Source organism: Nonomuraea turkmeniaca, from assembly GCF_005889735.1.
GTDB lineage: Bacteria > Actinomycetota > Actinomycetes > Streptosporangiales > Streptosporangiaceae > Nonomuraea > Nonomuraea turkmeniaca.
Genome location: NZ_VCKY01000036.1, coordinates 1 through 56,980, shown reverse-complemented (window position 1 = coordinate 56,980; position 56,980 = coordinate 1). Strand labels below are relative to the sequence as shown.

Sequence of the window (56,980 nt, the reverse complement as noted above, 5' to 3'; positions counted from 1 at the left end):
GGTTTCCACGGCAACGCCACGCTGGTGGGCGGCGGGACACGGCTCTACGGCGCTCAGGCGTGGCGGTTCCTGCCCGCCGACTTCGCCATGGCCGGCACCTACGGCGTCCCCGCGGGCAGCAGCCTCGCCGACTGGCCGGTCGGCTACGACGACCTCGCCCCCTCCTACGAGCGCGCCGAGTGGGAGATCGGCGTGTGCGGCGACCACACGGCCAGCCGACGTCACTGGACGCGCGCGAAACCGTACCCGATGCCCCCGCTTCCCGAAGGCTTGCAGGCCAGAGCGCTGCGGCGGGGCGCGGACGCCCTTGGCTGGGACGTGCTCCCGGTGCCGATGCTGATCAACTCGGTGCCGTACGCGGGGCGGGCCGCCTGCACCCGGTGCCGGCACTGCGTCGGCTTCGCCTGCCCGGCGGAGGCGAAGAACGGCTCGCACAACACTGTCCTGCGTCGCGCGCTCGCCACCGGCCGGACCCGGCTGCTGGCGGAGGCCGTCGCCGAGCGCGTCACCTGCGACTCCGCCGGCCGGGTCACCGGGGTCCGGTGGGTGGACCGGTCAGGGGCGCGCCATGTCGTCGAGGCCGAGGTCGTGGTCTGCGCGGCCGGCGCGATCGAGACCGCGCGGCTGCTGCAGAACTCGCCGACCCGGCGCGAGCCGCAGGGCCTGGGCAACAACCATGACCAGGTGGGGCGGCATCTGCAAGGCCACGCCTACGCCTGGGCACTGGGTGAGATGGACGAGGACGTCCACGACGGGCTGGGGCCCGGCGTCTCGCTCGCGACGCTCGGCTTCGCCCATCACAACGAGGGAGTCGTGGGCGGGGCGATGCTCGCCGACGAGTTCATCCCGCTGCCCATCGCCTTCTGGGCCTGGAATCTGCCTCCTGACGTGCCCCGCTGGGGTGCGGGGAACAAGCGGTACATGCGTGAGAACTACCGTCGCGTCATGCGCGTCGGAGGGCCGGTCCAGGAGATCCCCAGCCCGCACGCGCGGACGCGACTCGACCGCCACGTGCGCGACCGCTGGGGCATCCCCGTCGCCCGCCTGTCCGGCACCACCCACCCGGAGACCCTGCGCACCGCCGCCTACATCGCCGGCCGCGCCCGCGAATGGCTGCTGGCCTCGGGCGCGCGCCGGGCGTGGACGGCAGAGGTTCCGCTGCGCCTGTACGCCGGGCAGCACCAGTCGGGAACGTGCCGGATGGGTGACGACGAGCGGACGTCGGTCGTCGACCGTTGGGGCAGGGTGCACGGCCACGACAACCTCTATGTCGTCGACGCGTCCGTGCACGTCACCAATGGCGCCGTCAATCCCGTGCTGACCGTCATGGCCCTGGCGTACCGGGCCGCTGAACGGCTCTGCGCGGACTGGTAGTGAGGGGGAAACCCGTGGACCTGCAGCATTGGCTGGGCCGAGCCGCACAGGCGATACAGGAGTGGGCCGACACCTTCGGCCCTTATCAGACGCATCCGTCCGTCGTGGTCGACGAGGATCGTTTCGCCGACGCCTTCCAGGAGTTCACCGGGAGGCTGCAGGACAACTATCCCTTCTTCCATCCGTATTACGCAGGGCAGATGCTCAAGCCTCCGCATCCTGCCGCGGTGGTCGGCTACCTCGCCGCCATGCTGATCAACCCGAACAACCACGCCCTGGACGGCGGGCCCGCCACCGCCCGGATGGAACGCGAGGCCGTCGGGCAACTCGCCGCGATGTTCGGCCTCGACACCCACCTCGGTCACCTCACCACCAGCGGCACGATCGCCAACCTGGAAGCCCTGTTCGTCGCCCGGGAGCTTCACCCCGCCCAAGGCATCGCCTACAGCGAGGACGCCCACTACACCCATGGCCGGATGTGCCGCGTCCTGGGCGTCGACGGCCGCCCCGTACGCACCGACGACCGGGGCCGGATCGACCTCGACGCGGTGGAAGACCTGCTGCGGACCGGCGAGGTGGGCACCGTCGTCCTCACCGCCGGCACCACCGGGCTGGGAGCCGTGGACCCCGTCCACGCGGCTCTGGCCCTTCGGGCGCGGTACGGAGTCCGCATCCACGTCGACGCCGCCTACGGGGGCTTCTTCACGCTGCTGGCCGGTGCCGACGGTCCCGAAGGACTCGCACCAGAGCCCTGGCGAGCCATCGCACAATGCGACTCCATCGTGATCGACCCGCACAAGCACGGGCTCCAGCCGTACGGCTGCGGTGCCGTGCTCTTCCGGGACCCGGAGGTAGGACGGTTCTACCTCCACGACTCGCCCTACACCTACTTCACCTCCACCGAGCTGCACCTGGGCGAGATCAGCCTGGAATGCTCGCGCGCCGGGGCCTCGGCCGCCGCCCTGTGGCTCACCCTGCGGCTGCTTCCCCCCACCCCCGATGGGCTCGGCCGGGTGCTGGCGGCCGGCCGGCGGGCCGCGCTGAAGTGGGCGGACCTGATCGCGTCCTCGGACCTCCTCGAGCTCTACCAGCGGCCCGAACTCGACATCGTCAGCTACTTCCCAGCCGTCGAGCCGACCGCCCTGACCGGCATCGACCGGGCATCCGCCCAAGTCCTGGCGGATGGCATGGCCGGTCCCGATCCGGTCTTCCTGAGCACTTTCAAAGCCGGCCGGAAGGCGTTCGCCGCACGCCACCCCAAGGTCGTCACCGACGCCGCCGACGCACGCGTTCTCCGCAGCGTGCTGATGAAGCCCGAGTCCGAGATCTACATCGAGCACATCCACGCGCGAGTGGAACAGATCGCCCGGTCCCTGCGCCCCTGATCACGGGCCCTCCTGACGCGGGAATGCCAGGCCGAGGGCCGCACGGTGCTCGTCACCAGAAATTCCGCCGTTATTAGCCCAAAACCGGATTTCGGTCCTTACCATAATTGCCGCGGCGATCACCGGTGAGAGTCTCCGGTGCAGCTGCCGCAAGGAGCTACACGTGCGAAAGATCGCAGCCACCACCCTGGCCGTCCTCACCCCCCTCGCCGGAGCCGGCGCGGCGCCCGCCGCGGCGGAGCCCGCACGCGACCGATCCCAGGTCGTCATCGTCGGCCACCGCGGCTCGGCGGGCCACCGCCCCGAGCACACGCAGGGCAGCTACGAGCTGGCCGTGGCCATGGGCGCCGACTGGATCGAGCCCGACCTGGTGCCGACCAAGGACCACGTGCTGGTCGTGAGGCACGAGAACGAGATCTCCGGCACCACCGACGTGTCGCTGCGCCCCGAGTTCGCCGCGCGCAAGACCACCAAGGTCGTCGACGGGCGCAACGTGACCGGGTGGTTCACCGAGGACTTCACGCTGGCCGAGCTGAAGACGCTGCGAGCGGTCGAGCGGCTGCCGGCGATCCGCCAGCGCAACACCGTTTACAACGGCTACTACCAGATGCTCACCTTCCAGGAGGTGCTCGACCTGGCCAAGCGGCTCTCGCGCCAGTACGGCAAGCAGGTCGGCGTCTTTCCCGAGACCAAGCACCCGACCTACTTCAGGTCGATCGGGCTGCCGCTGGAGGAGCCGCTGATCGAGACCGTCAAGCGCAACGGGCTCAACCGCCCGAACAGCCCGGTGGTGGTGCAGTCGTTCGAGCCGTCCAGCCTGAAGCGGGTCGCCAAGGACCTGCGCGTGCCGCTGTGGCAGGCGCTGGGCACCAGCGGACAGCCGTACGACCTGGCGGCGGCCGGAGACCCGACGACCTACGCGGACATGATGAAGCCCGAAGGGCTGGCGAAGATCGCCGAGTACGCTCAGTGGATCGGGCCCGACAAGTCATCGGCGATCCCGATCAACCCGGACGGCAGCTGGGGCACCCCGACGACGCTGGTGCCCGACGCGCACAAGGCCGGGCTGAAGGTCGGCGTGTACACCTTCCGCAGCGAGAACCAGTACCTGCCGCTGCAGCTGCGCCGCGGCCAGGCCCCGACCGACCACGGTGACGCGCTGGCCGAGTACCGCGCCCACCTGGACCTGGGCGTGGACGCCTTCGTCACCGACTACCCCGACACCGCCGCCCTGGCCAAGGCTGAGCAGGGCAAGCCGCACAAGCACGTCCAGCCGAAGCAGTTCGACAACGGCCTGCCGGAAGAGGGCCAGGAATGACGGCCGTCCGCTCATCGGTATGAAGGCACGGCGGGGACGGCGGCCATCGTGTCCCCGCCGTGTCGGCCCTACTTGCTCGTCGAGATGTCGACGACAGCGCCGGCCCGGGTGTGTGCGGTGACGTGGAACTCCGTGGTCTTCCCACCGGCCTCGCTGAAACGTCCGTTGCCTCCCGCGCCCATCACCATATAGCCGGAATCCTGGACGATCGTCAGGCCGTTGGTCGCGGCCGACAACAGGAACCGACTGCCACCGACGGAGACCATGACCGGCTTGGACACCTTGATCTGACATTTCCCGTCCCGGCAGGCGGCCAGGTCGCTCCCGTCCTTGGCGGACGGCAAAGGCGTGGCGGTGGGTTCGCTCGACGAGGTGAGCGACTCGCAAGAGGGAGCCACGTTATAGGAGGCCGCCAGGGCCGGATGGCGGCCGACCGCGGAGAGCAGGTTCCCTTCCACGGGCTTGATCCCGGCCGCCATCGCCCGGGTCACCTGCTTGGCCTGCTTCTTCAGCCGGCCGACGGGCAGCTCACGCAGGTAGAGCAGATCCACCTCGGGCAGCTTCGCGGCGGCTTTCTTGACGGTCGACGCCATGCGCGCCCGATGCTCGTCCACCTCCTGGATGCCGGTGCGGGGAACTTCGTCGAGCGCTTCTCCGATGGACCCCATTCTCGTCGCGGCCGAGGAAATGTAGTCCGCAAGCCGCGATCCGACGAATCGGGAGAACCGCGAATGCCCCATCAGCGGATCGTCGAACGGATCCTCGCGCAGAGACCCGAACGAATTCCTGATCACGCACATCTTGGCGGCCCAGCCGACCAGCGCCCGGGTCGGCGCCGAGGCCCCCGCCGGGGCCGTCGCCGGGGCGGACGCCGTCACCGGCGTGCAGCTCGGCGCGAGGTCGTGGGAGACGGCCAACGTCTGATCGCTCTTGACCAGATTGCTCACAGCGGTCGCCTGCGGGGGTAGCCCGTCGACCACTTTGGCCGCCTGCTTGGCCGCGGCCGGCTTCTTCTTGTCCGAGACCGCCATGATCGCGGTGGCGTCCTCGGGCAGCCGCTCCCGCGCCTCTTTGAGGACTTTCAGCAGCTGCGCGGCGTGCGCATCCGCCGCGCCGATCCCTGACGCGGGCATGGACTCCAGGGCCTGGATCCCGTCGTCGACGACCGAGATCGCCTTGGTGACGTACGACTCGGCCACGTAACCGGCCATGTCCGGTTCTTTCCCGTACGCCTCCCGCAGGGCGTCCACCTGTTGGGTGGTGACGCACATCGTTTCGGACCACCAGACCAGCGCCCGGGTCGGCTCAGGTGAGGGACGGGGCGAAGACGAAGGAGAGGAGGGCGCCTTCTCCGGCTGGCCACCGGCACTGCATCCAACGCTGACGATCAGACCTGTCCCGAGCGCCACTACCGCACGCCGGCCCCTTCGCGACAGAACGCCCAACGTGATCAGCCCTTTCGTCCGTGAGGGGACCGTACACGGCTCTGCCCGGGAGGGGTCCCGGGCAGAGGGCGCCGCGCTGGTGATTCATGAACCGGAGGGAGTGATCGTGAAGTATGGGGAGACATCCAGCTTGTCCGGGACCTCCAGCAGCCTGTGCGTCAGCTTGCCGTCGAACGCCACGACGCGAACCTCGTCATGGGTGCCGTTGTCCTGCTCCCAGCAGTACAGATGCGACTCGTCGTACCAGCCGAGCACCTTGTCGCAGTCGGAGGAGAACCTGCGTACCTGCTTGCCGGTGGCGGCGTCCCAGAGGCAGTGCTCGCCGTCGCCGCCACCCGGGCAGTCGGTCACGAACGTCTTCCCCGAGGGCGAGAAGATGTCGAGGGTTCCGGACGCCAGCGGGCCGACATCCGGCATGTCGCGCGTGCGCTTGCCGGAGGCGTCGAAGAAGCGCAACCCCTCGTCCTTCCCATAGTCGATGACCACGCCTTCTTCGTTGCCGTCCCAGCCGAAGTCGCTCTCCTGGATCGAGTCGTCGGCCACGTTGACCACGCGCACCTTGCTCTGGGCCACATCGTTCTGGGCCACGTCGACGACGGCGAAGCCCACGGAGATCCAGACGTCCTTGCCCTGCTTGTTCTCGACCTTCCTGTTGAGGTTGAGGAGGATTTTCGAGCTGTCCTTCGACCAGGTGCGGATGCTGGTGTCCAGCGGTTTGCGCACGGTCCTGACCCGGAAACTGGAGAGGCCGGACTGCCGGTCGGTGATGAGGACCGAGTCGTAGCCGTCCGAGGTGTAGTCGTGCGGCCTCCCCGCGAGGTAGCGGCCGTTGGGTGAGACGAGCGACTCCAGGTTGCCCGGATACTTCGCGAACGTGCCCCGCAACGATTGCCGGGCATAGTCCACGTCCTCGTCAAGTTTCTTGCTGTAGACCTCGTACGCCGTCAGAGTGATCGGGTCGGACGGGCGCTCGTAGAGCGTGATCGAACCGCCGGGCAGCGTGGTCTTGACGGGGGTCGCCGGCGGGGCCGTGGTCGCGTCCGGCGACGGCGCGGCCGCGGACTTGACGGCGACCGGCGGGAGCGTGGTCGGCCGCAGCAACCTGGGCACGGCTATCCCCGCCACCACGGCGACCGCGGCGATCAGCACCCCCGCACCGACGAGGATCGGCGCGCGCGACCGCCTGGTGCGACCGGCGTCCGGCGCGGCCTGCCTGGTTCCCTCCACGAGGGGGTGGGCACCGGGCTCCGGATTCCTCAACAGGCGCATGATCACGTCCATGGCGGTCGGCCGGCTCGCCGGATCCTTGGCCAGGCACTGCTGCACCAGCTCGCGTAGCCGCCCGTCGAGGGCGCCCAGATCGGGTGGCTCTCTGACCACCCGGCTCATCACGGCGTGCGTCCCGTCGGTGCCGAACGGCGCTCGCCCGCAGGACGCGAAGACCATCGTGCCGGCCCAGGAGAACATGTCGGCCGCGGGTCCGAGCCCGTACCCCATGACCTGCTCGGGAGCCATGTACGCAGGCGTCCCGATCTGCGTGCTGCTCGTCATGGTGGCCGGGCCCAGCGTGCGCGCGATCCCGAAGTCGATGACGCGCGGGCCGCCGGCGCCCATGATGACGTTGCCGGGTTTGAAGTCCCGGTGCACCACGCTGGCTTCGTGGATCGCGGCGAGCGCGGTGGCGGTGCCGATGGCCAGCCGCTCCAGGTCTCCGCCGGCGAGCGGGCCGTCCTCCCTGACGACCCGTTCCAGCGAGCGACCCTCGACGTACTCGCTCATGATGTACGGCCGGCCATCCTCGACGCCTGTGCTGTGCACGGTCGCGGTGCAGAACGCCGCCACCCGCCGGGCGACCTCCGCCTCCCGCAGGAAGCGCTCGACACTCTCCTCGTCATCGGACGGGCGCAGCCACTTGATGGCCACGCGCGCGCCCATGGGGGTCCTGGCGAGGTAGACGACGCCCTGTCCGCCGTGGCCGAGCCTGCCGAGGAGCTCCAGGCCACCCAACTCCTGAGGGTCACCGGGTGCTAGCGGCATGAAGTCAGACATGCGGTAATTGTGATGCTACGCAATGGATCTACCACAAGCTTACTGGCCAGTAGCCATTCTAAAATATTCTTCTGTCAAGGCACCGGCGTCCGGGAGCCCTCCCGAGGGCCGGCGCCTACCGTTGCCTCGCGCAGGCGCGTTGAGAGGATCAGCGACATGGCGTGGACGATGCGCAAGCCCCCGAGGAAGGTGGACATCTTGCCGAAGGAGCTGGGGGACCTCGCCGACGGGCTCCCCCGGGCGGTGCCTGGCACACTGCACGTCCGGGGAACCAACGGCGGGATACGCGTCGCGCCGGACTCCGGGTTCGATGTGGTGTTCGGGCGTTGCGAGCCGGACGTCCACGTCTGCGTCGGCCCCAACGATCCGTACGTCAGCCGGCGCCACGGATACTTCACCTACGAGGACGCGCAATGGGTCCTGTACAACCTCGGCAAGCTCCCCATTCGCCTCCCGGGAGGGCGGCTGGTGCTCACCGGACACCGTTTGACGTTGCCGGTGGCGTACACCCCGCTGTTCGTCGTCGGCCCCGAGCAAGAACACCTGCTCGAAGTCCAGATTGTCCTGACACCACGGACTCCGGACTCGGAGAACCGCCAGGAGGCCGACACCCGCGAGCCGACCGGATGGCGCCTGAGCTCCGTCGAACGCCTGGTCCTGGTCTGCCTGGGCCAGCGATACCTCCGGCCCGAGCCCTGGCCGCAGCCGCTGACCTGGTCCCAGGTCGCCGACGAGCTCGGCCGGGTCCAGCCCGAGGAACGGTGGACCGCCAAACGGGCCGCCCACATCGTCACCCAGACGCGCAAGCGGCTCAGCGCCAAAGTGCCCGGGCTCCTGGAGGAGGAGATTCCGCCGCCGCTGGGCAACACGCTCAACCACAACTTGATCACCGCGCTGCTGTCCACCTCCACGATCGGCCCGTCGGACCTCCGGCTCCTCGACGAGCCGGCCCCATCACCGGAGGTTCCCCCTCGGTGACGCATGGGGCCGCCCCATCGACGGTCAGCGGCAGAACGGCGTCATTCCGAGCACCGACTTGATACCGCCCGCAAGATGCTGCACGAAATACTGGTCGCCTTCCAGCGGCTCATCGGTCCACGCCTTGACGTCGTGGCCGAGGGTGGTGAGCCACGCCTTGCCGCCGTCGTAGTACTGGCACCAGCTGACCGGGTGGTGGGGACCGTGCCCGGGATGACCCAGGTTGCCGCGCACGCCGCGGGCCAGCGTGGCCTCGTCCACCTCGGCCAGCACGCGGACGCGGGTGGGATACGGGATGAGGTTGTACCACTCGTCGGTGAACGCCCAGCGCTGCGGCAGGCCCTGCGTGGAGGCGTCCCGCCGGTTGACGGTGACGACGGTGCCCGGCTGGTTGGCGCTGTGGTCGTAGAAGTTGGCGTTGCCGAGCAGACCCTCGTACCAGGGCCAGCTGTACTCGGTGCCGAAGGCGTTGTGCACGCCGGCGAAGCCGCCGCCGGCCCGGATGTACTGCCGTAGCGCGGTCTGGGCGGCGTCATCGAGGGTGTCGCGGGTGGTGCTGAGGAACATCACGGCGTTGTACGGCAATAACCGGCCCGCCGAGGAAAGCTGGGCGACGTCCTCGGTGTAGTCCACGGCGAACCCGTTCTCCTGCCCCAGCTTGATGACGGCCTTGACCGCGACGTTGTCGTCGTTGAGCGGCGGGTTCAGGCCGGGGCCGAGCGGGGTGCCCAGGTGGGCGTGCCGGGGGCCGGCGGTGCGGCTGTAGACGAGCAGGCGGTAGCCCTTGGCGGGGTCGAAGTTGCCCCAGTCGTGGTAACAGCGGGGGTCGGTGCCCCGGCAGACGCCATAGTCGGGGTCGCCGAGGTTCTGCGCCCCGCCTGGCGAGGCCGCGGAGCTGGTGGCAGTGGCGGTGAGCAGGAGTGTGGCCGCGCCGGCGAGGGCGGCGATCGACAGGACGCGCATGAGCACCTCACGTGCTTCGGTCCACAGAGTGGGCCGTCTGGTCCGCTGGGAGGTTTGAGCGTATTCCAGCCACGGCAACCCGAACAAGCCTTGCCTTGCCGCCCGGTTCGGCATATCGTGCGTCCGTTACATGGATCGAGCAGTCCATAGAGCGGACCGCCCACCAACGAGGAAGTGTCGTCAGGCCCTGAGGTCGGTGGGCAGGATGGACGGAGGGATGGGGCCCTTGTTGCGCCGTCCCTGTCCCGACTCCTCCCAGGCGTGGGCAAGGATTCCGACGCTGCGGCTCAGGACGAACAGCCCCCGGGCGAGCGGCGCGGGAAAGCCCAGCTCGGCGTAGATCACGGCGGTCGCGCCGTCGATGTTCATCGGGACGGGCGCGATCAGCTCCTCCACCTGCCGTGCGGCGCGCAGGTGGAGGCCGGCGACCACCCCCTCGGCCACCGCCGCGTCCACGAGCGCGAGCAGCGGGTCGCGGCGCGGGTCACGGGTGTGGAAACGATGCCCGAAGCCGGGCAGGTACTTGTCGCGGGCACGCCAGCGGGCCACGGTGGCGACCGCGTCGCCGCTCGCCAGGATGTCCTGGAGCAGCTCGACGCACTGCTCCCCCGCGCCGCCGTGCACGTCACCGAGCAGGTTGACGCCGGTGGCGACGGCGTTGTTGAGCCCCACGCCGCACGTGATCGCCATCCGGGCGACCGCGATCGACGGGGCGTGCGGGCCGTGGTCGACTCCGGCCACCAGGGCGGCCTCCAGCAGCGCGGCCTGCCGCTCGTCCGGGAGCTCTCCGCGCAGCATGAGCCAGACGATATCGGCGAAGCCGACCCGGCCGATCAGCTCCTGCACCGGTCTTCCCCGCAGTTCGATGACGTCGGGCGCGATCCGGGAGACCGAGGTTCCCCACCAGTCGGCCACGATGCCCGCGGCACCTCCATCGGAGGCACCGCGAGCGCCATCAGCCCGCTCGTTCATGCGCCACCCCCAGCTCCGCGTTGTGCTGGCCGAGGAGAGGGGCGGGATCGCGTGGACGCAGAGCGGTGCCGTCGATCAGCACACCGTTGCCCGTGACGGTCACGCGGCGCCCGCCACCACCGGGATACGGCACGTCCGCCAGGAACCCGCGCTCGCGTACCTGGTCGAGCGCCAGCGCCTGCGGGACGGTGAGGATGCGGGCGGCCGGGACGCCCTCGCGGGAGAGGAGTTCCTCCCATTCCAGCGCCGTCTTGGCCCGCAGCGCCTGGTTGAGCTCGTCGTTGAGGGCCGCGCGGTGTTCCTTGCGGGCCTCGCGGCCGGCGAACCTCTGATCGGCGGGCAGGTCCGGGCGGCCGACCAGGCGGCACAGCGTCTCGAACTGGGCTTGCTGGTTGGCGGCGATGTTCAGGGGTCCGTCGGCGGTCTCGAAGGTGCCGGACGGCGCCGCGGTGGCGTTCTGATCCCCCATCGGCTCCGGCTCCATCCCGCTGATCAGGTAGTTGGAAACGGTCCACCCCATGGCGGACAGGGATGCCTCCAGCATCGACAGGTCGAGGAAACTACCGGCCCCCGTGCGTTGCCGTCCCGCCAGGGCGGCGGAGACCGCCAAGGCGGCCATCAGACCGCCGATGGTGTCGCAGATGGGGAAGCCGACGCGCAGCGGTGCCGTCTCGGGGGTGCCGGTGACGCTCATCATGCCGGACAGGCCCTGGATGATCTGGTCGTAGGCGGGGGCCTCGCTCATGGGGCCGCTCTGGCCGAAGCCGGAGATCGCGCAGTAGACCAGCCCGGGGTTGAGCGCACGCAGCCGGTCCCAGCCGTACCCGAGCCTGGCGAGCACCCCGGCCCTGAAGTTCTCCAGCAGGACGTCGGCGTCGGCCACCATGGACTCGAACACCTTCCGCCCCGCCGGGCTTTTCAGGTCCAGCTCGACGGACTTCTTGCCGGCGTTCTGGGCCAGGAACGAAGCGCCGACCAGCTCCCGGTTGAGCTCTGGGTCGGGGCCGAGGCGGCGGGCGAGATCCCCGGCGCCGGGCAGCTCGACCTTGACCACCTCCGCCCCGAACAGCATCAGCTGGTAGCTGCAGTATGGCCCGGCCAGAACGTTGGTCAGGTCGACGACCTTGATGCCGTCCAGTGGCAACTGCTGCATTCACGCTCCATAAGTCAGGTCAGGGGATGGTCGAACCCGCGCTCCGACATACGCTTGGCCACTTTTCGCAAGTCGGCGGCGAACTCCTGGACGCGGTCGTCGGTGAAGCGGACCGTCGGGCCGCTCAGCGAGAGCGCCGCCACGGTGGCCTTCGACCCGCTCGTCACCGGGACGGCGACCGCGGACAGGCCGGGCTCGCGCTCACCGTGGCTGACCGCGTAGCCGTCGTGGATCGCCTCGTCGATCCACTCCCGCAGCCGCGCCACGTGCGCCTGTCCGTAGGGCGAAGAGCGTGCGACCCTCGCCAGCAGGGTCTCCGGCGCGTCCTTGAGCAGCACCTTGGAGGACGCGCCCGCCCACAGGGGCAGCTCGTCGCCCACCCGCACGACGTGGCGCAGCGGCTGCGGGCTCTCCTGCTGGGCGATGCAGACGCGGTGGACGTCGCGCAGCACGTAGAGATTGACGGTCTCCCGATGGCGCGCGCCCAGCTCCCGCATGAGCTGGACGGTCTCGGGCGGCAGCTCCCAGGCGTGACGCGCGAGATGAGCCCAGCGCCACAGGGCCGGCCCGGCCGCGTAGCCCTTGGGTGTGGCCCACAACAATCCCATGTGCTCCAAGGTCTGCAGCAGCCGCAGCGCCGTGGTCTTGGCCAGCCCTGTTTCGTCGACGACCTCGCGGATCGTCAGCGTCCGCCGGTCCTCGGTGAGCAGGGACAGGATGTCGAACGCCCGCTGGACGCTCCGAACGCCGCCGCTCTCACCGGAGTCTGCCGGGTTGTTCGTCGAAGGCACGGATCCTCACTCGTGAGTCGAAGGTTAACCTGTCGCTCACCTTCTCATGCGGTCCGTACGCTAACACCGAGTCCATACAGCGGTCCACACGCTCCACAGTGCGGATTGTCTGCCCTCTTGCCAGAACTATTGTCGGCCTCATACCGTGAGGAAATCCACAGTGCGGTTCGCATGGCCCGTCAAGCGGATTTATACGGAGACGATATGGACGAAGTCCACGAAGCCGCGTGTCTGGTCGCCGGGAAATGGCTGAGCGAGGGCCCGCAGTCCGACCGCGTCGGCCCGTATGTCCGGCACGTCGTCAGCCGCGCGCGGCTCGCGCAGCCTGACGACATCACCGCGGCGCTCGATTATGCCCGGCACGGTGCCAGGACGGTCGCGCGGCTGGCCCCGGCGACGCGCGCGACGATATTGGAACGTGCCTCGGCCGAGGTCACGGCACGGGGCGAGGAGTTCGCCCGGCTGCTGGCGCTGGAGCTGGGCAAGCCGCTCAAGGACGGGCGTGGGGAGATGTTGCGGGTGGCGGACACGTTCGCCGTGGCCGCCGCCGAGGCCCGGGCCGTCGGCGGTGAGGTGTTACCCGTGGCGGGCTGGGCACGCGGCGTGGGCAACACCGCGATCACGCAGCGCGCGCCCGCCGGTCCGGTGCTGGCGATCACGCCGTTCAACGCCCCGGCGAACCTGCTCGCCCACAAGCTCGCCGCCTCCTTCGCGGCCGGCAACACCACGATCGTCAAGCCGCCGCCGCAGGCCCCGGCCGTCTCCACCGCGCTGGTGCGGTTGCTGCTGGACGCCGGGATGCCGGTGGAGGCCGTGCAGGTGCTGCACGGCGGCGGCGACGTGGGCGCGCGGCTGTGTGCCGCGCCGGAGATCGCGGTCGTGAGCTTCACCGGCGGTGTGACGGCCGGGGCCGCCGTCGCCCATGCCGCCGGGCCGAAACGGGTGCTGCTCGAACTCGGCGGCAACGCCGCCACCATCGTCTGCGAGGACGCCGACGTGGCCGGGGCGGCCCGCGTGTGCGCCCGCACCGGATACAGCAACTCGGGGCAGAGCTGCATCTCCGTCCAGCGCGTGTACGTCCAGCGCTCCCGCTTCGAGGAGTTCGCCGACGCGCTGACCGCCGAGGTGAAGGCGCTGGCCGTGGGCGACCCGCTGGATCCGGCCTCGGACGTCGGCTCGATGGTGGACGACGCGGCGGCCGAGCGCGTCGTCCGGTGGACCGCCGAGGCGGCGCGCGGCGGCGCGACGGTGACCACGGGCGGCGGCCGCGACGGGGCGGTGATGGCGCCGACCGTGGTGGTCGCACCGCCGGCGGACGCGCGAGTCGTGCGCGAGGAGGTGTTCGGCGCGCTCGTCGCCGTGCTCCCCTACGACGGCTTCGACGCGGTCATCGAGGAGTGCAACCGCAGCTCGTACGGGCTGCAGGCCGGGCTGTTCACCCACGACGTACGCCGCATCGTCACCGCCTGGCGCGAGCTGGAGGTCGGCGGCCTGGTCGTGAACGGCTCGTCGAACTTCCGCCTCGACCACGTCCCGTTCGGCGGCGTGAAGGACTCCGGCATCGGCCGCGAGTCGCCCCGCTGGATGATCGAGGACTTCACCGTGACCAAGACCCTCCTGCTCAGGGGCCTGACGATCTGGGGAGACCAGTGACCGAACACAGTGCGGGCAGCAATCGGCACAGTCACCTTGGTGTCGAGCACCTTGGTGTCGAGGCCGACGAAGGAGGCCACGACACCACAGCCGCGCACGCCCTCGTCGCCCAGCTCGAGGACCTCGGCGTCGAGTACGTCTTCGGCACCTGCGGGCACACCAACATCGCCGTGCTGGACGCGCTGGCCGACAGCCGCATCCGGTTCGTCATCGCCCGTCACGAACAGGCCGCCGCACACGCCGCCGACGGCTACGCCCGCGCCTCGGGCAAGCCCGGAGTGCTCCTCGTGCACGTCGGCCCGGGCCTCACCAACGCGACCACCGGCGTGATGACCGCGGCGCTGGACTCGGTGCCGCTGGTGGTGATCTCCGGTGACATCCCCTCCTACTACCGCGGCCGCCACCCGCACCAGGAGATCAACCTGCACGCCGACGCCGACCAGGCATCGATCTTCCGGCCCTTCGTCAAGCGGGCCTGGCACGTGCACCGGGCACAGGATCTCGGCAGGGCGGTCGAGCGGGCGTTCTGGACGGCGACGACGGGGCGGCCGGGGGCGGTGCTGGTGAACGTGCCGATGGACGTCTTCTCCCGGGCCGCGGCCCCGTACCCGCCGGCGAGCTCGGCCGCGCCGCCCGATCTGCCGGCCGCCACGGCGGAGCGGATCGCGCAGGCCCTGGCCACGGCCGAGCGGCCGCTGCTCTATGTCGGCGGCGGATTGCGCGAGAACGCCGCCGCTCTCATTTCGCTGGCCGAGCACTTCGACATCCCGATCGCGCACTCGCTGATGGCCAAGGGCACCGTGCCCGATGCGCACCCGCTGGTGCTGGGCATGACCGGGTTCTGGGGGCTGGAGCTCACCAACACCTATGCCCGCGAGGCCGACGTGGTGCTGGCGCTGGCCACCCGGTTCGCCGAGACCGACGCCAGCTCCTGGGATGCGCGCTTCACCTGGTCGTTCGAGGACGGCGGCAGGCTGATCCAGATCGACATCGACCCGGCCGAGCTGGGCCGCAACTACCCTGTCGAGATCGGCGCCGTCGCCGACGTCGGGCCGGCCGTCCAGGCGCTCGCCGAAGCCGCGAAGTCGCACCCGCCGAGCGCCCGGCCCGAGCTGCGTGAGCGCATTCGGCAGGCCAGATCGGCGCTGTTCGCCGGCAGCCGGGAGCGGGGCCGTAGCGACGCCTTCCCCCTGCGGCCCGAACGCATCCTGGCCGACCTGCGCGACGCGCTGCCGCCGGACGCGATCCTGGTGACCGACGTCGGCTGGAACAAGAACGGCGTCGCCCAGTGCTACGAGCTCCCGGCGGAAGGGCGTTTCATCACCCCGGGAGGCGCCTCCACCATGGGTTTCGGGCCCGCCGCCGCCGTCGGCGTGCAGCTCGCCCAGCCCGGCAGGACCGTGGTCGCGCTCATCGGTGACGGCGGCATGGGCGCCCAGCTCCCCGCCGTGCCGATGGCCGTCGAACAGGACGCACCCGTGATCTTCGTGGTGATGAACAACCGCTCGCACGGAACCATCTCGGACCTGCAGAGCGCGCACTTCGGGCGGAGCCATGGCTGCGACTTCACCGGCCCGGACGGACGGCCCTACAGTCCCGACTTCGCCGCCCTGGCCGCCGCGTGCGGCGCGGACGGCCACACCATCACGACCCCCGCCGGGTTGCACGCGGCTCTCCGCACGGCGGTGGCCGCCCGGAGGCCTGCGGTCATCGACGTTCCCATGGTCAACGAACCTGTTCCGACCCCTGGGCACTGGAACATCAAGGACATCTACCGGGGCCTCTTCACCGACTGAAACCGTTGTCCGTTCGATATTCCTCAGGATTCCCCGAGCCCGTATAACTAACGTACTAGTCCGTGTATTACGAGGCCATGTCGATCACCCGCACTGTCATCCACCCCCTAATGAGGTGACTCACTTGTTCTCCCGAAGAATCTCCATCGCCGCCGTGGCGCTTCTGGCGCTGGCCGCCTGCGCCCCGCCCGGGCAGTCGGCCGAATCCGGAGCCGGTGCCACGGGACCCATCAAGATCGCGAACGTCAACGCGCAGAGCGGGCAGCTCAGCTCGCTCGGCCAATGGGAGCACAAGGGCGTGAAGCTGGCCATCGAGGAGGCCAACAAGGCCGGCGGAATCAACGGACGGCAGATCCAGCTGGACCTGTTCGACAGCCAGGGCGACCCCACCGTCGGCACCAACGTGGCCAGGAAGATCTCCGCCGAGGGCTACATCGCGATGCTCGGCACCGCCGAGAGCGCGGTCACCCTGGCCATGGCGCCCATTCTCAAGGACGCCAAGATCCCGAACATCACGTCGGGCCAGTCACCCAAGCTGGCCGAGCTGAAGAGCCCGTTCCTGTTCCTCAACGCGCCGACGAGCGTGACCTTCGACGAGACGCTCGCCAAGTACCTGATCGACGACAAGGGCTACAAGAAGATCGCACTGATCAGCAACAACGGCGCGTACGGCTCCGGCGAGCACGACGCGTTCCTGGCCGCGCTCAAGTCCAGGAGCGTCACCCCGGTCGCCGACGAGGTCGTCACCCCCGACCAGAAGGACTTCAACTCCAACCTGGCCAAGATCCGCGAACAGGGTCCGGAGGTGCTGTTCATCGGCGCCGAGGAGGTCCAGTCCGGGTTGATCGCCAAGCAGTCGCGCGAGCTGGGCATCAAGTCGATCTTCGCCGGTGGCGCCCCGATGGGCACCGACGTGTACGCCGACACGGCCGGGCTGAAGAACGCCGAGGGCTCCGTCGTCAGCTCGCCGTACCTCAGCAACGAGGCCAGCGATCAGATCAAGGCCTTCGCCGCCAAGTACAAGGCCGCCTACAACGAAGAAGCCCGCATGCACGTGGCCAAGGCGTACGACGGCGCGTCGATCATGATCGAGGCGCTCAAGCAGACCAACGGCGAGGGCGGCCAGAAACTGGCGGACGCCATCCGCGGCGTGAAACGCGCCGGGCTCCTGGGCGACTACACCTACGACGCCAACGGCGTCGGCATCCACGCCACGAAGATCGGGCTGGTCAAGGACGGCAAGGTCGTCCCGGAGGTCGCGAGCTGACGTGCAGGTATTCCTTCAGACCCTGATCGGCGGGGTCACGTTCGGAGCGGTGTACGCACTGGTGGCGATGGGGTTCTCGATCGTCTACCGCACCATGGGCCTGGTCAACTTCGCCCACGGCAGCGTCGTCATGATCGGCGCGTACGCCGCCTCCACGTTCTACATGGCGACCCATGTCCCCTTCGCGATCGCGATCGTCGTGGCCATCGCGGTCACCGGTCTCATCGGCCTGGTGATCGAGCGTTTCCTGCGGCCTCTGGAGAACAAGGACTTCACGCTGATGCTGATCGGCACGATCGGCTTCGGCGCGGTGCTGGAGGCGGGGGCGGTGCTGGTCTGGGGCGCCACCGGTCACGCGGTTCCCTCCCCCGTGGCCACCGAGCCGCTGGACCTGGCGGGCGTGCGGATCCCCACCTACAACCTGGTCGTGATCAGCGTGGCGGCGCTGGCCACCGGGCTCCTGGCGCTGTTCCTGCAGCGCACCAAGCGAGGCGCCGCCATGCAGGCGGTCGCCATGGACCACCAGGCCGCCACCGCGGTCGGCATCCACGTCGGCCGCAGCAACGCCATGGCCTTCGCCATCGGCGCGGGCCTGGCGGCGCTGGCCGGCAGCCTGATCGGGCCGATGTTGTACGTCAACCCGACCATGGGCGGCACGCTCGGCATCAAGGGCTTCGCGGCCGCCATGCTGGGCGGCTTCGGCAGCATGCCGGGCGCGATCGTCGGCGGCGTGGCGTTCGGGCTGCTGGACGCGTTCGCGGCGGGCAACTTCCAGGAGTACTCCGAACTGGTCACGTTCCTGGTCTTCGCCGTCGTGGTCATGATCCGGCCCACCGGCATCTTCGGAGAGGCGACGGTGAACCGAGCATGAAGCGTCTGGCATTCCTCGTCCCCGTCGGGGTGGCCGCCTGGCTGCTGCCCTATGGGCTGGGCGGGTACTCCATGCACGTCGTCGCCGTCGCGATCATCTTCGCGATCCTGGCCGTCGGCCTGGGCCTGACCATGGGCGTGGCCGGTCAGATCAACCTGGCCCAGGTCGCCTTCTTCGGCGTCGGCGCCTACACCGTGGCCATCCTGTGCACGCGGGCCGGCTTCGGTTTCTGGAGCGCGGCGGTGCTGGCTCTGCTCGTGTCCGTGGTGTTCGGCGTGCTGGTCGGTATCCCGGCGCTGCGCATGCAGTCGCACTATCTGGGGATCGTCACGCTGGGACTGGCGCTGGCCTTCACCAACTGGGTCACCAACGCCACCGTCGCGGGCCGCGCCGAGGGCATCAGCGACATTCCCGTTCCGGTGCTGTTCGGGCTGGAGCTGTCCAGCGCGTACCTGTTCTACTACGTCGAACTGGTGGTGTTCGCCCTCGCACTGGCGTTCGCGCTGTTCGTCACGCATTCGCCGCTGGGGCGCAGGCTGCGGGCGATGCGCGACGACGACCTGGCGGCGGGCGCGCTGGGCGCGGAGATCCCGCTGCTGCGGATGACCGCGTTCGTGTTGTCCGGCGTGTACGGCGGCCTGGCCGGCGTCCTGTACGCCGGCCTCATCCGGTTCGTGGCGCCCGAATCGTTCAACATCGCCAACATGTTCCTCCTGCTCGCCATGGTGATCATCGGCGGCCGGGCCAGCATCCTCGGCTGCGTGGTCGGCGCCCTGGCACTGGCCGCGGTGCGGGAGGCGCTGCTGGACGTGTCGGCCTACGCCCAGCTCGGCTACGGCATCGTGGTGGTGCTCGTGGTGGTCTTCGCCCCCACGGGGCTGGCCGGGCTGCCCCACCAGTTCCGGCGCCTCCTGCGCCGCCACGGCTCGGGAGCGAGACTGCGGCTGGGTCCTTTCCAGCCCTACGAACAAGTGGCGCACGCCGGCGACGGCGAGAACGTGCTGGAGGTCCAGGGCGTGACGATGCGGTTCAAGGGACTGGTCGCGCTCGACGACGTCTCGCTCACCGTGCCGCCCGGCCAGATCCGCGGCGTCGTCGGCCCCAACGGCTCGGGCAAGACCACCCTGTTCAACATCGTCAGCGGCTTCTACACCCCCAGCGCCGGGAAGGTGCGCCTGCGCGGGCTTGACGTGACGGGAGCGCGGCCGTACCGGCTGTCCCTGCGCGGTGTCGCGCGCACGTTCCAGAACCTGCGCCTGTTCGAGGACCTGAACGTGCGGGAGAACATCCTGCTCGGCCTCGACCGCACCCGGACCTCGTGGATCTGGCGCTATGCGGGCCTGCCCTGGAAGGTGTTCGGCTACCAGCGAGCGCTGGACGCGCGGGCCGATGAGATCATCGCCAGGTTCGGGCTGGCCGACTTCGCCGATGCCGTGCCGCGGGCGCTCCCGTACGGGATCCAGCGCCGCGTCGAGACGGCCCGCGCGATGGCCATGTCCCCGTCTCTGCTGCTGCTGGACGAGCCCGCGGCCGGGCTGAACGGCGAGGAGGTACGCCAGCTGGCGGAGATCGTCCGCTCGATCAGGGACTCCGGGGCGACGGTCGTGGTGATCGAGCACAACATGGGCCTGGTCATGTCCCTGTGCGACCGGATCACGGTGCTGGCCAGCGGCAAGGTGATCGCCGAAGGCACGCCCGCGGAGGTCGCCATCGCCCCGGCGGTCGTCCAGGCCTACCTCGGCGATTCCATGGCCGCCCCCACAGAGACCGCCGTCGAGGAGGCGACCCGATGACCACGCTCACCGTCGAAGGCCTTTCTGTGCACTACGGCGGTGTCCGGGCCGCCCATGACGTGTCCTTCACCGTGGAGCCCGGCCAGTCGCTCGGCATCATCGGCGCCAACGGCGCCGGCAAGTCCTCCACGCTCAAGGCCGTCATGGGCCTGGCGCCCCGCCAGGGGCGGACCATCCGCTTCGGCGACCACGACCTCCTGCGCGCACCGGCGCACACCCTGGTCCGGCACGGCATCGGCTACGTGCCGGAGGGACGGCACGTCTTCCCCGGGCTCACCGTGGAGAAGAACCTCCTGCTCGGCGCCTACACCACCAGCTGGAAACGCACGCCCATCGACGAGGTGTACGAGCTGTTCCCCGTCCTGGGCGAGATGCGCCACCGGCTGGCCGGAGCGCTGTCGGGCGGCCAGCAGCAGATGCTGGCCGTCGGCCGCGCGCTCATGTGCCGTCCCAAGGTGATGCTCCTGGACGAACCCTCGATGGGCCTGTCACCGATCCTCGTGGCGGAGATCGCCGGCGTGCTCAAGCGGCTCAACACCGACGGGCTGAGCATCCTGCTCGTCGAGCAGAACGCCAAGCTCACCTTCGACGTCACCACCACCTGCCTGGTGATGGAGAACGGCGAGATCGCGGCCACCGGTACCTCGGCCGAGCTCCGGGACGATCCCGAGGTCCGGCGCATCTACCTCGGCCTGTAGCAGCCCGCTCGGTTGTGCTGCCGGCCGCGTGCGCCCACAGACGAGTCCGCCTAGCAGATCTATCAATCCATGCAGTGGAACGAGAGGAATGGCCATGGTCCGTCGCAGAGAATTACTCGTGGGCGCCGTCGCCGCCGTCGCACTCGCGGGTTCGGGAGAGGCCGCCGCGGCCACCCACCGCTCCGACCGGAACTTCCCCAAGGTCGGCGGGAACCTCGCCAACCAGAACTACAGCGGGCTGACCGGCCTGCACCGCGGCAATGTCAGGCGGCTGCGGGGCGCGTGGGTCAACCACATCGAGGGCGGGCTCATGGCGGGCAACAGCCAGAGCACGGCCGTGGCGGTGGACGGCGTCCTGTACGTCGAGTCGGCGCCGGGCAACGTGGTCGCGGTGGACGGCCGCACCGGCGCGACCCTGTGGAAGTACGAGCAGACCCGCGGCGCGGTCACCAGGCGCGGCGTGGCGGTCGGCGCGGGCAAGGTCTTCACCTGCGCCAACGACAACTGGGTGATCGCGCTGGACCAGAAGACCGGCCAGGTGGTCTGGGAGCGGCAGCACAACGGGTACGGCAACCTGGAGAAGGTCGCGGTCACCTACCACGACGGCATGCTCTACTGCGGCACCAACGACGGCCCGCGCGGGGCCGCGCTCGCCTTCGACGCCGGGACCGGCGACCTGGTCTGGCACTTCTGGGGCACGGCGGCTCCCGGCGAGTTCGGCAACGACACCTGGGAAGGCGACTCCTGGCAGACCGGCGGGGCCACGCCGTGGATGCACTGCGCCATCGACCCGGAGCTGGGCCTGGTCTACTGGACCTTCGGCAACGCGCGCGGCAGCCGCTCCTCCCAGGACGGCTCGCAGCGCGGCGGCCAGAACCTGTTCGCCAACTCGATCGTGGCCATGGATCTGAAGACCGGCGCCTACCGCTGGCACTTCCAGTCCATCCACCACGACATCTGGGACATGGACAACGTCATGGCGCCGGTCCTGGTCGACGCCCGCGTCCACGGACGGATGCGCAAGCTGGTCGTGTACGGCAGCAAGACCGGCATGTACTACATCCTCGACCGGATCGACGGCTCGGCCCCGCTCGGCATCGACGAGCTGCCCGTGCCGCAGGAGCCCCGGCAGAAGACCTGGCCCACCCAGCCCTTCCCGCGCCAGGGCGGCTGGACCGAGCTCACGCCGGTGTGGCAGCCGCTCGGCACCGAGACACCGGGCCTCCCGCACCGGGCCGTGCCCAACTACAAGATCGGCTCGCTGTACACGCCGCACTGGGACGAGCCGATCCTCACCATCCCCGGCCACGGCGGCGGCGCCGACTGGAACCACCAGTCCTACAGCCACAGCACCCGGCTCGTGTACACCGGCTTCGGCTACGTGGCGGCCGCCCACTCGCTGACCGAGGCGTCCAACGGCCTGCGCCCGCCGGGCGAGTACATGACCGGCGGCGTCGTGGCAGTGGACCCGAGCACGAACCGGGTGCGATGGAAGAAGAACCTGCCGTACTCGCTGGCCCACGGCAACGGCATCCTCACCACGGCCACCGACCTGCTGTTCATCGGGCAGCCCGACGGCAACCTGCTCTGCCTGGACGCCCGGGACGGCCACGAGCTGTGGCGCTGGCAGACCGGCGCCGCCGTCAGCAGCTCCCCCATCACCTACGAGATCGACGGCGAGCAGTACCTCGCGGTGTACGCCGGCGGCACCGGCATCCCGTACGGCAACTCCGCGCCGCGCGGCGACCACCTGTGGGCCTTCAAGCTCGGCGGCACGGCGCCGCCCGCGCCCGTACCGCCCGCGCCCGTGATCAGGCGGCCGGTCTCCGGGAGCCCCGTGGACGGCAGCGCCGTGAACAACACCGTCGTGCTCGCTCGCGTCTACGAGAACGGCCAGGTCGGGACCGTCGAGTCCACAGCGGTCAACGCCATGGCGCCCACGCACCTGCGGGTGCCCGCCGGCACCACGGTCACCTTCGTCAACCCCGCGGACAACGTGCACGTCCACGGGGCCACGCAGTTCTTCGAGGGCCTCTTCGACATCCGGCTCAAGCCGGGCGAGTCATTCCAGTACACCTTCACGCGGCCTGGGGAGTACTTCTTCAACGACAGCCACAGCCCACGTCCCACCGGGAAGATCGAGGTCCTTCCCGCCTGATCCCCGGGCTCCTGCCCACGGGGCCCCGGCGTGCGGAAACCGCGCTAGGGCGCGATCACCGCGACGTCGGGACCGGACAGCGGGAATCGTTCGAGCACCAGCGGGTCGTGGCCGGCGACCACGAGGCCGGGGCCGCCGGCCAGCTCCTTGATGCGGTCGAAGGCGCCGTACATCCCGGTCATGCTGTGCAGGATCGGGAAGGGGCGGTCACTCTCGATGTTCTCGTAGAAGTGGCTGGCGTCGGAGGCCAGCACCACGGGGCCGCGGGCGGTGGCGACCCGCACCACCTGCATGCCCGCGGTGTGCCCGCCCACCAGGTGCACGCTCAGGCCGGGCACGACGAAGGCGTCGCCGTCCACCACCCGCACGCGGCCGTCCTTGCGGGCCGCCCGCAGGCGGGCCAGGTCGTCGTCGTTGAGCAGCCAGCGCTCCCGGCCGATCCGCTCCGCCCAGGGTCCGGTCCAGTAGTCGAGCTCGGCCTGCTGGACGACGTAGCGGGCTTGTGGGAACTCGTGGGCGGTGCCGGTGTGGTCGTAGTGCAGGTGGGTCAGCACGACGTGATCGACCGACTCGGCACGCACGCCCAGCTCGGCCAGGGCATCGACGGGCGAACAGCGGTAGTCGATGCCCTCGACCCGCGCGGCCCGCCCGGGGGCGATGCCGGTGTCGACGACGACGGTGTGCTCCTCGGAGACCGCCAGCCAGACGTAGTAAGCGGTCGGATGGGAGCTCTCGCCGCCGGGCTCGTAGCCGTGGAAGTGCTCGCCGCGACGGGCGTCCCGCTGGGCGTAGCGCACGGCGTAGACGCGGAACCCGCTCACACCGTCACCCGCCCGGCGGGCTTGAGCCCGAGCTGGTCGGTCGGCACCTTGTAGGTCTCCTTGGCCGTCGCGACGGCGGCCACGTTGACCAGGCACACCACCGCCGTGATGATCGAGACGCCGAGCCAGCTCTCGGGACCGGTGCCGGCCACCGCGGTGGCCACCGTGGGCGCGAAGCCGGCGATGGCGAAGCCGATCTGGGTGCCGATCGCCATGCCGGACAGGCGGACCCTGGTGGTGAACATCTCGCCGTAGAACGACGGCCAGACGGCGCTGGTGGCGCTGTGCACGATGCCGAACATGACGATCCCGGCCAGGAAGATCAGGAAATAGTCGCCGGCGGAGATCGACCACAGGTAGGCGAACATCAGCACCGCGCAGCCGAGCGAGCCGCCGATGAAGACCGGTTTGCGCCCCACCCGGTCCGACAGCCTGCCCCACAGCGGGATCGTGAGCACGGCGGCGATGTTGGCCAGCACGCCGACCCACAACATGAGCCCACGCTCCAGTCCCATGGTGTTGACCGCATAGGACAGGGCATGGACGGTGAAGATCGTGCTCACCGAGGCGATGACCGCGGCCACGACCACGCGCAGCACGTCCCGCCACTGCTCGCGGAACAGCACGGCCAGCGGCATCTTGGCGACGGTGTTGGTGGCGACCTCCTGCTCGAAGGCGGGGGTCTCCTCCAGCGTGCGCCGGATGACCAGCCCGACCACCGCCACCACGACGCTCAGCCAGAACGGCACCCGCCAGCCCCAGCTCAACAGGTCCTCCTCCGGCAGCGCGGCGATCGGCAGGAAGATCGCCGTGGCGATGATCTGCCCGGCCTGGGTACCGTTGAGCGTGAAGCTCGTGTAGAAGGCGCGCCGGCCTTCGGGGGCATGCTCCAGCGTCATCGAGTTGGCGCCCGCCTGTTCGCCCGAGACGGAGAAGCCCTGCATCAGCCGCAGCACCACGAGCAGAACCGGCGCGAGCACCCCGACCTGGTCGTACGTGGGCAGGCACCCGACCAGGAACGTCGAGCCGCCCATCATCACCAGCGTGGTGACCAGCACCTTCTTGCGGCCGAACTTGTCACCCACGTGTCCGAGCACGAAGGCGCCCACCGGCCGGGCCAGATAGCCGACGCCGAACGTGGCCAGTGCGAACAGCGTCCCCGCGGCCGGCGAAGACGAAGGAAAGAAGATCTTGTTGAAGACCAGCGCGGCAGCGGTGCCATAGATGAAGAAGTCGTAGTACTCGAGCGCGCTGCCGATCCAGGCCGCCACAGCCGCTTTGCGGGGTTTGCCCTGCACCGTCACGAATTCTCCTCACACTGCGATTTGGGGGAAGAACACAGTGGCAGGAAACTAACTCACCGGTTCGTACATTACAAGGGTGTTACTGATTGTCACCCGGCCACTTCCTGATCAGGTACCCGTTGCCTGGCCACGCAGATAGGCCACGATCATCTCGCCGACCATCCGCCGCAGCCGGTCACGATGCTCCGGCGCGGCCATGTCCCGGCCGAACAGCGCCCCGAACGTGTGCTGGTTGGCCACCCTGAAGAAACAGAACGAGCTGATCAGCATGTGCACGTCGATGGCGTCGGCCTCGGTGGCGAAGTCGCCGCTCGCCATGCCCGCGTCGAGGATGGCCTCGATCAGGTCGAGCACGGGCGTGCCGAGGTTGGCCAGGGCCTCGGACTTGCGGATGTGCTCGGCCTGGTGGATGTTCTCGATCGCGACGAGCTTGATGAAGTCCCGGTGGGCGTCGTGGTGGTCGAAGGTGAGCTCGGCCAGCGTGCGGATGGCCTCGATCGGGGCCAGGTGCTCCACCTCGATCCCCCGCTCCATCCCCCGGACCTCGGCGTAGGCCTTCTCCAGGACCGCGATGTAGAGCCGTTCCTTGCTGCCGAAGTAGTAGTAGATCATGCGCTTGGTGGTGCGCATGCGGGCGGCGATCTCGTCGACGCGCGCTCCCGCGTAGCCGTTGCGGGCGAACTCCTGCTGGGCGACCTCGAGGATCTCGGCTCTGGTGCGCTCGGCGTCCCGCTGGCGTTCGGTCGTGCCGGACTCGGGCACGTTGGACGCGGTGGCGGGCTGAGAGGTCACCGGGCCATCTTAGTGAGCTCCCGCGTGTTGCACGGCGAGCCGGATGGGGGCGTTGACGGCTCCATATCCCTGATACCCGCCGACCCGCTGGACGATCTCGAAGAAGACGCGTCCCACGGTGACCGTGTACAGGTGCAGGAACTCCCCGTGCTCGTCCCGGTCGTACAGCACGCCGAGGCGGCGCAGCTCGGGATCGACGTCGTGGCGGGCGTCCAGGTCGTCGTAGTAGTTGCCGGGGATGGGCAGCAGCAGCTCCGGGTGTTCGGCCCGTAGCCTGCGGGCCATGCCGATGACGTCGTCGCATGCCAGCGCGACGTGCTGCCAGGGGATGTCGGCCGCGCCGACCTGGGCCAGGTTGAGCACCATGCGCACCGAGCCCTCGGGCACATTGGACATCGTGCCGGACTCGGGCACATTGGACATCGTGCCGGGCTCGGGCACATTGGACATCGCTTTGCTGCGCAGCAGCCCGTACGGGTCGGGCAGCTCAAGGCTCTCCTGCGGGCGCAGCCCGAGCACGGTCCGGTAGAACAGCGCCGCCTCGTCGAAGTGGTGCCACGGCTGGGTCAGCGCCACGTGGTCGATGCCGCTGATCGGCCCAGTGCTCGGTCCTGTGCTCGGTCCTGTGCTCGGTCCTGTGCTCGGCCCAGTGCTCGGCCCAGTGCTCGGCCCAGTGCTCGGCCCCGAGGGGTGGAAGTCGCCGAGCCAGGCGTCGTCGCAGAAGAAGATCTCGGTGCCGTCCGGCGCGGCGACCGCTTCCAGGCGGGCCTCCCGCGGGGCGCGCTCGCGTGGCAACACCGGCGACAACAACGTCTCGGCGTGCTTGGCCGCCCCGGCGGGATCGGGACTGTCCAGGCCGAGGGCGATGAGCGCGGGATCGGTTCCGGTGGCGTTCAGCAGCAGCCGTGCCCCGCCCTGCTCCCAGAGCTCGACCGGCTTCGTGGGATGCGTCCCGGTGCGGGCGAAGCCCAGCGCGGTCAGCACCTCGCCGAGCGATCCGGTGTCGGCCAGCTCGGCGAAGGCGAACCCGACCGGCACGGCCGGATGGGCGACGCCCCGCAGATCCTGCTCCAGCGCGATGAGCGACCGCATGCCGTCCAGCGCGGTCCGCTCCACCGACGCCTGGCGGAAGACGTCGTTGAAGACCTCCAGCGACAGGGGGCCGGCGTACCCCGTGCGCAGCACGCTTTCGACCAGCCCGGTCAGGTCGAAGGTGCCCTGGCCGGGGAAACAGCGGTAGTGGCGGCTCCATTGCAGCACGTCCATGGCCAGCAGCGGCGCGTCGGCGAGCTGCAGGAAGAAGATCTTCTCGCCGGGGATGGCCTCGATGCCGATCGGGTCGGAGCCGCGCGACAGGATGTGGAAGCTGTCCAGGCAGGTGCCCAGGTTGGGGTGGTCGGCCATGCGGACGATCCGCCAGGCGTGCAGGTATTCGTTGACGTGCCGCCCCCATGCCAGGGCCTCGTACGCGATGCGGATGCCGTGCTCGGCGGCCCGCTCGGCCAGCAGCCGCAGCTGCTCGGCGGCGAGCTCGTCGTCGTCGATCGCCTGCGGCGAGACGTTGGAGCAGACCAGCAGCAGGTCCGCGCCGAGCCGCTCCATCAGCCGGAACTTGCGCTCGGCCCGGCGCAGGTCCGGTCCGGGCATCGCCTCGAAGTCGCGGAACGGCTGGTAGAGGTCGATGCCGAGGCCGAGGTCGGCGGCGCGGGCCCGGATCTCCTCGGGCGGCAGCGGGCAGGACAACAGGTCGTTCTCGAAGATCTCCACGCCGTCGAACCCGGCGGCCGCGATGGCCTCCAGCTTCTCCGTCAGGGTGCCGCTGACCGACACGGTGGCGATGGACTTGCGCATGGGTCCTCCTCAGTCGGTGACCAGGTCGGTCAGGTGGGTGAACATCCGCTCGACGTCCGGAGCGCGGCCGGTGAACAGGCGGAAGGCGTCGACGGCTTGGAAGACGACCATGCCGGTGCCGTCCAGGGTGCGGCAGCCCAGGTCGCGGGCCTGCTTCAGCAGCTCGGTTGCCACGGGCCGGTAGACGATGTCGGCCACCCACATCGCCGGGCGCAACAATTCGGCGGGCAGCGGCAGGCCTGGATGGTGGGCCATGCCGGTGGGCGTGGCGTGTACCAGGCCATCGGCGGCGGCCAGCAGCTCTGGCAGGTCATCCTCGGCGGCGGGGCATGCCCGCCCGGCGCCGAAGCGGCCGGTCAGTTCGGCGGCCAGTCGCACCGCCCTGGCCGGGTCGGCGTCCACGAGGGTGATGCGCTCGGCTCCGAGGGTGAGGAGCGCGTGCGCGACCGCCGCGCCCGCCCCGCCCGCACCGAGCTGCACGATCTGCCGGACGGGCGCGTCGGGCAGGCCTCGGGTGAACGAGCCCTTGAAGCCCGTCCAGTCGGTGTTGTGGCCGATCGCCCGCTCGCCCTCGAAGACGACCGTGTTGACCGCACCGAGCGTGGCGGCGTCCGGCGACAACGCGTCCAGGTGCGGGATCACCGCCTGCTTGCAGGGATGGGTGATGTTGAGCCCGTCGTAGCCGAAGCGGCGGGCCGTGCGGACCAGTCCTCCCACGTCGTCACCCAGGCGGTCGGTGTCGAGCAGCTTGTAGACGTAGGACAGCCCGTGGTGGACGGCCTCGCGCTCGTGCAGCGAGGGGCTGAACGAGGGGCCGATGCCGGAGCCGATCAACCCGATCAGGTACGAGTCCATCACTCCGTCCCCTCCAGCGGCAGCGACATGTGGGCCAGGGCGAGCACATCGCTCTGGCGCAGGTCCACCTCCAGGCCGTGTGCCGGGGCCGCGTTGTGGCATTGCCGCTCGATCTCGGCCAGCGTCGTGGCGCCGTACACGGCAGGCTCGCGCCGGCCGAGGAGGTTCAGAAGGGGCCCGTTCAGGACCAGCACGCGGGGCATGACTCACTAATGTACGTACTAGTGAGTTACGTTACTAGTCCTGGATCGCCACCTGTGGCAGAACGTGACCGTCGCCGAGCGGCATGGTGACAGTCACCGGCCGTACCTCCTGGATGGTGCGCCCATGCGCTGGAAAACGTAGCCCAGAGGGATCCTGTGGTCGGCCCTGCCAGCACGGCGTGCGATCTCCGGCTCCCCCGTCGGGGCCGGGCGGAGGCTTATGGAGCGCCGGCGCCGCGTAGGTAGGCCACCGCCATCTCTCCGACCATGGCGCGCAGCCGGGCGCGCTCCTCCTCCGCGGCGATGTCGCGTCCGAACAGCACTCCGAAGGTGTGCTGGTTGGCGATGCGGAAGAAGCAGAAGGCACTGATCATCATGTGGACGTCGATGGCGTCCGCCTCTGTGACGAAGTCGCCCGAGGCCCGTCCCGCCTCCAGGATGCGGGAGATGATCCCGATCACCGGCGTGCCCAGGGTGGCCAGCACGGGCGACTTGCGGATGTGCTCGGCGTGGTGGATGTTCTCGATGCTGACGAGCTTGATGAAGTCCCGGTGCGCGTCGTGGTGGTCGAAGGTCAGCTCGGCCAAGGTGCGTATCGCCTCGACCGGCGCCAGATGCTCGACGTCGACGGTCTGCTCGACCGCCCGCACCTCCGTGTACGCGGTCTCCAGGGCGGCGATGTAGAGCTGCTCTTTGCTGCCGAAGTAGTAGTAGATCATCCGTTTGGTGGTGCGGGTCAGCGCGGCGATCTCATCCACTCTGGCCCCGGCGTACCCCCGTCGCGCGAACTCGCGCGTCGCGACCTCCAGGATCTCCGCCCTGGTCCGATCGGCGTCCCGCTGCCGCTCTCCGGCGGGCTGAGTTGCCGGTTGCATGAACCGCATCCTATGCGTACGACCTGGCGCGCTCGACCGCGAGCCACCACGACCAGGCCATCGGCGAGCGCGACGGGCACCGGCGGGCTCGTGCCCCGAGTTCGAGCCTCGACGCGGCGTGCTCGAGCGCCTGGCACTTCGCCGGCGTCGGCCAGGGGTGGAAGCCGAGGGGGTGACGCGAATCTCCCTTGTGCTTTACGGTCGCCGCACGTAGTCGCCGATCCTGGCCGCGGCGTCGCGGAGCACCCCAGGCGTGAGCCGGCGATGGACGGCGGACAGCGGAGGCCACACACCATGGCCCAGAAGCCCGTCATAGCGCAGGAAGGTCCCCAGCGACACCCGCCCGTCGGTTGCCCGTACCAGAAGGTTGCCGGTCAGAAACCAGGAAACGGCCTCGAGCCGGATCCAGTCTTCGCCGCGTTCGGCGATGCGCCAGCCGCCCACGGTGTCCGGCGATGGGCCTCGGCTGAGCCGGAAACCGAGGAGGCCGCGCCAAATCAGCTGTTCCGCGACGTTGGGGACGTCGCCGAACATCGCGCGCGCCCACTGCTCCGGCGTTGCGTCCGCGTCGACGGGGAGGGTGAAGTAGTCGACGTAGTCGACGCGGGACAACGAGCTGAGTGCGCGGATGGACTCGGGGAGGTTGCGCGTGCCCACGACACATTCCACGGTGGCCGCGCCGCCGTCCGCCGGAGCCGGGCGGCCATGGTCCCGCCGTCCCGGCAGGCCGTCGGGGTTCACGAGGACCGCCGTGCGAAGCGGCCGACGAGCTTGTCAGCGTGCTCGGGCCGTGGGTAGCGGAAGACGACAAGAATGCCGGTCACGTCACTGTCTCCGTTCGTGTATACGCCACCGTATAGACTGAAGATAGCCCGTTTATACGGTGGCGTATACACGGCGGAGAAGTGAGGTGGGACACATCGTGGGCGCGACTCGTACGCCGCGTGACAGGTGGATCGAGGAAGGTCTGCGGGCACTGTCCGCCGGCGGTCCGGACGCCGTCCGCGTCGAGGCGCTGGCGAAGAAGCTCGGCGTCACGAAAGGCGGGTTCTACGGGTACTTCGCCGACCGCGACGCGCTGCTGAACGCCATGCTGGACGTCTGGGAGCGGGAGAGCATCGATGAGGTGATCGACCGCATCGAGCGCGAGGGGGGCGACCCGAAGGCCAAGATCCAGCGCGCGGGCATGCTCACCTTCTCCAGCGACCGCCTGCTGCCCATCGACCTCGCGATCCGCGACTGGGCCCGGCGCGACCAGGCGGTCGCCGAGCGCTTGCGACGGGTGGACAACCGGCGCATGGCGCTGCTGCGCGAAATGATCGGCACCTTCTGCTCCGATGCCGACGAGGTCGAGGCCCGCAGCATGCTCGCCTTCTGCCTGGCGATCGGCGAGCACTTCCTCGCCGCCGACCACGGCGACCGCACCCGAGCCCAGGTCCTTGCCCGAGCCGCCGACCTCCTGCTCGACCGCCCCGCAAAGACGACAACCACTGATCGCCTCTGAGTGGGCTTCCGAGGACATCGGAGGCTAGACATGGGGAAGATTGCGGCGCAGGAAGTCCAGCTCCAGCAGGAGCAGGTTCTCGGCAACCTCCTCCTGGGCGGCCATGTGCGAGACGCCCGACAGCGGAAGGACCGTGTGCGGGCGGCCCGCGGCCAGCAGCGCGGCCGACAACCTCAGCGTGTGGGCGGCGAAGACGTTGTCGTCGGCCAGGCCGTGCACGAGCATGAGCGGGCGGCGCAGGTTCGGGGCGTCGGCGATGATGGAGCTGCGGTCATAGGCTTCGGGGTGCTGATCGGGGTGGCCCAGGTAGCGTTCTTGCCAGTGGGTGTCGTAGAGGCGGGCGTCGGTGACCGGCGCGCCGGCGACAGCGGCGTGGAAAACGTCGGGGTGGCGCAGCACGGCCGCGGCCGCCAGATACCCACCGTACGACCAGCCACGGATCGCCACCCGGTCCAGGTCCAGGTCGGGGAACCGGCCCGCGGCCGCGTGCAGCGCGTCGGCCTGGTCCTCCAGCGCCGCGCTCAGCTTGTCGAGGTGGATGGCTCGCTCCCAGGCCGGCCCCCGGCCCGGCGTGCCGCGCCCGTCCACGACCAGCACGGCGAAGCCCTGGTCGGCGAACCACTGCGAGACCGCGAAGCCGTCCAGCCCCCGCAGGACCAGGGCGCCGGCCGGTCCGGCATACGGGTCGAGCAGCACCGGCAGCCGCCGCGAGCCCGGCACGTGCCCGGTCGGGAACATGATCGCGCCGCGCAGCTCCCGCTTGCCCAGCGACACCAGCTCCACCTTCGGGCGCAGGACCGGGACCGCGCCGTTCGAGGTGATCGGCGTGGCCGTCCGCCCGTCGGTCACCGCGACGCGGACCCCGTGCTCTTCCAAGGTGCGGGTGACCACGAGCGTGACGCCCCCGCCGCGCGTCCCGGTGTGCAGGCCCGGCTCGGAGGTGACCCTGACCAGCCCTGCGGCCCTGGAGTAGCTGTACAGGTGGCGTTCGGTCGGCTCGTCGCAACACTCCGCGAGCACGGTGTCGCCGTCCACCGCCAGGATCCGCAGCACCTGCAGACCCGGCGGCGTCACCAGGTCGTCGCCCACCATCAGGCGGCGGGTGTCGTCGCGGTCCACCGTCCAGACCAGCTCCCCGCTCGCCGTGCGGGCGGGTGTGCCGGGCACGAGCTCCAGCCAGGCGTCGTCGGTGTCCTCGCGCAGCAGCGTGGTGGCACCCGTCTCGGGGTCGGCCTCCAGAACGCGGGTGGTGCGCTGGTCGCGGCTCTGCACCAGCACCAGCAGGCCCTGGCCGGTCCACGACACCGCCGCGACGTACTCGAACGCCGTCCTGTCCCAGATCACCTCGGTACGCTCCCCGGCCAGCGTGGTCAGCCAGAGCGTCACGTCGGCGTTGTCGGTACCGGCCGCCGGATAGGCCATGGTCCTGGGCGGCCGGCCGGGATCGGCGGGCTCGGACAGGTGCCACCTGCTCACCCCGGCGTTGTCCACGCGCGCCACCAGCAGACGCGTGCCATCGGGCGCCCACCAGTAGCCCCTGTGCCTGGCCATCGACTCAGCCGCCACGTGCTCGGGCAGCCCCCAGGTCACCTCGGGGCCGTCCGGCGTCAGCAGCGGCCTGCCGTCGACGTGCAACGCGCCGTCGCACACGTGGGCGATGTGCTGCCCGGCCGGGTCGAGCCGCGGGTCGGATCCAGTCGCACTGAGCAGGGTGATCGCGCCGGTCAGCAGGTCGACGATGCGGAGCTCGCCGTCGAGCGCGTAGACGGCCTTGGTGACGGCGGCGTCGGTCGCGTAGGCGACGATACCGCTCGCACGTTCGCGGGTGCGTTCCCTGCGCGCGCGCTCCGCCTCCGGCACGGTCACGCCCGACGGGGTGCCGGGATCCACGAGCAGGCGCTCCTCCCCCGTGGCCACCGTCAGCGTCCACAGCCGGTTCACCGGGTCGTCACCGGCCGAGGACCTGAGGAAGACCACCCTGGCGCCGTCCGGCGAGATCGTGAAGTCCCTGGGGATACCGAGTTTGAAACGGGCCGTGCGGGCATGCTGGCGCGGAAGCGTGAGGGGAGACATGGGGGGATCATAGGCACGCCTGTCGAACCCGCCGCAAGCCGGCGGTAAGGGCAGAAGCGAGGACTACAGCGGCGATCCCACGGGCCCGAGCCTGATCTGCTCAGGTCTTCGTCGACGAGTCCGGCTCGGGCGTCGCCTCACCCAGGTCCGGGCCGTAGTCGTCCAGATCGGTTCCGTACTCTGCGCCGTCCCCGTCGGTGTCATTGTCGTTCGCGTCTTGAATCCCGTCACCGTCCATGTCGAGCACTTCCGGCAGCGGCGTCGTTTCGGAGACGGGCACAGGTGTGGCCGGCGGTCCGGATGACGGCTCCTCACCTGAGAGTCCCCGCGGGAGCGCGGTCTCCATGCGGCCACCGTGCCGCCCGTCCACCGCGGACCGTACGCGGGTCTGGCCGCGGCGCACCAGGCGGTGCTCGGTTCAGGTCGGCAACCCCTCCCCCGCTCTCAAGGGGTGGGCCGAGCCCCGGTGCGAGCGGCGCGGTATTACCGTCCGCATTCTCCAGACGCCGGATCGGCCGTGGACGCTCCCCTTGCGGGTTGCCGGACCGGCGCACCGGCAGGTGGAGGCGATGCGGGTCTGGATCCCGGCCTTCACCCCTGAGTCCAGCACTGTCACGCCCAGGCTGTGCGCGGCGTGCAGCACGCCCACGGCCGCCACATCGGTCGAGGCGACGATCGCCGTGGGCGGGTCGGGCCGGTCCATCATCCGCCGCAGCACGGCGCGCCGCGGTTGTCACCTCCGGTCGTGTGCGAGAGATCGCGCGGGCGTCAGCACCGTGGACAATGCCCAGCGGCCAGGTCCGAGGGCGGCGATGAGCAGGAAGCCCCAGCAGAAGAGCGCGGCCTTCTCACCGCCGTTTTCGATCGGGAACAGCGCTTGAGGCTGGTGGACGACGAAGTAGGCGTAGGCCATGGTCCCTGAGCAGATGACGGCGGCTGCGCGGGTGGCCAGCCCGAGCAGGACGAGGGTGCCGCCGATCAGCTCGATGACCGCGGCCCACCATCCGGGCCATTGTCCGATGCTGGGCACTTGTCCCTGTGGCCCTCCCATCACGTTGAAGAGCGTCGCCGCGCCGTGGCAGGCGAACAGCAGCCCAATCACGAACCGGTACAGAGCCAGGTACAGCCCCTGATTTTTGAACAGCAGATCCACAACAATGTCCTTTCTCAGACGGGGATGCGGACGTTGTGCCGAGTCCGGGCCGGCGTCGAATGTGGTACGCCCTCTTGCTGGTTCGATCTCCGGGACTGGAATGCGAAAAACTTGGGAGCGCTCCCAAAGAGATTCTGAGTTGCGCTCTCATATGTCAATGCCGGGGTCGTCCAGAGGTCCGGGCGCCAAGCACCCTCTCTACGCGCCACGTGGCCGGACGCTCCGGACATTGACATGTTGGGTCATGAAAATTTCATCTATATACCGGGTTCGTCCCGGCCTACGCTGAGCCGGTTCGCGCGGGCGCCGCGCCGGAGCCGCCGTCGCGGATCCAGACGGTCATGTCGGAGAGTCCACGGTTTGCCCAGGAGAAGTAGGGCACTTGGCGTCGCCGTGCAGGGTGACGACGCCGGTCCGCTCGTCGGGGACCGCGTGGACACGGGTTCGCCGTTGACGGTGATGGCGGGTTGCCAGCCCCAGCTGGGGATGGCGACTGCCAGGGTGAAGTCCGCTTCGTCGGCGGCGGGGGTGACGGCGAGGTTCGGCGTGGTAGCCGCCAAGGTGGACGACCTCAAGGCCGGAACCGCCGGCCATGGCCGCAGCCACGAGGGACTGCGGCCATAAACGGTCAGATCCAGTCGGCGACGCGGAAGACCGAGAGCATGTCGTGTGAGCGGGGGTCGGCCATGTCCTTGTACGGGTAGAACGCGGCCTCGACACCGACCCAGCCCCGCCACCCACCGTTGTCATCGATGATCTGCAGCAGCGGATAGACGTGGCTGTTGCCGCGCGGGCACGGGGCCTTTTCGGTGAAGCAGTCGCACCAGTGCCAAAAGGTGTCCCGGCGGTCGTAGCTGCCGACCTTCTGGATGTAGTTGTTCAGGCCCTTGTTGTCCGAGCCCGCGCAGCTGCAGCTCTTGGGGGCCTGGGTCTTCACCGTGAGGCACGAGGTGGACGTGGTGCACTGCCGCCAGGGGTCGAGGCCCCAGGTACTCTTCACGAACTTGACCTCGTCATGAGCCGCCCGGTAGTAGGTCATCGTCGTGCCGGCCTGAGCCTTCAGCACGGTGCTCATCGCCCGGCGCTCGGTGAAGGCCGCGTTGCTGCCGTAGCCGTAGCCGTGGGTGAACTTCTTCGAATACTTGAAGCTCAGCTGGCTGTAGGTGCCGTCGGGTGCGAGATGAACGGACCACTCCTCGGACAGCCAGGAGTCCTGATCCCAGTCGATGTTGACGATCTGCCGCCCGTCGTCGGCGTTGTACAGGCGGTAGCGTCCGCTGCGCTGTTCGGAGGCTGCCGAGGTGAACCCGCCGACGGTCTGGATCTCGCACTGCCGCACCGTGCCGGTGGTGCCCGAACAGGCGCCGGAGGGCACGGCGCCGGTGCCCACCCGGGCAGCCGGCTGCCGCTGATCCCACCACCAGGTACGGCTTTGCACGCGACCGTCGGTGCCGAATTGATAGGTCCCGAGCCGCACCCAATTGTCCCCGGAGGTGCCTTGTCTCAGCAGGCCGAACGACATCACGTAATTCGCCTTGCCGCCGGGGAGTGCCTGGGCGCTGGCGGGGGCGACCGGTCCGAGCAGGACAACGATGAAGGCCATGATCGCGAGCACGGCCGCGGACCTCTTAATCCCATACACCCGTGACAAGCTATAGACCACCGGTATATCGCGGGTATCTTCGCCGGTTTGACATCGAGCACTGTCTGAAGTTCCTGAAAGCTTGCTGAGATCGACGAACGTCGCCCTCCGCCACCCAGAACAGGCGATGCGCCGGACCTGGCTCCTGCTGACGCCTACGCCCGGCTCCCGTTGGCCCGCGACCACCCACCTGGCCAGAACCGGCCACTGCCCGTCACGTCGCACGGCGTGGAGGCCGGGGTGGCGTCACGGGACGACCAGATCAGCGGACGCCTCAGCCTCGGTGGCGCGTGCCTCGACGAGACCCGTCAGACACGGGCGGCGCAGCCCCGTGACGGCGATACCCACCACTCCGACCGGCCCGGTCCCGAGCGTCCGGGCGGTCCGGTTCGGAATCCGGCCGAGCTCGTCGATCGCCGCATGCACCCGCCGCACCCGCTCCGGACGGATCAGGCCTGTCGGAGGGTCGCCGGCAGCAGGGCGCGGATCGTGGCGTGGACGGCCTCGAGGTCCACCGCGTCGGGAGCGACCCGCCACTGGGCGTGGACGCCGATGACGGTGCCCACCAGCAGGACCGTGAACGCCTCCAGGGTGGTGCCCGGGGGCAGCGCTTCCACCGGTATCCGGGCCCGCACCCCCTGCCGGAGTGCCGCGTGAAGGCGCGCGTAGTGCTCGCGGATCGGCGAGTCGACCTCCACGGCCTCGGCGAGCAGGGTGATGAACAAGCGCGTGACGGGCAGCCGGATGAAGCCCATGACCTGGTCGAGCGGATCAGCGGGGCGCTCCCCGGCGGGCGGGGCGAAAGTGGTCAGCACGGCGTGCAGCCGGTCGTCGAGCACCGCTTCCAGCAGGCCCAGTTTGTTGCCGAAGTGCCAGGGGATGGAACCGCGGCTGATGCCGGCCTTCTCGGCGATGTCGATGAAGCTCGTCTGCCGGTATCCCTTCTCGGCGAAGAGTTCGGCGGCGGCCGTCACCAGCAGCCGGCGGCTCTCCTCAGTCCTCTGGATACGTCGCGTGGCCATGCGGACCATCAAACCAGGTATGCCGAGTAACAGAGCAAATGCTGATCGATATAGCCTATGTCAGTCAACATAGGAATGAAGGGACGTCACGGTGAACTCCAGAAAGCGGCTGCTCCGCTGGGCGAGCGGGATCATGTTCGTGCTGGGAACGGGACACCTGTCCTTGCTGGCGCTCATCGCCTGGGAGGACATCACCGGCTGGGTGGATCGGGGGATGTGGGCGGCCGTCCCGCTCGCATTCACGGAGGAGGGCGCCGTTCAGATGGTGGAGTCCCTTCAGAACAAGGTCACCTTCTGGGCCGGTCCGGGAAGCTTCGCCGTGCCCCTCATTCTCTTGGGCTGCCTGACATGGCACCTCGCCGGACGCGGGGTGGCCGTGCCCGCCGGAATCGGCTGGGGCCTCGCGACGTGGTGTGCGTTAGGCGGCGTCCTTCTGGTGCCCTCCCCCTTCTTCGCCGGGATCGTCTCCGGGGCTCTCATCATCCTGGCAGCGCGGAAGGACGATCGGTCGTGAGCAGCCCGCTTACACGGAACCGGCGCCACCGCGCGTTGATGCCCTGCCCGTCGAGCGAGCGGCTGCGACCGTCCCGGATCGGCAACATCGTCCAGATCCCGAACCCGATGCGAACACGTTCGGGGATGAGGGTGCCGTGGGCCTCGTACACGGTGCGGCCGTCGACGCGCCAGGTCGCGGTCGATCGGCTCCGGTCGAGCGTGATCTCGCACGCGCGAGGCCGGGTGGTGAAGTCGTCGTCGAAGTCCTCGTACGGCGACTCGACGATGTGGTAGAAGGGCTCGTCCGCTCCCCACGCGCCCAGCTGCTCATGCAGCGCGAGCACGCGGGTGGAGGTGCCGCAGACGGCGAACACACGCTTGCTCGCTTCGAAGTCGAAAACGTGGAAGGCGGCCATTCCCCGGCGGTAGTCCCCCGGGTCCCCGCCGATGTTCTCGACCGCGAGGTCGACGGCGAACGTCGCGGGCCGATCCGGCGGCAGCTCGAACTGGCCCGTCGAGAAGATGAGGTACTTGGCGCTGTCGGCAGGCTGGAAGGTGTCATGGGACAGCGAGAAGCGCGGGATCGTCACCCGCACCTCGCCCTCGCCGACCGCCAGCTCAGCGTTGGGGTCCAGCGGGACGTGGTCACCGCCCTCCGGGAGTGGCAGGCGCACCCGGCTCCAGCGCGCGGCGTCGAGGTCCGGCCCTTCGAACTCGTCGTACGTGACGAAGCCGGCACGGGCGGCGGCTTCGTCCTGCGTCTCAGACCTCATGGCTTCCCTCAGATCAGATCGATCGCGATACGTCGCCATAATCCGTCTCCCTTCGTTCACGCTCTCAAAGGGATGACGCCTGGCGACGCGCAGAGGTGACATCTCAGGTCGGTGGACGAGCGCGACCGGCCCCAGGAGTGGTGGGCAGGCGCGTACGGCGCCGGCCTGCGTGGGCCCGTACGCCGGGCACCGAACCGTCAGGCGGCGAAGACCTGGGAGTCGTCGGCGAACGCCTTGAACTCCAGGGCGTTGCCCGCCGGATCGAGCAGGAACATCGTCCACTGCTCCCCGGTCTGCCCCTCGAAGCGCACATACGGCTCGATGACGAACGCGGTGCCCGCGGCGCGGAGCCGGTCGGCGAGCTTGTGGAACTCCGGGACGGTCAGGATCAGACCGAAGTGCGGCACCGGGACGTCGTGACCGTCGACCGGGTTGTGGATGCGCTGCGCGCGGGCCGGCGCCAGATGCGTGACGAACTGGTGGCCGTGCAGGTTCCAGTCCACCCAGGTGTCGGAGCTGCGGCCCTGCTCCAGGCCCAGCACCTCGCCGTAGAAGTGACGCGCGGCGGCCAGATCGTCGACCGGCATGGCCAGGTGGAACCGCGGGATCGGGGAGTCGAGAACGGTCACGGGACATCCTTCCTGAGGCACCGATGTATGAATGTTGACATTAGGACATTGCGGCAAAGAAGGCCAGGCCATGAGAGGCTGAGCGTCATGAGCGAACAGGGCAGGGTGACCCCGGCCCGCCGCCGGGGCCTCGCGGACGAGGTCGCAGACCGGATCCGGGAGGCCATCTTCGCGGGGTTCTACGCGCCGGGGGCACAACTGCGCGAGGTGGAGCTGGCAGGCGGGCTGGAGGTCAGCCGCGGTCCGGTGCGCGAGGCGCTCCTCCGGCTGGAGCGCGAGGGCCTGGTCCGCAGCGCCTGGCACCGCGGCGCCACCGTCACCACGCTCACTCCAGAGGACGTCGCCGAACTCGACAGCCTGCGCGGCGCACTGGAACACCTCGCCGTCCAGCTGGTGGTCACCCATGCCGCGGACGAGGACATCGCGGCGGTGGAGAAGGCGGCCGAGCGTATGGCACGCGCCGAGGACGAGCATGCGATGGTGCGCAGCGACATCGCCTTCCACAACGCCGTGTACGCCGCCACCGGGCACCGGCGGCTACAGGAGGCGTGGCAGGCCATCCGCTCCCAGGTGCACTTGTTCCTGCTCACCAGGATCGGCCTCAGCTCCGAGGGCTATCTGTCGCACATCGCCGATGAGCATCGAGAGCTGGCGGCCGCCCTGCGCTCCCGCGACATCGACGATGCCCTGGAGCTCTTCGCCGCTCATCGCCGCCACGCCTTCGACATCCTCACCAACCCCACCGCCGCCCACTGACCCCCGGGTGCCGTCACTCAGGGGGTGCTCGCCTCGGACGCGGCATCAGCTGACGTACGAGATCGGACGAGGAAGCCGGCGGCGGCCGCGGTGAAGAACATCAGGACGCCGTACGTCGCGGCGGGGACGGCCATCTGGGTGTTGTTCAGCAGCGCCGGGCTGAGCGCGACGGTGATCGCGAGGGTCGCGTTGTGAATGCCGATCTCCATGCAGGACGCGATGGCCTGGCGGCGGCCGACTCCGGCCAGGAGGGGCGCCCAGTAGCCGACGGCCAAGCTGATCACGCTGAACAGGACCGCGATGGCGCCCACGGAGCGGAGGTATCCGCCGAGATTGTCCAGCTCCTGCAGCAGCGCGCCGAGGATGACCAGGATCAGGATGACGGCGGAAGCGATCTTCACGGGGGATTCCATCCGGTCCGCGAACCGCGGCCTGAACCTGCGCACCGCCATGCCGGCCGCCACGGGGACCAGCACCAGTGCGGTCACCTGCAGCGTCTTGTCGAACTGGAGGCCCAGCGTGCCCGCATCGCCGAAGTAGCTCAGGGACAGGTTGGTGACCAGAGGCAGCGTGACGACGGCCAGCACCGAGTTGATCGCGGTGAGCGTCACGTTCAGCGCGACGTCGCCGCCGAACAGGTGGCTGTAGAGGTTGGCGGTCGTGCCGCCCGGGGACGCGGCCAGGAGCATCATGCCGACGGCCAGTGCCGGTGGCAGGCCGAAGGCGAGCACGAGACCGAGGCACACGGCAGGCAAGAGGATGACCTGGCAGGTCAGCGCCACGACGGCGGCCTTGGGGTAGGCCACTACACGCCGGAAGTCGGCGATCGTCAGGCTCAGACCGAGCCCCAGCATGATGATCGCCAGAGCGATGGGAAGCAGGACGCTGGCAAGGGCCATGGGGGGAGTCCTTTCCGTGCCGGAAGAGCCGATGACCACCGAAGAGGTGGCCGTGCGGCGCCTCGTTGATCGAGGTCGGATACAGACCCCCACAATGTGGGATCGCCGGGCCGATGTGAAGCGGCAGAGGTGGCCGGCTCACGAAGCCGGGCACGCGCCTGCTCGGGGTCCGGGTGCCGCGTCTCATCGGCTACGCCACCCTCGCCGACGCCACCCCCTGCCCGACGCACTCCGTCCCGTTCTCTGAGTTCAATAGAGACTAAACTGATTGCTAGTTGATGAACGAAGCGGAGACGAGCGGTTGCCGGCCCGGATGGAGCGCGTGGCGGCGGCGCAAGCCGGAGGGGCGGGACCAGTTCAGCGAGATCACCGCCGCTGTCCCAACGCGATGAGGAGGGCTCGCCATGACCGGCGAAGGCAGTCCGCGCGAGGAGGGGCACGCGCCCACCGCGTCCAGGAGGATGCGGCGGGCGGGGCCCACCGAGAGTCCGTTCGACGCCGGCTCTGTGCTGGCGGCGTTGGCGGTCATGATCGCCGTGACGATGTCGGTCTGGTACGTGGCGTTGATCGCACAGGAGCATGGCCGGCCGGCGGCCTGGGCCATCGGGGCACTCGTCGGGTCCGCCGTGCTGATGGCGTACGGCATGGTGCGCACGGCCCCGGGACGGGGCACCGCGCTGGCGATCGCCGGCGTGGCGCTGATCGTCCTTGGGTACCTTGCGCTCCTGTCGATCGGCCTCCCCATCCTCATGGCGGGGATGCTGGCGATCATCGCGGCGGGCCTGACCCGCCGATAGGCCGGCCTCGGTGTACCGGGCTACTCGACTTCGGCTCTTGCACGACCGGCGAGAGAGCGGGACCAGGCGTGCACTTCTGCCGATGAGCGGTCCTCGGACGGGGATCTTTCCTCAACGTCCTCGCCGAACGTGCGGTTCGTCGCGCAACCTGTAACGGGCGAACGGGCGAGATGAGGAGGAGCAAAACGCCCGATAACGCTGCGGGATCTGCTGACCTTCACCCTCGGCACCGGCATGGTCCCCGCCGAGCCGGGAACGATCCCGATCGCCGACGCACTGAACGCATTCGGCGAACCACCCCTGGACGAGTGGATCCGCCGGCTCGGCACACTGCCGCTCGTCCACCAGCCAGGCGAGCGCTGGATGTACGACACCGCCGCCGACGTGACGGGCGTGCTCATCGCCCGGGCCACTGGCATGGCCTTCGGGGATGCCTTGCGTGAGCGGATCTGCGATCCGGTCGTCGAAGACGCCCCCGACGGGCGGTGGAGTCGGCCGCCGGCGTTCGAATCAGGTGGCGGCGGGCTCGTCTCGACCGCCGACGACTATCTCGCCTTCGCCTCGGCTCTGCTCGCGGGCGGCACCTACCACGGCGAGCGGGTGCTCTCGCGGCCGTCGGTGACGCTGATGACCAGCGACCACCTGACCCCGGCGCAGAAGGCGGTCTCCGGGTTCTGGCCTGGGTACTTCGACACCATGGGCTGGGGTTTCGGAGTGTCGGTCCGCACCCGTCTCACGCACCTCGGCCCGTCAGTCGGGAGCTACGGATGGCCCGGCTTCTACGGCACCGCCTGGTACAACGATCCCGCCGAGGACATGACGACGATCTTCATCATGCAGCGGGCGCACGCAGGCGACCAGAGGCTGCCGAGATCGCACGACTTCTGGACCGCTGTCTACCAGGCGATCGACGATTGACCGCGGGGGCCGGAGACCCTCGATGATGTCGAGCACCGCGTCCACAGCCCACGACGCAGTCCGGGGGCGGTCATCGCGTTGAGGACCGGGCTATACGCCACGCAGGGCCGACTCGGCGAACGTGTGAGCCGGTTTGGCAAGCCGTTCGTGGAGCTCGAAGAAGATGTCGGCGGCCCGGACCCCGTTCCAGTCCTCGGGGAGCACCTCCAGGGGCAGCCCGGGATCGGAGTAGGGCAGGCGGCGCCAGTCGGTCAGAGCGCTCATGTAGTCGGCGAACGCCTGAGCGGGATCAGTGTCCGCGCCATCGCGGTAGCCGTCGAGAATCGGCTGGTGGCGGTCCAGGAACTCCTGGTAGAGCGCTTGCAGGCGGGTCAGGTCCCACCAATCGGCGACCTGGCCCGCGACGTCGGCGAAGGCGACGTGCTGCGCCTGGAAGAGGTTGACGTAGGCGCTCAGGCCGTGGCGCTCCAGGGCGTCACGTGTCTCGTCGAGCAGGTGGGCGGGGGCGATCCAGACTCCGGCGGCGACGGTTCCGAATCCGAGCCAGGAGAGGCGCGAGCGCAACTGGTGCCGCTTGTCGCGCTCGGTCTCGGGGACGCTGAAGACCGCCAGCAGCCAGCCCTCGTCCGTGGTCGCGCGCCGGCGCTCGAAGATCCGGCGGTCGCCTTCGCGCAGGATCTGGTACGCCTCGTCGGTCAGCGCGTACCCGGCCACGCCGTTCATCTTGGCCGATGTGAGCAGGCCGCGTCGTTTGAGGCGGAAGATCGCAGACCGGACGGACGGCGCATCCACCCCGCACTGGGCGAGTATCCGGATGAGCGCCGCGATGCTCATCCAGCCGCCGCTCTCGCGCGCGTACAGCCCGTACACCGTGACGATCAACGCGCGCGGCTGTTGGCCGCGTCCGGCGAGTTCGTCGTCCTCTGCCATCCCGGTGCACCTCCGTGCCTATGCGCGCCCGATGACAGGATGCGCCGTGTTACGCAGATTTAACCGTCGTCATGATAGCGAGCATTAGCTGACCTGTTGAGGTGTATCGCCTTGCAGGCTCGGTGTTTGCGCAACGATCCGGGCCTATAGTGCGGCAATTTGACGGTCGACACACAAGCAGAAGATGAGTTAGCGTGTGAGGCCAGCCCCACCTGAACGAAGGAGGAGGAGCAGGGATGGCCGAGCGGTCCTTTGCCACCGAGGTCCAGCAGCTGCGCCATGGCGCCGGGACCACTCTGCACGTCGAGGGCATTCTGGCCGTCACCAAGGCCCTGCTTCAGTCCGGGGTCGCCTACGTGGGTGGTTACCAGGGCGCGCCGATCTCCCACCTGATGGACGTGCTCGGCGACGCCCGGGAGATCCTCCAAGAGCTGGACGTCTATTTCGAGAACAGCGCGTCCGAGGCGACCGCGGCGGCGATGCTCGCGGCCTCGGTGCACTACCCGCTGCGGGGCGCCATCACCTTCAAATCCACGGTGGGCCTCAACGTGGCGTCGGACGCTCTGGCCAACCTGGCGAGCGGCGGCGTCACGGGCGGGGCGCTGGTCATCCTCGGCGAGGACTACGGCGAGGGCTCCAGCATCATGCAGGAGCGCTCTCATGCCTTCGCGATGAAGTCGCAGATGTGGCTGCTGGACCCCCGGCCGAACATCACCGCGATCGTCGAGGCGGTCGAGACGGGGTTCGAGCTGTCGGAGGCGAGCAACACTCCGGTGATGCTCCAGTTGCGGCTGCGGTCCTGCCACATGCACGGCGCCTTCGTCGCCAAGGACAACGTGCGACCGCAAATGACGATCAAGGACGCGATCGAGCAGCCCAAACGGGACCCCAGCCGGATCGTGCTCCCGCCCGCGAGCTTCCTGCACGAGCAGGAGAAGATCGGCTCCCGCTGGCCCGCAGCGGTGGAGTTCATCCGCGAGCGCGGCCTCAACGAGGTCTTCGCGGGCGATGCCGCCGACGTCGGCATCATCGTCCAGGGCGGCCTCTACAACACGCTCAACCGGGCGCTGGAACTGCTGGGCTGCTCGGACGCCTACGGCAACACCCGGATCCCGCTCTACGTCATGAACGTGACCTATCCGGTCGTGGACTCCGAGATCCTCGAGTTCTGCGAGGGCAAGCGGGCGGTGCTGATGGTCGAAGAGGGCCAGCCCGACTACCTCGAGCAGAATCTCCACGCCATCCTCCGGCGCGCCGACGCGAGAGCCGTGCTCCACGGCAAGGACCTGCTGCCGATCGCCGGCGAGTACACCGCGACCGCGGTGACCCGCGGCCTGTCCGCTTTCTTGAACAAGTACCGGCCCGAGGCCGTCGAGGGAGCACCCGCGCTGCTGTTGCCCGACGACGACCCCGGCAGCCCGTTCGCCCCCCGGGTGGAGCCCAAGGCGGTGCACGGCCGTCCGCCGGGACTGTGCACCGGCTGTCCCGAGCGGCCGATCTTCAGTGCCCTCAAGCTCGCCGAGCGCGAGACGGGCAAGCAGCACCACATCAGCGCCGACATCGGCTGCCACCTTTTCTCCATCAACGAGCCGTTCAACCTCGGCGCGACCACCATGGGCTACGGCCTGGGCTCGGCAGGCGCGGCCGCCCTGAACTCCGCCGAGGCCGACCGCCGGACGATCGCGGTCATGGGCGACGGCGGCTTCTGGCACAACGGTCTGACCAGCGGTGTGGGCAACGCCGTCTTCAACGGCACCGACCAGGTGCTCCTCGTGGTCGACAACGAATACGCCGCGGCGACCGGCGGCCAGGACGTCCTGTCCTCCCAGGCCGACAATCCGATCCGCTCCACCAAGCACCCGATCGAGAAGGCCGTGCGCGGCGTCGGGGTCACGTGGGCCAAGACGGTCACGAACACCTACAAGGTAGGCGAGCTGCGCGACCTGTTCGTGGAAGCGCTGACCTCCAAGCAACGGGGCCCGAAGGTCATCGTCGCGCAGAGCGAGTGCCAGTTGAACCGGCAGCGCCGCGTCAAGCCTGAGACGAACAAGAAGATCAAAGAGGGCAAGCGCGTCGTCCGGCAGCGTTTCGGTGTGGACGCCGACACCTGCACCGGCGACCACGCCTGCATCCGGGTGTCCGGGTGTCCCTCCCTCACGATCAAACCGAACCCCGACCCCATGCGGACCGACCCGGTCGCCACAGTGATCGACAGTTGCGTCGGCTGCGGCGTGTGCGGAGCGAACGCCCACGCGGCATCGCTCTGCCCGTCGTTCTACCGGACCGATGTGGTCGTCAACGAGACATGGTGGGACCGCGCACTCACCAAGGTGCGGACGGCCTGGATCAGGGCGCTGTCCGCACCCGTCGAACGCCGCGCGGCGAAGTACGAGGTGGTTTGATGTCGAGCTGGAAGTCCGGGCGGCGCCCGATAACGATCGCGATCCTGGCGATGGGAGGAGAAGGCGGGGGTGTCCTGTCCGACTGGATCGTCTCCGTGGGCGAGGCCGCCGGGTACACCGCCCAGAGCACCTCGGTGGCCGGGGTCGCGCAGCGTACCGGCGCGACGGTCTACTACGTAGAACTGTTCCCGCCGTCCGAGAAGGCGCCTGCCGAGCGCGCCCGGCCCGAACCGGTGCTCAGCCTCTTCCCCACTCCTGGCGAGGTCGACATCGTCATCGCCTCCGAGCTGATGGAGGCCGGGCGGGCCATCCAGCGCGGTTTCTGCACCCCCGACCGCACGACCTTGATCGCCTCCACCAACCGGGTCTACGCGATCACCGAACGGATCGCGCTCGGCGACGGCCGCGCCGACAGTGACCAGTTGATCCAGGACGCTCGTGCCGCCGCCAAGCGCTTCGTCGGCGCGAACTTCATGCACCTCGCCGAGCAAGCACGCAGCGTGATCAGTGCCTCGCTGTTCGGCGCGCTGGCCGGTTCGGCGGCGCTGCCGTTCACCCGCGAGCAGTTCGAGGCCGCGGTGCGTACGTCAGGGAAGGCCGTCGAGGCGTCCCTCGCCGCGTTCGCCCTCGGGTTCGACGCGGCGCGGCAACCTGCGCCCACGCCCGCGCCCTCCCGCCCGGCAGGCAGCGGACCGGTACCGGTCGCCATTGGCCGCCGCCCTCCGCACGATGCCGCAGCCGAGGCCGCCACCGCGGAGGAGGAGCGACACAGGACGCTCGCGGCCACCGACCCGGGGCAACTCGTCGGACCGGACCTTCAGGCGCAGGCGGCTCGGGTGGCCGAGTTCCCCGAACCTGCCCGCTCCATGCTCCTGCACGGCTGCGTACGAACCGCCGTCTACCAGGGGGTGTCCTACACCGACCGTTATCTCGCCCGGGTCGCCCGGGTGGCGGCCCTGGAGTCCGAGGACAAGGGTGCCGCGCGCCTCACCACCGGGACGGCCCGCCACGCCGCGCTCTGGATGTGCTACCAGGACACGATCCACGTCGCACTGCAGAAGATCCGGCGGCGCCGGATCGCGGGCATCCGCGAGGAAGCGCACGCCAAGTCCGGCCAGCTCATGCAGGTCCGCGAGTACCTCCACCCCCAGATCGACGAGATCACCGACACCCTCCCCACCCGCCTGGGCCGGTGGCTGGCCGGCTCGGCGCCCTTCCGTCGAGTCGTCACGAAGCTGACCCGCAACGGGATGGTCGTCAACACCACCTCCGTCGCTGGCTTCACGGCGCTGTGGGTGATGGCCCTGATGCGCCCGCTGCGGCCTCGCTCGCTACGCTTCGGCCGGGAGCAGGCGGGGATCGACGACTGGCTCGACCTCGTCGTGCGGACCGCGCCCGACGACTACGACCTGGCCTGCGAGATCGTCGAATGCCAGGGCGTGCTCAAGGGATACGGGCAGACCCACTCCCACGGCAGCGAGAGTTTCGCCGTCCTCATGGACTCTGCACGACGGCTCGCGGGCCGTCCCGACGCCGCCTCCGCGCTCGCCCGGCTGCGCGACGCCGCGCTCGCCGACGACGACGGCACCACGCTTCGTGCCGCCGTCACCTCGGTCTTGGGAGAACGGCTCTCCGACGAGCGACCCACCTTGATGCGCTGACTGCGCCGCACCCCTTGGACATGGAGCGGGTGGATGTCCGTGTGTGAGTCAGGGGAGGAGGCGAACCCGGTTGCGCAAGACACCGATCCCGTCGATCTCGGTTTCGACGAGGTCGCCGTCGGCGAGGAATCGCGGCGGATCCATGGCCGCGCCGATGCCGCCGGGAGTGCCGGTGAGGACGAGATCGCCGGGCCGGAGCGCGGTGAAGGTGGAGATGTAGGCGAGCAGCGTGGCGCAGTCGAAGACCAGCGTGCGGGTGTTCGCCCGTTGGACGAGCTCGCCGTTGACGCGGCAGCGGATCGCGACGCCGGCGAGAGGGTCGAGATCATCGGGCGTGACCACGACCGGACCGATCGGTGTGGTGCGGTCCCAGGCCTTGCCCTGGAACCATTGCACGGTGCGCCTCTGCCAGTCGCGCACGGAAATGTCGTTGGCGACGGTGTAGCCGGCGATGGCGGCCGCGGCCTCGTCCCGGTCGGCTCCGCGGATCGGGCGCCCGACCACGACGGCGAGCTCGGCCTCCCAGTCCAGGGCGACGTCCTTCGGCGCCACGATCTCTTCGGCCGGCCCGAGCAGGGTGTCGGCGTGCTTGGCGAAGAGCGTCGGGTGGGACGGCAGATCACGGCCGGTTTCGGCGATGTGGTCGGCGTAGTTCAACCCGCAGCAGATCACCTTGCCGGGACGCGGCAGCGGGTTGACCGGACCCCAGCCCGGCAAGGGCTCGCCCGGCTCGGCAGGCTGCTCGGCGAGCAGCCAGGCTCCCAGGTCCGCGGCGGGAAGACGCCGCCAGAGGTCGTCGACGAGAACGGCGGCGGTGCTCGTGCCCGCACCTCGGGACACAGTGGCGAGCTTCATGTACGTGACTCCTCAACGGCACCTATGTATCGTATTTTTCACGATCGTCAGATATTGTCAATATAGCATCAAGTCGAGAGGAAGCCTCGTGAAGCCCATCGCCATCAACCCCGACAGCCTTCCGAAGCCCAGGGGCTACTCGCACGGCACCCTGCACGGGAACACGCTCTACCTGGGCGGGCAGACCGCGCTGGACGCGAACATGCGCATCGTCGAAGGCGGGATCGTCGAGCAGTTCCGCCAGGCTTTCGGGAATGTGCTGACCACCCTGCGGGCGGCCGGAGGAGAGCCCGCTGACCTCGTCAGCATCACGATCTACCTGACCGACGTCGAGGACTACCAGGCGCACGGCAAGGAGATCGGTGAGGTCTGGCGGGAGCTGGCCGGCCCGGTCTACCCGGCCATGGCCGGGATCGGATGTACGAGGCTCTGGCAGCCCGAAGCCATGATCGAGATTCTTGGCACAGCCGTGATCCCGGAGGAGCGGCTGAAGACCCGCGCATAACGCGGAATTCCCGTCCGATCCAGATGATCGGACGGGATTTCGTCCACGTCTTTCAGATGGAGATGCCGGTCCGGCTCACGGCCGCCACCGCGCGTGCCGGGTGGTGGTCACACCCTCGCGGATCAATTGCAGACGCGGCTTGGGCCCGTCGGTACGTCCCGTCTGCGGCTTGCGGCGGCCGGGGCGCCAGGGGTCGGGCCACGCCGCCCCGGGTCCGGTGTAGGCCTGCTCGGCGGCGGCGTGCAACGTCCAGTTCGGGTCATAGAGGTGGACCCGGCCCAAGGCGCACAGGTCGGCGCGCCCGGCGAGCAGGATCGAGTTGACGTCGTCGTAGGAGGAGATCACGCCGACCGCGATCGTCGGGACATCGACCTGGTTGCGGATCTTGTCGGCGTAGGGAGTCTGGTACGACCGGCCGAAGGCCGGTTTCTCCAGCGGGCTCACCTGGCCGGTGGAGACGTCGATCGCGGCGGCGCCGGCGGCGGCGAAAGCGCGAGCGATCTCCACGGCGTCGTCGCCGGTGATGCCCTCGTCGATCCAGTCCGTGGCCGAGATCCGCACGGTCATGGGTTTGTGCCGGGGCCACACCGCACGCATCGCGGCGAAGACCTCCAGGGGGTAGCGCAGCCGGTTCTGCAGGCTTCCGCCGTAGTCGTCGCTGCGGTGGTTGCTGATCGGGGAGATGAAGGACGACAGCAGGTAGCCGTGCGCGCAGTGCAGTTCCAGGAGATCGAAGCCGGCCTCGTCGGCGCGGCGGGCGGCGTCGGCGAACTGCTGCTTGATCTGCTCCATGTCGGCCTGGGCGAGCTCGCGGGGGGTCTGGTTGACCCCTTCCTTGTACGGCAGGGCGGACGGAGCGACGACCTCCCAGTTGCCCTCGGGGAGCGGCTGGTCTATCCCCTCCCACATGAGGCAGGTGGAGCCTTTGCGTCCGGAGTGGCCGACCTGGATGCCGATCTTCGCCTTGCTCTCGCGGTGCACGTAGTCGGTGATCCTCCGCCAGCCGGCCGACTGCTCCTCGTTCCAGATGCCGGCGCAACCGGGCGTGATGCGGCCGCTCTCGGAGACGCAGACCATCTCGGTCATGACCAGACCCGCGCCGCCCAGCGCCTTTCCTCCCAGATGGACCAGATGGAAGTCATTGGGGACCCCGTCGACCGCCCGGTACATGTCCATCGGCGACACCACGATCCGATTGGCGAGCTCCAGCTCGCCGAGCCGGAAGGAGTGGAACATGGGCGGCGTCCCGGCTCCGTCCCCGGCACGGCCCGACTGCCGGCCGGCGAACCAGGCGTCGACGCGGGCCACGAACTCAGGGTCGCGCAACCGGAGGTTGTCGTAGGTGACACGACGGCTCCGCGTCATGATGTTGAACGCGAACTGCTCCGGCTCCTGGCCGACGTACTGCCCCAGGTTCTCGAACCATTCCAGGCTCGCCTGCGCTGCCCGCTGAGTGGACTGGACGACCGGCTTGCGCTCGGCTTCGTAGGCGGTGAGCGCCTGGTCGAGGGTGGGCTGCTCGTGCAGGCACGCGGCCAGGCTCAGGGCGTCCTCCATGGCCAGCTTGGTGCCTGAGCCGATGGAGAAATGTGCGGTGTGGGCAGCGTCGCCCAGGATGACGATGTTCTCGTGCCGCCAGCTCTCGTTGCGGACGGTGGTGAAGCTGATCCACTTGCTGTTGTTGGCGAGCAGGGAGCAGTCGCCCAGCTCTTCGGAGAAGAGCTCCTTCACCCGCGCGATCGACTTCTCGTCGGACTCGCCCGGAGCGAACTCCCGGTTGGCGAGCTCGTCGAAGCCGGCCCTGCGCCAGACGTCCTCGTGCATCTCGGCGATGAAGGTGCTGCCATGGGCGTCGAACGGATAGCCGTGCCCCTGGATCACGCCGTACGGCGTTTCGAGGACGTAGAACTTGAAGGCGTCGAACGCCTTGTCCGTGCCGAGCCACATGTACTTGCAAGCGCGCCGCTCCAGGTCCGGGTGGAAGGAGTCGGCGTATTTGGAGCGCACGAGCGAGTTCAGCCCGTCGGCGGCGACCACCAGGTCGTGGGTCGCGGCGAGCTGTGCCACGTCGGGTGCCTCCGCGAGGAAGTTGATCGTGACGCCGAGCTCCCGGCAGCGCTGTTGCATGATCTCCAGCAGCCGCTTGCGGCTGAGCGCCGCGAAACCGTGGCCTCCGCTGGTGAGCACCTGTCCCCGGTAGTGGACGTCGATATCGTCCCAGCGGGCGAACTCCGACTCCATCTGACGGTAGATGGCGGGATCGGCGTGCTCGATCCCACCCAGGGTCTCGTCAGAGAACACCACGCCGAATCCGAAGGTGTCGTCCGGAGCGTTGCGCTCCCAGACGGTGATCTCGTGTTCGGGTCCCAACTGCTTGGCCAGGACCGAGAAGTACAGCCCGCCCGGGCCTCCTCCGATGACCGCAATCCGCACGCTGTCCTCCTCCTGTGACGACGGGCCGAGGTCAAAGTATCGCGCTGATTCAACGATCGTCAACAAAACGCAATGACTCTTGTCGGCTCCTCGCCCGAACATGGCCCCGGACCTGGCATCATGCGGCCCGAGGCGTCGCGGAACATCTGGACTCGGTATTGACAATCCATGACGACCGTGAAAGATACGAGATATTCAACGGCTGGATCCTGCTTGCCCCAGACCGTCCGAATCCCGATCGAAACGGAGCCGACCCGTGGAGCCCGACTTCAGCAAGTACCGCCTCGAGGGCGACAACTCGATGTATCGACTGCCCAGTGGTCTGGTCGCTCCGGTCGTGACACGCGGCGGTGCCGAGGACGCCAACACCGCCGACTCGGGCGGGGCCGTCCGGATCTCGGGGGTCAGCATTCAGCACACGCCGGCCACCAGGCTGTGGTTCGGCAAGGTCAGCAACGAGCCCGGCTACCGCTCGGTTTCGCACCATCACGGCGAGGCCGAGACCGGCGGCTACGTCCTGTCCGGCCGGGCCCGCATCTATTTCGGCGAGAAGTTCGAGGACTACGTCGACATGGAGGAGGGTGACTGGGTCTTCGTGCCGCCGTTCATGCCGCACGTGGAGTGCAATCTCTCGCGCTCCAAGCCGCTGGTGTGGATGACCACGCGCACGCCGGAGAACATCGTCGTCAACCTGCCCGACGTCGCCGACACCGACCTGCGCGACTGGCTGGACCGATGACGACCGGGACGCTCACGACCTCCGCGGTCTTCACCTCGGCGGTCACGCTGACGCCCACGGACCCGGAGCACTTCGACCTCGCCTACACCGCCACCACCCAGCCCTGCCCGTGGCCCAAGGCGTACGGCGGCGACCTGGTCGCCCAGGCCGCGGCCGCGGCCATGCGGTCGGTGTCCGACGGCAAGACCTTGCACTCGATGCACAGCTACTTCCTCCGGCCGGCCGACATCGGCGCAACGGTGCGGTACGAGGTGGAGCTGCTGCGCGACGGTCGTGGCTACAGCAGCCGCCAGGTGCGCGCCTACCAGAACGGCAAGCCGGTCTACGTCTGCCTGGCGAGCTTCGCCGCGGGCGAGGCCGGCGCGAGTTTCCTGGCCGAGCCGGCCGGGATCGTCCCCGGGCCCGACGAGCTGCCCGCTTCGGCGGCGTACCTCGCGGAGCGGAGCGGCGGCTCGATGACCGAGGAGTCGAAGGCTTACTGGTCCGCGGGCCGGAGCTTCGACATGCGGCACGTGCCCGGCCCGGTCTACCTCACCGTCGAGGGCGAACAGGTGCCGCACCAAGCGGTGTGGCTGAAGCCGTTCGACGCGCTCCGGCCTGTCGAGGGACTGAGTGAGGCCCAGCGAGACCTGGCCGCGCTCGCGTACGTCTGCGACTACACGATCCTGGAACCCGTACTGCGGGTGCTCGACCTGCCCTGGGCCAAGCCCGGGCTGATCACCGCCAGCCTCGACCATGCCATGTGGTTCCACCGTCCGGGACCGGTCGGCGACTGGCTCCTCTACGTCCAGGAAGCCGTCGCCGCCGACGCCGGTCGCGGCCTGGCCGCCGGCCGCTTCTTCACCCGCGACTACCGTCACCTGGCCACCGTCGTCCAGGAGGGCTTGATCCGCACCACCTGACCGCCACACCCCCGGCGGCTCATGGAAGGACTTCCTTTCTTGTCCCCTTCGACCTCGGCGCACGTCGACACGTTCGCGCGCGATCACCTGCCTCCAGCACATCTCTGGCCGACCATCGAGTTCACCACACCGGATCTGCAGTACGGCAACCGGCTCAACGCCGCCACGGAGCTCATCGACGTCCCCGTCGCCATGTTCGGGGCCGACCGGCCCGCGCTGCGCACGCCGACCGGGGAGACCTGGTCCTACGGCGAGTTGCGGACGCGTGCCAACCAGATCGCCCAGGTGCTGACGGAGGACCTCGGCCTGGTTCCGGGACAGCGTGTCATGCTGCGCTCCCCCAACAACCCGTGGACGGTCGCGGCCTGGCTCGGGGTGCTCAAAGCCGGCGGCGTCGTCGTGACCACGATGGCCGCCCTGCGTGCCCGTGAGCTCACCCCGATCGTGGAGCGCACCCGGCCCTCCATCGCACTGGTCGACCACCGGTTCGCCGACGAGGTGCGCACCGTCCGGGACACCGCGCAGCCGTCACTGACGATCCTGGAGTACGGCGGGACGGGACCCGAGGACCTCCGCACGCGGGCCGCCGCCAAGTCCGGCAAGTTCACCGATGTGCAGACCGCCGCCGACGACGTGGCCCTGCTCGGGCCGACCTCCGGCAGCACCGGCGTCCCGAAGATCACCGTGCACTTCCACCGCGACATCCTGTCCATCGACAACACCTTCGGCCGTCATGTGCTGAAGCCGGCCGCGGACGACCTGGTGGCCTGCTCGGCCCCCCTCGCCTTCACCTTCGGCCTCGGCATGCTCGTCGTCTTCCCGCTGCGGGCCGGGGCCTGCACCCTGCTGACCGAGGCGGCCACCCCGCTGCAACTCGCGGAGATCGTCGAACGCGAAGGAGTGACGGTTCTCGCCACGGCGCCCACGGCCTACAAAGCCATCCTGAGAGAAGGCGCGGAACGCAAGCTCGCCGGGCTGCGGACCGGGGTGTCGGCAGGCGAACACCTTCCCCAAGACACGTGGGAGCAGCTACGGGAGCGGCTCGGGCTCAGGATCATCGACGGCATCGGCGCCACCGAGATGCTGCACATCTTCATCGCGGCCGCCGGCGACGAGATCCGCCCCGGCGCCACCGGCACGCCGATACCGGGGTACCGCGCCGCCATCCTCGATCCCGACGGCTCCGAGCTCGGCCCCGGCGAACCGGGGCTCCTCGGCGTCATCGGCCCGGTCGGCTGCCGCTACCTCGACGACCAGCGCCAGAAGAACTACGTCCTCAACGGCTGGAACGTCACCGGCGACATCTTCCACAAGGACGAGGACGGCTACTTCTACTACCAGTCCCGCACCGACAACATGATCGTCTCGTCGGGTTACAACATCGGCGGGCCCGAGGTCGAGGCCGCCATCGATGCCCACCCCGACGTGCTCGAGTGCGCCGTCGTCGGCCGCCCCGACGCCGAACGCGGCTCGGTCGTGTGCGCCTTCGTCGTGCTCCGCAACGGCGTGACCGGCGACGACGCCAAGGCCAAGGAGATCCAAGACCACGTCAAGCAGGTCCTGGCCCCCTACAAATACCCCCGTGACGTGCGGTTCCGCGACTCCCTGCCGCGCAACACGAACGGCAAGCTGCAGCACTTCAGGCTTCGCGAAATCGTCCAGAACGAGCAGGCGGCCGTGCCGTGACCTTATCCGGGCTCGAACCGCCGCTCCGGCGGCTTGCGTAACGGGCTTGCCTGCGCTCAGGCCGGTCGGTCCCTTCCGCGACTCAAAACAGACCCCCGACCCAAGAACCCCCCCATCCGCTGAGGAGACCCCCATGTCCCATCAGAGTCCACCGTCCGCGACCCTGCTCCGCAGGCGACCTGTGAGCCAGGAGGACGTCTGACATGACGTCCGCGACGTTCTCTCACAAGACCGCCCCCGGAACCCGGCACGCCGTCACGATCACCCGCCGGGTCGAGTGGGCGGACACCGACGCCGCCGGGCACCACCATCACGGCGTCATCCTGCGCTGGGCCGAGGCCGCCGAGGCCGAACTCCTCCGCCGTCTCGGCCAGGAGCAACTGTTCGGCCGCACCCCCAGGGTGCGATACGAGGTCGACTACCGGGAGCGGCTCTGGTTCGGCCAGACCGTCGAGATCGAGCTCGCCATCGCCCACCTCGGCGAGAAGTCGATGCGTTACCAGTTCACGGTCCGCCACGGATCGAGTGTCGCGGCGGTCGGGAGCGTGGTGGTCGCGTTCGCGGCCCCTGACGCCGCCCACGCCGTGCCGTGGCCCGATGATGTGCGAGCCGCTTTGGAGGCGCTGTGAGCAACAACGCGGGGCCTCGTGACTCGAGGTCGAGGATCGTCGTCATCGCGCTCTGCAGCGCGGCGATCATCATCGACGGATATGACCTGATCGTCTACGGCACGGTCGTGCCCACCCTGGCCGACGGGTCCGCCGAGTGGACCCTCGGCGCGGCCGAGATCGGCCGGATCGGCTCGTACGCGCTGATCGGGATGTTGATCGGCGCGATGGTGATCGGCACGATCACCGATCTGGTGGGACGCAGGCGCGTCATGCTCGGGTGCATCGCGTGGTTCTCGATCGCGATGGGCCTGGCGGCCGCGGCACCCACTGTGGAGCTGTTCGGGTTCGCCCGCTTTATCGCCGGCATCGGTCTGGGCGGCGTCGTGCCGACGGCCATCGCGCTCACGATCGAGTACGCCCATCCGAAGCGCCGCAGCACCACGAACGCGTTCATGTTCTCCGGGTATTCGATCGGCGGCATCGTGGCCTCGCTGACGGCGATCGGCGTGATCCCGGCGCTGGGCTGGCGTGCGATGTTCTGGATCGGCGCGATCCTCGGTTTGCTGCTGCTGCCGGTGGCCTGGCGGATGTTGCCCGAGTCGGCGAACTACCTGCTCCTCCGCGGGCGGGACGCCGAGGCCGCCGAACTCGCCGCCCGTTACGACCTGACCTTGGAGAAAGCGCCCCCGCGTACCAAGGAGGGACCGGCGGGCGCGATCAAATCGCTCTTCGGACGGCCGTTCCTCACCGGGACGCTCCTGTTCTGGCTCGGCACCGGCGCGGGACTGCTGCTCGTGTACGGGTTGAACACCTGGCTCGCGCAGATCATGCGTCAGGCGGGTTACCCGCTGGGGTCGGCGCTGGCCTTCCTCCTGGTGCTGAACCTCGGCGCCATCGTGGGCACGCCGCTGCTCGGCATGGCCGCGGACCGGTTCGGCTCCAAGCCTGTGACGTTCGGCATGTTCGCCGTCGCCGCCGTGAGCATCTTCCTGATGAGCTTCCGATTGCCGAGCGCGCTGCTGTTCGCGCTCGTCGCCATCGCCGGCGCGTGCACCATCGGCACGACCGTGCTGGTCAACGCGTACACGGCGAACTTCTACCCGGCCCACATGCGGGCGACCGGATTGGGCTGGGCGTTGGGCGTCGGCCGGCTCGGCGCGATCTGCGGACCGATCTACGGCGGCGCCGTCCTCGCCTCTGGCTGGGGTATCGAGGCGAACTTCTACGCGTTCGCGATTCCCGCCGTGGTGGGGGCGCTGGCCATGCTCATCGTGCCGGCCCGGCAAGACGTGGTGAGTGAGAGCCGGCGGGAGGCCGACCGAACCGCGGCCTCCCAGCCTTAGCTGACCCCCGTCCGGCGGTCCTTCGGCGGGCCCGGGGTGGGTGGCGGCGCCACGACGATCTGATTGGAATGCGGCGGCGCCCTCCCCCGGGCGGCGCCGCCGCTCCTGGCAAATGTTGTGATCAGTGCTTTCCCGCACCGGCCAGCGCGTCCTCAGCCTGAGCAGCGAGGGCCTCGACGAGATCGGCCGCGGATGGCAGGTCGTTGATGAGATCGACGGCCTCGCCGGCCCAGACCGGCAGCGGGGGTATGTCGCCTCGGGCTATGCCGTCGTGATACGCCTGCCTGGCCTGAGGGTCGGCGGCCAATTCGGCCTCCCGGCCGCGCCATTGGTCGAGGAACGGGTGCTCCAGGGTGCGGGCGGGGTATTTCGCCGGCCACCGGGAGCCACGGGCGATATCCAGCACGGTGCTGCGCTCGGTGTGATCCCCATCTGCCTCGATGATCGCCTGGATGATCGAGGGGTCGGCGAGGGCCTCGGTCGTGGCCTGGAAGCGAGTGCCGATGAGCGCCCCCGCGGCACCCAGGGCGAGGGCGGCGGCCACGCCGCGCCCATCGGCGATCCCCCCGGCCGCCAGCACCGGCACCGGTGCCGCCAGGTCCACCACGACGGGCACGAACGGAAGGGTGGACCGCCCGCGCCGGGCCCCATGCCCGCCGGCCTCGGTGCCCTGCGCCACGATGACGTCGGCGCCTGCATCGACCGCCTGCTTGGCCTCTTCCAGATCGGTGACCTGGATGATCAGTGCCGCGCCCGCCTGACGGACCCGATCGGCGAACGGGCGCGGATCACCGAAGGACAACATCACCGCCGCGGGGTTGTGCTCCAGCGCCCGCTCGACCGCGCCGATATCGATCGCCCAGGTCAGAAAGCCCACACCCCACGGT

The 56,980-nt window shown here is 69.5% G+C and carries 53 protein-coding genes and 1 pseudogene (1 of these 54 cut by a window edge); 25 read left to right on the top strand and 29 right to left on the bottom strand.

What is annotated here, in order from left to right; genetic code table 11:
• From ETD86_RS13550 to ETD86_RS13540, 3 genes are all read left to right on the top strand, one after another.
• Window positions 1–1,374, top strand: partial view of a GMC oxidoreductase gene (locus tag ETD86_RS13550; RefSeq protein WP_138666497.1) — the 3' portion only. Its footprint begins 258 nt before the window's first position; 1,374 of the gene's 1,632 nt are visible here — the last part of the coding sequence; its start codon lies beyond the left edge, outside the window; its stop codon occupies window positions 1,372–1,374.
• A gap of 14 nt (window positions 1,375–1,388) precedes the next feature.
• Entirely contained in the window at window positions 1,389–2,759 is a 1,371-nt protein-coding gene (locus tag ETD86_RS13545; RefSeq protein ID WP_138666496.1) for a pyridoxal phosphate-dependent decarboxylase family protein, read from the top strand.
• Between the two features lie 163 nt (window positions 2,760–2,922).
• On the top strand, window positions 2,923–4,077 hold the full coding sequence (locus tag ETD86_RS13540) for a glycerophosphodiester phosphodiesterase (RefSeq protein WP_138666495.1): 1,155 nt from the start codon (window positions 2,923–2,925) through the stop codon (window positions 4,075–4,077).
• A gap of 68 nt (window positions 4,078–4,145) precedes the next feature.
• Here ETD86_RS13540 and ETD86_RS13535 read toward each other — a convergent pair whose 3' ends face one another.
• Window positions 4,146–5,348 (bottom strand): hypothetical protein, encoded by a 1,203-nt coding sequence (locus ETD86_RS13535; protein ID WP_138666494.1) that lies wholly within the window; start codon window positions 5,346–5,348, stop codon window positions 4,146–4,148.
• Window positions 5,349–5,606: 258 nt separating this feature from the next.
• Window positions 5,607–7,571: a serine/threonine protein kinase gene (locus ETD86_RS13530; RefSeq protein ID WP_138666493.1), complete on the bottom strand. Its 1,965-nt coding sequence runs from the start codon at window positions 7,569–7,571 to the stop codon at window positions 5,607–5,609.
• A 156-nt stretch (window positions 7,572–7,727) separates the two neighbouring features.
• On the opposite strand from ETD86_RS13530, the gene ETD86_RS13525 reads away from it, so the two are divergent.
• A complete protein-coding gene (locus ETD86_RS13525; RefSeq protein WP_211370019.1) occupies window positions 7,728–8,549 on the top strand; it encodes an FHA domain-containing protein in 822 nt (273 codons plus the stop codon).
• A 24-nt stretch (window positions 8,550–8,573) separates the two neighbouring features.
• Here the strand turns inward: ETD86_RS13525 and ETD86_RS13520 are convergent, their stop codons facing one another.
• From ETD86_RS13520 to ETD86_RS13505, 4 genes are all read right to left on the bottom strand, one after another.
• On the bottom strand, window positions 8,574–9,512 hold the full coding sequence (locus ETD86_RS13520; RefSeq protein WP_138666492.1) for a ThuA domain-containing protein: 939 nt from the start codon (window positions 9,510–9,512) through the stop codon (window positions 8,574–8,576).
• 180 nt (window positions 9,513–9,692) lie between these two features.
• Window positions 9,693–10,427 (bottom strand): citryl-CoA lyase, encoded by a 735-nt coding sequence (locus ETD86_RS13515; RefSeq protein WP_246147889.1) that lies wholly within the window; start codon window positions 10,425–10,427, stop codon window positions 9,693–9,695.
• A 40-nt stretch (window positions 10,428–10,467) separates the two neighbouring features.
• On the bottom strand, window positions 10,468–11,637 hold the full coding sequence (locus tag ETD86_RS13510) for a CaiB/BaiF CoA transferase family protein (protein ID WP_138666490.1): 1,170 nt from the start codon (window positions 11,635–11,637) through the stop codon (window positions 10,468–10,470).
• 14 nt (window positions 11,638–11,651) lie between these two features.
• Window positions 11,652–12,428, bottom strand: coding sequence for an IclR family transcriptional regulator (locus tag ETD86_RS13505; protein WP_138666489.1), 777 nt, complete (start codon window positions 12,426–12,428; stop codon window positions 11,652–11,654).
• Between the two features lie 204 nt (window positions 12,429–12,632).
• On the opposite strand from ETD86_RS13505, the gene ETD86_RS13500 reads away from it, so the two are divergent.
• The 7 genes from ETD86_RS13500 (at window position 12,633) to ETD86_RS13470 (ending at window position 22,664) form a co-directional block, all read left to right on the top strand.
• Window positions 12,633–14,081 (top strand): aldehyde dehydrogenase family protein, encoded by a 1,449-nt coding sequence (locus ETD86_RS13500; protein ID WP_138666488.1) that lies wholly within the window; start codon window positions 12,633–12,635, stop codon window positions 14,079–14,081.
• On the top strand, window positions 14,078–15,877 hold the full coding sequence (locus ETD86_RS13495; protein ID WP_138666487.1) for a thiamine pyrophosphate-binding protein: 1,800 nt from the start codon (window positions 14,078–14,080) through the stop codon (window positions 15,875–15,877). The genes ETD86_RS13500 and ETD86_RS13495 overlap by 4 nt, the downstream gene beginning before the upstream one ends.
• A 124-nt stretch (window positions 15,878–16,001) precedes the next feature.
• Window positions 16,002–17,144, top strand: coding sequence for an ABC transporter substrate-binding protein (locus tag ETD86_RS13490; RefSeq protein WP_170223063.1), 1,143 nt, complete (start codon window positions 16,002–16,004; stop codon window positions 17,142–17,144).
• A gap of 1 nt (window position 17,145) precedes the next feature.
• Window positions 17,146–18,015: a branched-chain amino acid ABC transporter permease gene (locus ETD86_RS13485; RefSeq protein ID WP_138666485.1), complete on the top strand. Its 870-nt coding sequence runs from the start codon at window positions 17,146–17,148 to the stop codon at window positions 18,013–18,015.
• Window positions 18,012–19,808 carry a branched-chain amino acid ABC transporter ATP-binding protein/permease gene (locus tag ETD86_RS13480; protein WP_138666484.1) on the top strand — a complete coding sequence of 599 codons (1,797 nt, stop codon included), beginning with the start codon at window positions 18,012–18,014 and terminating at the stop codon, window positions 19,806–19,808. Before ETD86_RS13485 ends, ETD86_RS13480 begins: the two co-directional genes overlap by 4 nt.
• Window positions 19,805–20,506 carry an ABC transporter ATP-binding protein gene (locus ETD86_RS13475; RefSeq protein ID WP_138666483.1) on the top strand — a complete coding sequence of 234 codons (702 nt, stop codon included), beginning with the start codon at window positions 19,805–19,807 and terminating at the stop codon, window positions 20,504–20,506. Before ETD86_RS13480 ends, ETD86_RS13475 begins: the two co-directional genes overlap by 4 nt.
• Window positions 20,507–20,600: 94 nt before the next feature.
• Window positions 20,601–22,664, top strand: a complete 2,064-nt coding sequence (locus ETD86_RS13470; RefSeq protein ID WP_211370018.1) for an outer membrane protein assembly factor BamB family protein — start codon at window positions 20,601–20,603, stop codon at window positions 22,662–22,664.
• Between the two features lie 44 nt (window positions 22,665–22,708).
• On the opposite strand, the gene ETD86_RS13465 is transcribed toward ETD86_RS13470, so the two are convergent.
• The 8 genes from ETD86_RS13465 to ETD86_RS13430 all read right to left on the bottom strand — a co-directional run bounded on the left by ETD86_RS13465 (window position 22,709) and on the right by ETD86_RS13430 (window position 30,022).
• A complete protein-coding gene (locus ETD86_RS13465) occupies window positions 22,709–23,485 on the bottom strand; it encodes an N-acyl homoserine lactonase family protein (RefSeq protein ID WP_138666481.1) in 777 nt (258 codons plus the stop codon).
• Window positions 23,482–24,789, bottom strand: a complete 1,308-nt coding sequence (locus ETD86_RS13460; RefSeq protein WP_138666480.1) for an MFS transporter — start codon at window positions 24,787–24,789, stop codon at window positions 23,482–23,484. The genes ETD86_RS13465 and ETD86_RS13460 overlap by 4 nt, the downstream gene beginning before the upstream one ends.
• Before the next feature lie 108 nt (window positions 24,790–24,897).
• On the bottom strand, window positions 24,898–25,581 hold the full coding sequence (locus ETD86_RS13455) for a TetR/AcrR family transcriptional regulator (protein WP_246147888.1): 684 nt from the start codon (window positions 25,579–25,581) through the stop codon (window positions 24,898–24,900).
• 9 nt (window positions 25,582–25,590) lie between these two features.
• Window positions 25,591–27,432, bottom strand: coding sequence for a bifunctional sugar phosphate isomerase/epimerase/4-hydroxyphenylpyruvate dioxygenase family protein (locus ETD86_RS13450; RefSeq protein ID WP_138666479.1), 1,842 nt, complete (start codon window positions 27,430–27,432; stop codon window positions 25,591–25,593).
• A gap of 9 nt (window positions 27,433–27,441) precedes the next feature.
• The gene (locus ETD86_RS13445) at window positions 27,442–28,287 is read right to left on the bottom strand and encodes a shikimate dehydrogenase (RefSeq protein WP_138666478.1); all 846 of its coding nucleotides are present in this window, start codon (window positions 28,285–28,287) and stop codon (window positions 27,442–27,444) included.
• On the bottom strand, window positions 28,287–28,490 hold the full coding sequence (locus tag ETD86_RS59085) for a type II 3-dehydroquinate dehydratase (protein WP_138666477.1): 204 nt from the start codon (window positions 28,488–28,490) through the stop codon (window positions 28,287–28,289). Before ETD86_RS59085 ends, ETD86_RS13445 begins: the two co-directional genes overlap by 1 nt.
• A gap of 218 nt (window positions 28,491–28,708) precedes the next feature.
• The gene (locus tag ETD86_RS13435) at window positions 28,709–29,365 is read right to left on the bottom strand and encodes a TetR/AcrR family transcriptional regulator (RefSeq protein ID WP_138666476.1); all 657 of its coding nucleotides are present in this window, start codon (window positions 29,363–29,365) and stop codon (window positions 28,709–28,711) included.
• A 195-nt stretch (window positions 29,366–29,560) separates the two neighbouring features.
• Entirely contained in the window at window positions 29,561–30,022 is a 462-nt protein-coding gene (locus ETD86_RS13430; RefSeq protein ID WP_138666475.1) for a DUF2867 domain-containing protein, read from the bottom strand.
• 253 nt (window positions 30,023–30,275) lie between these two features.
• Here ETD86_RS13430 and ETD86_RS13425 point away from each other — a divergent pair, with 253 nt between their 5' ends.
• Window positions 30,276–30,869 carry a TetR/AcrR family transcriptional regulator gene (locus ETD86_RS13425; RefSeq protein ID WP_138666474.1) on the top strand — a complete coding sequence of 198 codons (594 nt, stop codon included), beginning with the start codon at window positions 30,276–30,278 and terminating at the stop codon, window positions 30,867–30,869.
• Between the two features lie 24 nt (window positions 30,870–30,893).
• Here the strand turns inward: ETD86_RS13425 and ETD86_RS13420 are convergent, their stop codons facing one another.
• From ETD86_RS13420 to ETD86_RS60050, 5 genes are all read right to left on the bottom strand, one after another.
• Window positions 30,894–32,942: a prolyl oligopeptidase family serine peptidase gene (locus ETD86_RS13420; protein ID WP_138666473.1), complete on the bottom strand. Its 2,049-nt coding sequence runs from the start codon at window positions 32,940–32,942 to the stop codon at window positions 30,894–30,896.
• A 100-nt stretch (window positions 32,943–33,042) separates the two neighbouring features.
• Window positions 33,043–33,288, bottom strand: coding sequence for a hypothetical protein (locus ETD86_RS13415; RefSeq protein WP_138666472.1), 246 nt, complete (start codon window positions 33,286–33,288; stop codon window positions 33,043–33,045).
• Between the two features lie 72 nt (window positions 33,289–33,360).
• Complete coding sequence (locus tag ETD86_RS13410; RefSeq protein WP_138666471.1) at window positions 33,361–33,648, bottom strand: hypothetical protein; 288 nt, start codon at window positions 33,646–33,648, stop codon at window positions 33,361–33,363.
• A 27-nt stretch (window positions 33,649–33,675) separates the two neighbouring features.
• A complete protein-coding gene (locus ETD86_RS13405; protein ID WP_138666470.1) occupies window positions 33,676–34,095 on the bottom strand; it encodes a DoxX family protein in 420 nt (139 codons plus the stop codon).
• A gap of 280 nt (window positions 34,096–34,375) precedes the next feature.
• Window positions 34,376–34,477: a hypothetical protein gene (locus tag ETD86_RS60050; RefSeq protein ID WP_425465630.1), complete on the bottom strand. Its 102-nt coding sequence runs from the start codon at window positions 34,475–34,477 to the stop codon at window positions 34,376–34,378.
• Between ETD86_RS60050 and ETD86_RS13400 the strand changes: the two genes are divergently transcribed.
• The gene (locus tag ETD86_RS13400; RefSeq protein WP_138666469.1) at window positions 34,456–34,719 is read left to right on the top strand and encodes a hypothetical protein; all 264 of its coding nucleotides are present in this window, start codon (window positions 34,456–34,458) and stop codon (window positions 34,717–34,719) included. The genes ETD86_RS60050 and ETD86_RS13400 overlap by 22 nt on opposite strands.
• 4 nt (window positions 34,720–34,723) lie before the next feature.
• Here ETD86_RS13400 and ETD86_RS13395 read toward each other — a convergent pair whose 3' ends face one another.
• The 3 genes from ETD86_RS13395 to ETD86_RS13385 all read right to left on the bottom strand — a co-directional run bounded on the left by ETD86_RS13395 (window position 34,724) and on the right by ETD86_RS13385 (window position 36,759).
• On the bottom strand, window positions 34,724–35,698 hold the full coding sequence (locus ETD86_RS13395) for a hypothetical protein (RefSeq protein ID WP_138666468.1): 975 nt from the start codon (window positions 35,696–35,698) through the stop codon (window positions 34,724–34,726).
• A 285-nt stretch (window positions 35,699–35,983) separates the two neighbouring features.
• Window positions 35,984–36,163: a hypothetical protein gene (locus ETD86_RS13390; RefSeq protein WP_138666467.1), complete on the bottom strand. Its 180-nt coding sequence runs from the start codon at window positions 36,161–36,163 to the stop codon at window positions 35,984–35,986.
• 23 nt (window positions 36,164–36,186) lie between these two features.
• Window positions 36,187–36,759, bottom strand: coding sequence for a TetR/AcrR family transcriptional regulator (locus tag ETD86_RS13385; RefSeq protein WP_138666466.1), 573 nt, complete (start codon window positions 36,757–36,759; stop codon window positions 36,187–36,189).
• A gap of 91 nt (window positions 36,760–36,850) precedes the next feature.
• Between ETD86_RS13385 and ETD86_RS13380 the strand changes: the two genes are divergently transcribed.
• Complete coding sequence (locus ETD86_RS13380) at window positions 36,851–37,273, top strand: DUF6463 family protein (protein WP_211370017.1); 423 nt, start codon at window positions 36,851–36,853, stop codon at window positions 37,271–37,273.
• Here ETD86_RS13380 and ETD86_RS13375 read toward each other — a convergent pair.
• A complete protein-coding gene (locus tag ETD86_RS13375; protein ID WP_138666465.1) occupies window positions 37,239–38,027 on the bottom strand; it encodes a DUF6081 family protein in 789 nt (262 codons plus the stop codon). The genes ETD86_RS13380 and ETD86_RS13375 overlap by 35 nt on opposite strands.
• 197 nt (window positions 38,028–38,224) lie before the next feature.
• On the bottom strand, window positions 38,225–38,656 hold the full coding sequence (locus ETD86_RS13370; RefSeq protein ID WP_138666464.1) for a VOC family protein: 432 nt from the start codon (window positions 38,654–38,656) through the stop codon (window positions 38,225–38,227).
• Window positions 38,657–38,743: 87 nt separating this feature from the next.
• Between ETD86_RS13370 and ETD86_RS13365 the strand changes: the two genes are divergently transcribed.
• Window positions 38,744–39,412 (top strand): GntR family transcriptional regulator, encoded by a 669-nt coding sequence (locus tag ETD86_RS13365; RefSeq protein WP_138666463.1) that lies wholly within the window; start codon window positions 38,744–38,746, stop codon window positions 39,410–39,412.
• A gap of 17 nt (window positions 39,413–39,429) precedes the next feature.
• Here ETD86_RS13365 and ETD86_RS13360 read toward each other — a convergent pair whose 3' ends face one another.
• Window positions 39,430–40,311, bottom strand: coding sequence for a bile acid:sodium symporter family protein (locus tag ETD86_RS13360; protein ID WP_138666462.1), 882 nt, complete (start codon window positions 40,309–40,311; stop codon window positions 39,430–39,432).
• A gap of 404 nt (window positions 40,312–40,715) precedes the next feature.
• On the opposite strand from ETD86_RS13360, the gene ETD86_RS13355 reads away from it, so the two are divergent.
• Window positions 40,716–41,108 carry a hypothetical protein gene (locus ETD86_RS13355; protein ID WP_138666461.1) on the top strand — a complete coding sequence of 131 codons (393 nt, stop codon included), beginning with the start codon at window positions 40,716–40,718 and terminating at the stop codon, window positions 41,106–41,108.
• A 189-nt stretch (window positions 41,109–41,297) separates the two neighbouring features.
• Window positions 41,298–42,026, top strand: a pseudogene (locus tag ETD86_RS13350) (serine hydrolase domain-containing protein); the annotation flags it as partial.
• 90 nt (window positions 42,027–42,116) lie between these two features.
• Here ETD86_RS13350 and ETD86_RS13345 read toward each other — a convergent pair.
• The gene (locus ETD86_RS13345; RefSeq protein ID WP_138666459.1) at window positions 42,117–42,956 is read right to left on the bottom strand and encodes a PaaX family transcriptional regulator; all 840 of its coding nucleotides are present in this window, start codon (window positions 42,954–42,956) and stop codon (window positions 42,117–42,119) included.
• Between the two features lie 236 nt (window positions 42,957–43,192).
• Between ETD86_RS13345 and ETD86_RS13340 the strand changes: the two genes are divergently transcribed.
• Both ETD86_RS13340 and ETD86_RS13335 read left to right on the top strand, forming a co-directional pair.
• Window positions 43,193–45,358: a thiamine pyrophosphate-dependent enzyme gene (locus ETD86_RS13340; RefSeq protein WP_138666458.1), complete on the top strand. Its 2,166-nt coding sequence runs from the start codon at window positions 43,193–43,195 to the stop codon at window positions 45,356–45,358.
• Entirely contained in the window at window positions 45,358–47,019 is a 1,662-nt protein-coding gene (locus ETD86_RS13335) for an indolepyruvate oxidoreductase subunit beta family protein (protein ID WP_138666457.1), read from the top strand. Before ETD86_RS13340 ends, ETD86_RS13335 begins: the two co-directional genes overlap by 1 nt.
• Before the next feature lie 48 nt (window positions 47,020–47,067).
• Here ETD86_RS13335 and ETD86_RS13330 read toward each other — a convergent pair whose 3' ends face one another.
• Window positions 47,068–47,874 carry a fumarylacetoacetate hydrolase family protein gene (locus ETD86_RS13330; RefSeq protein WP_138666456.1) on the bottom strand — a complete coding sequence of 269 codons (807 nt, stop codon included), beginning with the start codon at window positions 47,872–47,874 and terminating at the stop codon, window positions 47,068–47,070.
• Window positions 47,875–47,962: 88 nt separating this feature from the next.
• On the opposite strand from ETD86_RS13330, the gene ETD86_RS13325 reads away from it, so the two are divergent.
• A complete protein-coding gene (locus tag ETD86_RS13325; protein WP_246147886.1) occupies window positions 47,963–48,379 on the top strand; it encodes a RidA family protein in 417 nt (138 codons plus the stop codon).
• A 75-nt stretch (window positions 48,380–48,454) separates the two neighbouring features.
• Here the strand turns inward: ETD86_RS13325 and ETD86_RS13320 are convergent, their stop codons facing one another.
• Window positions 48,455–50,812 carry a bifunctional salicylyl-CoA 5-hydroxylase/oxidoreductase gene (locus ETD86_RS13320; RefSeq protein WP_138666454.1) on the bottom strand — a complete coding sequence of 786 codons (2,358 nt, stop codon included), beginning with the start codon at window positions 50,810–50,812 and terminating at the stop codon, window positions 48,455–48,457.
• A gap of 256 nt (window positions 50,813–51,068) precedes the next feature.
• Between ETD86_RS13320 and ETD86_RS13315 the strand changes: the two genes are divergently transcribed.
• The 5 genes from ETD86_RS13315 to ETD86_RS13295 all read left to right on the top strand — a co-directional run bounded on the left by ETD86_RS13315 (window position 51,069) and on the right by ETD86_RS13295 (window position 56,093).
• Window positions 51,069–51,551, top strand: coding sequence for a cupin domain-containing protein (locus ETD86_RS13315; RefSeq protein WP_138666453.1), 483 nt, complete (start codon window positions 51,069–51,071; stop codon window positions 51,549–51,551).
• The gene (locus tag ETD86_RS13310) at window positions 51,548–52,453 is read left to right on the top strand and encodes an acyl-CoA thioesterase (protein WP_138666452.1); all 906 of its coding nucleotides are present in this window, start codon (window positions 51,548–51,550) and stop codon (window positions 52,451–52,453) included. Before ETD86_RS13315 ends, ETD86_RS13310 begins: the two co-directional genes overlap by 4 nt.
• A gap of 39 nt (window positions 52,454–52,492) precedes the next feature.
• The gene (locus ETD86_RS13305; RefSeq protein ID WP_342779266.1) at window positions 52,493–54,139 is read left to right on the top strand and encodes an AMP-binding protein; all 1,647 of its coding nucleotides are present in this window, start codon (window positions 52,493–52,495) and stop codon (window positions 54,137–54,139) included.
• A gap of 203 nt (window positions 54,140–54,342) precedes the next feature.
• Window positions 54,343–54,768, top strand: coding sequence for an acyl-CoA thioesterase (locus ETD86_RS13300; RefSeq protein ID WP_138666450.1), 426 nt, complete (start codon window positions 54,343–54,345; stop codon window positions 54,766–54,768).
• Window positions 54,765–56,093: an MFS transporter gene (locus tag ETD86_RS13295; RefSeq protein WP_246147885.1), complete on the top strand. Its 1,329-nt coding sequence runs from the start codon at window positions 54,765–54,767 to the stop codon at window positions 56,091–56,093. The genes ETD86_RS13300 and ETD86_RS13295 overlap by 4 nt, the downstream gene beginning before the upstream one ends.
• A gap of 121 nt (window positions 56,094–56,214) precedes the next feature.
• On the opposite strand, the gene ETD86_RS13290 is transcribed toward ETD86_RS13295, so the two are convergent.
• A partial coding sequence (locus ETD86_RS13290; RefSeq protein ID WP_138666449.1) for an NAD(P)H-dependent flavin oxidoreductase occupies window positions 56,215–56,980 on the bottom strand: 766 nt, incomplete at its 5' end.

What these genes read in the sequence shown, in the direction of transcription:
- ETD86_RS13535 (WP_138666494.1), bottom strand. Translation starts at nt 5,348, where the DNA reads ATGTGCGTCACCACCCAACAGGTGGACGCCCTGCGGGAGGCGTACGGG.
- ETD86_RS13530 (WP_138666493.1), bottom strand. Translation starts at nt 7,571, where the DNA reads ATGTCTGACTTCATGCCGCTAGCACCCGGTGACCCTCAGGAGTTGGGT.
- ETD86_RS13525 (WP_211370019.1), top strand. Translation starts at nt 7,728, where the DNA reads ATGGCGTGGACGATGCGCAAGCCCCCGAGGAAGGTGGACATCTTGCCG.
- ETD86_RS13520 (WP_138666492.1), bottom strand. Translation starts at nt 9,512, where the DNA reads ATGCGCGTCCTGTCGATCGCCGCCCTCGCCGGCGCGGCCACACTCCTG.
- ETD86_RS13510 (WP_138666490.1), bottom strand. Translation starts at nt 11,637, where the DNA reads ATGCAGCAGTTGCCACTGGACGGCATCAAGGTCGTCGACCTGACCAAC.
- ETD86_RS13500 (WP_138666488.1), top strand. Translation starts at nt 12,633, where the DNA reads ATGGACGAAGTCCACGAAGCCGCGTGTCTGGTCGCCGGGAAATGGCTG.
- ETD86_RS13480 (WP_138666484.1), top strand. Translation starts at nt 18,012, where the DNA reads ATGAAGCGTCTGGCATTCCTCGTCCCCGTCGGGGTGGCCGCCTGGCTG.
- ETD86_RS13475 (WP_138666483.1), top strand. Translation starts at nt 19,805, where the DNA reads ATGACCACGCTCACCGTCGAAGGCCTTTCTGTGCACTACGGCGGTGTC.
- ETD86_RS13470 (WP_211370018.1), top strand. Translation starts at nt 20,601, where the DNA reads ATGGTCCGTCGCAGAGAATTACTCGTGGGCGCCGTCGCCGCCGTCGCA.
- ETD86_RS13450 (WP_138666479.1), bottom strand. Translation starts at nt 27,432, where the DNA reads ATGCGCAAGTCCATCGCCACCGTGTCGGTCAGCGGCACCCTGACGGAG.
- ETD86_RS13445 (WP_138666478.1), bottom strand. Translation starts at nt 28,287, where the DNA reads ATGGACTCGTACCTGATCGGGTTGATCGGCTCCGGCATCGGCCCCTCG.
- ETD86_RS59085 (WP_138666477.1), bottom strand. Translation starts at nt 28,490, where the DNA reads ATGCCCCGCGTGCTGGTCCTGAACGGGCCCCTTCTGAACCTCCTCGGC.
- ETD86_RS13435 (WP_138666476.1), bottom strand. Translation starts at nt 29,365, where the DNA reads ATGCAACCGGCAACTCAGCCCGCCGGAGAGCGGCAGCGGGACGCCGAT.
- ETD86_RS13420 (WP_138666473.1), bottom strand. Translation starts at nt 32,942, where the DNA reads ATGTCTCCCCTCACGCTTCCGCGCCAGCATGCCCGCACGGCCCGTTTC.
- ETD86_RS13415 (WP_138666472.1), bottom strand. Translation starts at nt 33,288, where the DNA reads ATGGAGACCGCGCTCCCGCGGGGACTCTCAGGTGAGGAGCCGTCATCC.
- ETD86_RS13410 (WP_138666471.1), bottom strand. Translation starts at nt 33,648, where the DNA reads ATGATGGACCGGCCCGACCCGCCCACGGCGATCGTCGCCTCGACCGAT.
- ETD86_RS13395 (WP_138666468.1), bottom strand. Translation starts at nt 35,698, where the DNA reads ATGGCCTTCATCGTTGTCCTGCTCGGACCGGTCGCCCCCGCCAGCGCC.
- ETD86_RS13385 (WP_138666466.1), bottom strand. Translation starts at nt 36,759, where the DNA reads ATGGCCACGCGACGTATCCAGAGGACTGAGGAGAGCCGCCGGCTGCTG.
- ETD86_RS13375 (WP_138666465.1), bottom strand. Translation starts at nt 38,027, where the DNA reads ATGAGGTCTGAGACGCAGGACGAAGCCGCCGCCCGTGCCGGCTTCGTC.
- ETD86_RS13365 (WP_138666463.1), top strand. Translation starts at nt 38,744, where the DNA reads ATGAGCGAACAGGGCAGGGTGACCCCGGCCCGCCGCCGGGGCCTCGCG.
- ETD86_RS13360 (WP_138666462.1), bottom strand. Translation starts at nt 40,311, where the DNA reads ATGGCCCTTGCCAGCGTCCTGCTTCCCATCGCTCTGGCGATCATCATG.
- ETD86_RS13355 (WP_138666461.1), top strand. Translation starts at nt 40,716, where the DNA reads ATGACCGGCGAAGGCAGTCCGCGCGAGGAGGGGCACGCGCCCACCGCG.
- ETD86_RS13345 (WP_138666459.1), bottom strand. Translation starts at nt 42,956, where the DNA reads ATGGCAGAGGACGACGAACTCGCCGGACGCGGCCAACAGCCGCGCGCG.
- ETD86_RS13340 (WP_138666458.1), top strand. Translation starts at nt 43,193, where the DNA reads ATGGCCGAGCGGTCCTTTGCCACCGAGGTCCAGCAGCTGCGCCATGGC.
- ETD86_RS13335 (WP_138666457.1), top strand. Translation starts at nt 45,358, where the DNA reads ATGTCGAGCTGGAAGTCCGGGCGGCGCCCGATAACGATCGCGATCCTG.
- ETD86_RS13330 (WP_138666456.1), bottom strand. Translation starts at nt 47,874, where the DNA reads ATGAAGCTCGCCACTGTGTCCCGAGGTGCGGGCACGAGCACCGCCGCC.
- ETD86_RS13310 (WP_138666452.1), top strand. Translation starts at nt 51,548, where the DNA reads ATGACGACCGGGACGCTCACGACCTCCGCGGTCTTCACCTCGGCGGTC.
- ETD86_RS13300 (WP_138666450.1), top strand. Translation starts at nt 54,343, where the DNA reads ATGACGTCCGCGACGTTCTCTCACAAGACCGCCCCCGGAACCCGGCAC.